Raw genomic sequence first — 57671 nt, 5'->3', positions numbered from 1 at the left:
GGCGGGTTGTCGTTCGGCGCCCGGCCGTCGACGGCGCCCATCACGAAGAACGGGGCGCCCAGCACCGACGGGTCGCGTTCGTAGCCGAACAGCTCGGGTACGGGCAGGTTCTCGTCGACGCCGGTCAGCGCGACCATGACCTGGTACTGCTCCTCGAACCGGGGTTCGAGGAACACCTGGTAGACGGTCGGGGCGATCCGCAGCACCATCCGCCGGACCACCCGCTGATCGCCGTCGCCCCAGGTGGCGTCGAACAGGTGGGTCTCGTTGGAGAAGCCCAGCCCTTCCGGGCTGGTCAGCGGCCCGACCGTCACGCCGTCCTCGGCGCCGGCCAGCCGGAGGGCCAGCCATTCCGCGAGATGGGCGCGGACTAACTCGGGGTCGCGTTCCGCGGCCTGCACACCGATCCCCTTCCTGCCGTGAGACCGTGATCCAGGTCACGGGAAAACTGAAACCCGTTCTAACCCCGTCCCGTGGTCGTGTCAATCACCCGGCACGCCGGCGTTGGTCCCGACACCGGCGCGCGCCGGCCTCGCACGCGCGACCGGCCACCGGCCTCGACCCGGAACACCGTCCTCGCCCGCGGCGCGCTTCAGGACGCCCGCGCCTCACCCCTCACCTCAACCGGCAGACGACAGCGCTCCTCGGCAGCGCGGGCTTGGGCCGGTGGCAGCTTCGCCGGCGGGGATGCCGAGGGCGGCGGCTGCCCACATCTGGCGCATTCGAGCTTCTGCCGGTTGGTCGACAGGTGGACCCAGGCGCGCATGGCGCCAGTGACAGACAGCAACATGCGCCGCAAGATCCCTGGCGGGTCGGACGCGCACTGCTCCCACTCGGCCTCAGGATCTGACCGCGCTGGAGATCAATATCCATGGCGATGATCTCCGGCCTGGGCAGCGGTAATAGTCGAAAAAAGGAATTGGGTCACAGACGAAGATATACTTGAGCGCCCGACCGACGGTGGCTTCTATTACACCTTCGACCAGGACATCCAGAACGCCATCGGCACATCGGCCCTGACCGACCCTGTCTAGCAGGGGATCGACCGAACCTGAAGGACGGCGGAGTGGTGGTGAACCTAGGCCGGAAGTTCGACGTCACCACCACTCCGCTGCTCCCTTTCACCAACTGGCAGTTCACCCCCGCCGAGAGTTCGGAACTGCTGAGAACAGCGGCCTCGAAAAGGGGCTGGGGTGACTCCCGGTCGATCACCGGCGAGTTCGACGACGACGCTCCGCCCCGCCCCTGGACGGCCTGGATCCCGGAACAACCCCCGCCGCACGCCGACCCAGAGACGGTGACTGTGGCTCACGCCATCTCCGCCGGATTCGAGCCAGGACGGACGTTCGGCGTCTATCCGGTATCCGAACTGAACAGGACCGCGGCACGGCCGGGCGCAACACTCCGCAAGGATGCGCGCCTACCCGGTGGGAGGCTGATCGGACCGACGACCGACCCCGCCTGGCTCACCCGACTCCTCGCCCCCAACCCCCACGCCGTCGCCCCGTGGGAGCACCCGGTCGACCGGGTCGAGGTGAGCCACGACGGTGCCCAACTACTGCTCTCCATCCGCGGCGGCCGGGGAGAGGTCCCGGCCAGCGTGCAGGTCCAGGAACTGACCGACCGTCTGGACGTGCTGATGTCGGTCGGCATCGATCCGGCCCACGCCCCGCCACCACTACCCGGCGAATTCGTCCCGTCGCCCCCGGGCAGGCGGGCCAGGGTCATCCAGGGGTCCCCCGAAAGACTCTGGCGTCTTCGCGTGACCCTGGCCCATCCCCTCGACGGCCGACCCGTCTACGATCTCGCAAACCCGGACGAAACGGCGCGGGACACGGCCAGACTGGCCGCCAGACGGGCCTGGAATAACCGGCAGCATAGGTAACTCTGCGTTTGCAACTGGTGGCAGGTTTCTCGCCGACCTTCCACGCAGGAAGCAACGATGGAGAGGCGGAGGTGATAACTGGCCAGGATCTCCTCCGAAGAACTGAACAACCGCGCGGCCGAAGGGGTCGGCGTCCGCCCGTGGATGCCGACTCCAGCAGTCCCGCAAGCCCAACCCCCGACAAGCACGGGGTCCGGGGAGAAACGGAGCAGGGAACGGCGGGACGGCGATGACCCGGCCGATCCGCTGGGATCTCATCGGCAGAACTACGACATGCCGGTCAAGTACGCCACCGCGATCCGGGTCGGCACGAGGCGATCCTGCGCCGCTTCACTCGCAACGCCTCCCACCCCGTCTACCAGGCGATGCTCGAACTCGGCACCGTCGTCTTTTCGCTGGAAGCTACAGGCGGGCCTATCCGGGCGGCGGGCTACCGCCCGGGAGACAGGGACACCGCCAGCAGCGCGGTGTCGTCGTTGCCACCCGCCGGGGCCAGCGCCGACACCGCCCGTTCGCACAGCTGCTCCGCCCCGCCCACACCCGCGGCCGCCGCGCGCAGCGCCGTCATCCCCTCCTCGACGGGCCGCTCACGGTCCTCGACCAGCCCGTCGGTGTAGAGCAGCAGGATGCTGCCCGGCGGGAACGCCACCGTCGTCTCCGGGTACGACGCCCAGCCGTCGGACAGGCCGACGCCCAGCGGCGGCCCCGCCTCCACGTCGACGAACCGCGCCTCCCCCGCCGGGGACACCACCAGCGGCGGCAGGTGGCCGGCGGAGGAGACCCGCAGCGTCCCGGCCACCGGGTCGAGCACCGCCATCGCCGCGGTCGTGATCTGCTCCTGCTCCAGCCGGCTGACCGCCGCGTCGAGCTGGCCGAGCACCATCCCCGCCGGCAGCCGGGCCGCGGCGTTCGCCCGCGCGCTCGCCCGCAGCTGCCCCATCGTCGCCGCCGCCTGGATGCCGCGGCCCATCACGTCCCCGATCACCAGCGCCAGAGTGCCGTCGTCCAGCGGCAGCACGTCATACCAGTCGCCCCCGACGAGCGCCCCCGCGCCGGCGGGCAGGTACCGCCAGGCGAACGTCACCCCGCGCACGGCCGGCATCCGCTGGGGCAGCAGGCTGCGCTGCAGCGTCAGCGCGGTCTGGCGTTCCCGCTGGTAGGTGCGGGCGTGGGCCAGCGCGACGGCCGCCCGGTCGGCGACGTCGCTGACCAGGCTCCGCTCGTCGGCGCTGAACCCGTTCGTGCCCGCCGCGCGGCGAAGCCCCAGCACCCCCGCCGTCTCGCCGTGCACCCGCAGCGGCACCGCCAGCACCGCCCCGGCGCCGCCGGAACCCGCGTCGGCGGCGGCCACCGGCCGGCCGCCGCGCGCGGCCAGGCCCATCGTCGCCTCCCGCGCCGGGTCGAGCCCGCCCGCCTCGCCGCCGGCCTGCGCCGCCAGCCGCGCGCCGCCGCCCGGCTCCAGCAGGTACACCGCGGCCTGCTCCGTCAGCGCCGGCGCGAGCAGCCCGACCAGCTCCCGCAGCGTCGCGCCCTCGTCGAGGCGGGCGGTCAGCCGCCCCGTCGCCTCCTCCAGGAACGTCACCCGCGCCCTGGCGAGGCGCTCGGCGGCCATCAGCCGCGCCCGTTCCAGCGCCAGCGCCGTCTGCGCGGCCAGCGTCTCGGCGAACTCCCGGTCCTCCAGGCCGAACAGCCGCGGATAGTCGAACGAGAACCGCAGCGCGCCGAGCACCTGGCCGCCCACGGCCAGCGGCAGCGCGCACAGCGACACCGCCCTCGGCTCCAGCAGCCGCAGCCCGGGGAAGCGGCCGTGCCGTTCCTGCACCGACTCCAGCCACACCGCCCGCCCCTCGCGGATCGCCTCCGCCGCCGGCAGGTCGGCGTCGCGGCGCTCGGCGCGCAGCTGCGCGACCAGCTCGTCCGGGTAGCCGACCGCGCCCGGCACGGCGAGCAGGTCACCGTCGCGGGGCACCAGCAGGCTGCCGCCGCTCGCGCCGAGCGCCGTCACACCCTCGGTCAGCACGACCTGGGCGACCTGCTCGGGTCTCGTCGCGGCGGCCAGCGCCGCGGTCACCGCCTGCAGCCGGGCGCCGCGTTCCGCCGCGCGCCGCGCCTCGGCGACCTCCTCCAGGGTCCCGAGCAGGTGCTCCTCGAAGGTCGGCGTCACCGGCGCCGGCTCGCCGCGGCTCGCGGCGCGCAGCTGCGCGACCAGCGACGAGATGTACCAGTGGCGAAACGCCCAGTGCCGCGGCGGGGACTCCAGCGTCAGCAGCCGGGCGGCCCGGGCATACTGGTCCGCGGCGTCGAGCGCGTCCAGGTACTCCTCGGCGGCGTCCGCCATCGACAGCGGCAGCGCGAGCCGCAGGCTGGTCCGCGCCGCGCCGGCGGAGGCCGCGGCCAGCGCCTGGCGGCGGATCTCCTGGCGGGCCTCGGCGAACCGGGTGGTGACCACGGAGATCAACCGGGCCAGCGGAGCCGCGACCGTGCCGCTTTCCCCGCTGGCCGCCCCGCCGGCGGCCAGCGTGAACTCGCGGACCAGGTTGTCGACGTGGCTCTTCGCGTCCAGCAGCAGATCCGTCGGCACGTCCGGCAGGGTGACCGGGTAACGCGCCGGCCCACCCGCCGCGGCCGCCCGCAAAGGCAACGCCCGCACGGCGGCGGGCCCGTCCGCCGGCTCGTCGGCCACCCGTCCGGCGGCGGGCGGCGCGCCGCGCACGGCCGGGGCGACGTCCGCGAGGTCGAGCTCCGCCCAGACGACCTTCCCGCCGGCGCCGTCGGAGCTGATGCCCCAGCGGGCCGCGAGCGCGTCCACGACCAGCAGCCCGCGCCCGGTCAGCGCCTCCGAGCTCGCCCGCGGCCGCACCGGCTCCACCGGGCTCGCGTCCGCCACCTCCACCCGCAGCCGCCCGCGATCGGCCACCAGCCGCAGCGTGACGGGTGGAGCGGCGTGCAGCAGCGCGTTGGTGAGCAGCTCGACCGCGACCACTGCGGCATCCGCGCGTGGCTCGCGGCGCGACGTCACCCCGGCCACGGTGGCCGTCACCAGCCGCCGCGCCCTGGGCACGGCGCGCACATCCGCGTCCGGCAGGCACAGGTCCACCAGGACCTCGCCGCTCGTGGCCCGCGGGTCCGGCCCCACCCGGTCACCGGCGTCGCCGGACAGGGCCTGCCGAGGATCAGGCTGAGCCCCTGCGGTCCTGTCGGTCACGCGCGTTCCCATGCTTTCCGGGCCTTCGGGGTTCTTGGGCCAGCCTGTGGGAGGCTACCCGACAGTGACCAGGCGCAACCGTTCCAGACCCCGCCGGAACCCGTGCCACACCCCGCCCGACCGGCTGACACCGCGGCGTTGCCCCGCCCGGGCACTGGCCCGGCCGGAGGCTCCTCGCCGGCCACGGTGACCTCGGTGACCTCGGCGGCGACGGCGACCCCAGTGGGCATGGCGACGTCAGCGGCCACGGCGGCGGGCATCACGGGCCAGCTGGGCCTGACGGGCGGCGAAACGGGCCCGCCGGGCCCGCTGGCGGGCGTCGCGGCAGGCCCGGCACTGGGTGTCCTGCGCCGGGGCCGCGCCGCAGGTCACGCACACGACCGCGCCACCGGACCGGCCGGCGGCGGCCAGCGCCTCCGCGCGGAACTCGTCCACCGCGCGCCGGCAGTAGCACGTGGGAACGGGTCCGCCCAGGCCGGCGACCGGCCCGGAGCCCCCCTCGTCGGCGACCGCCGCCGCCCCGCCCTCGCCCGGGGCGGCGCAACAGGTCACCCACACGGCGGTCGGCCCGCCGCCGAAGTGCGTCGACCACGGATGCCCGCACAGCCCGCACAGCGCGGGCGGCGTCACCGGCGCGTCGGAGTCGGCCACCTCACCAGTCGACCACGCCGACCCGGCCGCGCGCACCGACCCGCCCCGCCTTCCCGGCCCGCGCCGCGCCGGCGCGGCGCCCGGTCAGGACTTGCGGAGCTGGAACGAGCCGCACCCGGCCCCGTCGACCCGGCCCGACAGCCGCTGGTCCGGGGTCTCCTCATAGGTCCCGGACAGGCCGACCATCTGGTAGCCCGCGGGCTGCTCGAGCCAGCGCTCACCGGACAGCCGCAGCCGGGTCGCCTCGAACACCCCGGTCATCAGGTAGGACCCGCCCGGCACGCCCGGGTTGTCGGGAGCCGGCGAGAACGTGAACACGGCGACCACCAGGCCGGGCGCCGCCGGCAGCGGGACGAGGTCCAGCCGCAGGGCCGTGACCCCCTGCGCGCAGGTGTAGGTGCCCGTCCACCGGCCGGCGAGCAGGTCCGTGCGTCCCGGATGGCCGGGCAGGTTGGGCCGCGCCCCGGCGACGCCGCTCACCGTGACGACCGGAGTCGGTGACGGCGTGGGCGACGGCGCGGAGCCGTCGTCGTCGAGCGCCGTGGTGATCCCCGCGCCCGCGAGCCCCGACAGCGCCAGCGCGCCCGCCGCCACGGGCACGAGCCAGCGCCGCCGCCCCCGCGCCCGCCCGTGCGGCGGCGGGCCGGCGGCCGGGAACGGACCATGACCGTCACCCGGGTAGGCGCCGGGCGGCGGAACCCCAAACGGCGACCAGGACGAGGACGCCGGCCCGCCGCCCGACGGCCAGCCGGTGGGCCCCGCGGCTGGCCACGCCCCGACCGCGCCGTTCCCGGCCCCGGCGACGGCGGGCGGCGTCGCCGGTGGTGTCGCCAGCGGCGCCGGCGGCGCCGGTGGGGCGACGGCGGCCGGCACGGGCGCGAGCGGACGCCAGACCTGGCCGAGGACGCGGGCCGTCACCGCGCCCTGGTCGGACGCGTCACCGACCAGCGCGGCCAGCAGCGCCGCCGCCGGCGGCCGGGCCGCGGGATCACGCGACAGCGCCACCCGCAGCACCTCGGCCAGCCGCGGCGGCACCCCGGACAGGTCCGGCGTGACATGCATCGACCGGATCAGCAGCACCTCGGCGCTGCCCGTCCCGAACGGCGCCCGGCCCGTCGCGGCGAACAGCACGGTCAGCCCCCACGCCCACACGTCGGCCGCGGGACCGACCCGGCCACCGACCTCGGCCTGCTCGGGAGCCAGATAGCCGGGGCTGCCGACGATCGCGCCCGCGCGGGTGACCTCCGCGCCCGCCGCCCCGCCCGCGGCGCCGACCGCCGGCCGGGCCATCCCGAAGTCGATCACCCGCGGCCCGGCCGGGGCGATCAGCACGTTCGCCGGTTTCAGGTCCCGGTGCACGACACCGGCGCGGTGGATCGCGACCAGCGCCTCCGCGAGCCCGACCGCGAGCGCCTCCACGGTCGGCCCCGGCAGGCTGCCACCCGCCGCGACGACCTCGGCGAGGCTCGGCCCGGCGACGTACTCGGTCGCCAGCCACGGCCGGGGCGCGTCCGGGTCGGCGGCGAGCACCCGGGCGGTGCAGGTCCCGGCGACGGCCCGCGCGGCGGCGACCTCCCGGCGAAACCGGGCCCGGTAGTCCGGCAGCGCCGCCACCCTGGCGTGGATCAGCTTCACGGCGACGAGCCGCCCGCCCGCCGCCGCCTCCACCCCGCCGCCGCCCGCCCCGGGGCGCCGTAACGCCTGCGCGAGGTCGACCGTGGCGGTGTCGTCCGCGACGCCGAGAAACACCACACCCATCCCGCCGGCGCCGAGCCGGGCGGTCAGCTGGTAGCCGCCCACCCGGGTCGGGTCTCCGGCCCGCAACGGTGCCAGCGGCATCCAGCGCGCTCCCCTCGTCCGGTGACGCGGCCGACCACGGACGTCCCCGCGCCGCCCGGCGGCCCCGTACACCACCGGCGCGCGGCCCGGGACAGGGCGCCAAGCCGCGAAGATGACGCCAGTATGTCTGGTTCCGGTCGCGGGTAGGAAACCTCAGAAGTCACGCAGACCCACCGCGCCTGGCCCCGGACACCCCGCCGCCGGCTGGCACGATGAGGCCACGGGATGTGCTCCAGGCCCAGCCCGGGTACCGGCCGGGCCGGCATCCGGACACGGCGGGTCTGGTCGTCCGACACGGAAGGCGGCGAGGTGCCCGGCGCAGCACTGACCATCAACGAGCTGTCCAAACGATACGGAGACATCGTCGCGCTGCGCGACATGACCTTCGACGTCCGCGCCGGCGAGCTGTTCGGCTTCGTCGGCAGCAACGGCGCCGGCAAGACCACCACCATGCGCATCGTGCTCGGTGTCCTGGCCGCCGACGCCGGCGAGGTCCGCTACGACGGGGTCCCGCTCACCTTCGACGTCCGCCGCCGGATCGGCTACATGCCCGAGGAACGCGGCCTCTACCCGAAGATGCGAGTCGGCGAGCAGCTGGAGTACCTCGCCCAGCTCCACGGCCTGAGTGCCGCCGCCGCCCGGACCGCGACCCGCCAGTGGGCGGCCCGGCTCGGCATCGAGACCCGGCTCGGCGACGAGGTGCAGGCCCTCAGCCTCGGCAACCAGCAGCGCGCCCAGCTCGCCGCCGCCCTCGTGCACGACCCGGCCGTGCTCGTCCTCGACGAGCCGTTCTCCGGCCTCGACCCCCTCGCCGTCGACGTGATGAGCGACGTGCTGCGCGAACGAGCCGCCGCCGGCGTGCCCGTCGTCTTCTCCAGCCACCAGCTCGACCTCGTCGAACGGCTGTGCGACCGGGTCGGGATCGTCTCCGCCGGCTCCATGGTCGCCATCGGCCCCGTCGACGAGCTGCGCGCCGGCGGCGCCTCCACGCTCGTCGTCGACGCCCCCGACGCGCCGGCCGGCTGGGCCGACACCCTGCCCAGCGTGCTCAGCACCGGCCGCGACGTCCGCGGCCGCACCGAGCTGCGCCTGGCCGCCGGCGCCGACGACCAGCAGGTCCTGCGCGCGGCGCTCGCGACCGGCCCCGTCCGCGAGTTCGCCCACCGCCGCCCCTCCCTGGCCCAGCTGTTCCGCGAGGTCGTGACCCACGAGCCGCCCACCCCCGCCGACCCGCCACCCCCGGCGACCCGGCGCGGCCGGGCCCGGTGGAAGAAGGAGGGACGCCCATGAGCGGCGCGACCGGGCTCGACACCGACCCGCCCACGACCACCCCCACCGGGCCGCCCGCCCCGGCGACCGGCCAGGACGCGCCGCCACCGCCGACGACCCGCCGCGTGCTGTGGCTCGTGCTGAGCCGGGAGGTCTCCACCCGGCTCCGCTCCAAAGCCTTCAAGATCATGACGCCGCTGTTCGTCGTCGCGCTCGTCCTCGGGATCGGCGCCGCGTCCCTGTTCGCCGGCGGCACCTCGACCAGCACCGTCGGCTTCCTGCCCGCCGACGCCACCGCGGCCGCCGCGCTCGACGCCGCCGCCGACGGCGCGGGCGTCGACCTGCGGACCGTCACCGTCCCCGACCCCGCCGACGCCCGCGCCCAGGTCCAGGACGGCGACCTCGACGCCGCCGTCGTCGCCACCGGCGCCGACGGCCTCCAGGTCGTCGTCCGCGAGGAGCTCGACGACGTCACCGGCGCCCTGCTCACCGCCGTCGCCCGCGGGCAGGCACTCGACGCGCAGATCACCGCGCTCGGCGGCGACCCCGCCCAGGTCCAGGCCGCCATGGGCGCCGCCGGGGTACACGTCGAGGCCCTCGACCCCGCCGACCCGCGCCACGGGGCGCGCATCGCCCTCGGCGTCATCACCGGCATCCTGCTCTACATCTCGCTGCTCATCTTCGGCCCGACGGTCGCCCAGGGCGTCGTCGAGGAGAAGTCGAGCCGGGTCGTCGAACTGCTCCTCGCGACCGTCAAACCGTGGCAGCTGATGGCGGGCAAGGTCCTCGGCATCGGACTGGTCGGCCTGTCCCAGCTCGTCCTCTACGCCGCCGTCGCCGTGCCGATGGCCCTGGGCACCGGAGTGCTCGACCTGCCCACCTCGGTCGCGCTCGGCTCGGTGACCTGGTCGCTGCTCTGGTTCCTGCTCGGCTTCGCGCTCTACGCCCTGCTGTTCGCGGCCACCGGCGCGCTCGTGTCCCGGCAGGAGGACGTCGCCGGCGTCACCACCCCGATCATCATGATGATCATCATTCCGTACGTGGTCGGGGTCTCCGTGCTGCCGTCGGACCCGGACAGCGGTCTGCTCGACGTCCTGTCGGTCGTCCCGCTGTCCGCACCCCTGATCATGCCCATGCTGATCGCCGCCGGCACCGCGCCCGGCTGGCAGATCGCGCTGGCCGTCGCGCTCGCCGCCGCCACGATCGCCGCCCTCGTCCGCCTCACCGGCCGGATCTACGCCGGCGCGGTCAAACGCACCGGCAGCCGCATCCGCCTCACCGACGCCCTGCGCAACCGCTGACCCACCCCCACACGGCCGTCGGGCCGGTGGCGCCCCGAGGTCGGGGTGCCACCGGCCCGACGCGTCAGCTCCAGGCCTGGCCGCGGCTCAGGAACACACCAGCTCCTTGTCACCCATCTGGCGGAGCTGGGCGCAGTAGCTCTCCCGGGACACCATCCAACGGCCGTCCACCAGAACCGCCGAACCCGAGCCGCCGACCGAGCGGCGGATGTTCGGCGACGACGACGCGTACATGCTCTTGATCGCCGGCACCGTGTCATCGATGAAACTGATCGTGTAGCTGAGCTGGACCGACGTCGGGCTCAGCCGCCGCATCGACGAGAAACTGATCTCCAGCGTCTCGACCAGCTGGGGATACCGGTCCCGCGCCCGGTGGGCGAGCTCGATCAGCTCCGCGCCGTCCTGCACCGCGGCGAGCCACGCCTCGTCGGTCTCCTCGCCCGCCCCGTACACGACCGAGAACGCGGCCTTGACCTGTTCCACCGTCGCCGGGTCCACCCCGCCCGGGTCGCGGTCCAACCTCAGCCCCTCGGCGATCCCACGGATCTCCGCCCAGTCGATCGGGGTGACGTCCCGCGTCGAGACGCCCAGCAGCGGGCCGTCCGCGCCCTCCCGCCAGTACAGGCCACCCTCGTAGCGTCCCTCGACGGTGCCGCTCGTCTGGAACGCCTGCTGGCCGCGCACGGTCGTCTCCGTCGCGCCGGTGCCCAGGACGCTCTTCAGGTCACCGTTTCCCCCGAAGGCGGCCAGGTCCGGCATCCAGTTGACGCCCACCTCGATCGTCGACGCCTCCTTGCCGTCCGGGCGCATGAACGTGCTGGAGTAGCTCGACTCGTTGTAGCCGAGCAGCATGGACACCTGGCTCATCGGGCCTGGGAAACCCTGCCCACCGTTGCCGTCCCGGACGTGCACCGTCCCGGCCGGCAGCCAGGTGACCGTGATCCCGCCATACGTCCACGGCACGGCGTCCACCAGCGGCGCCGGCGTCTTCGCCGGGACGATCGACCCCTTGTGCCCCGTGCCGCCGAGCAGCCCGGCGGGGATCGCCACCCCCGCGACGACCGCCGCCACCAGCGCCGCCACCCCGGCCGCCCGCAGCCGCGCGGTACGCCGCCAGGCCCGCGCCCGCACGGACTCGGTGAACCACGGGTCGACGGTCAGCTCCGGCAGCTCGGCCCGCGCGGCCCGCAGCCGCGTCTCCAGATCATGATCGATGACGCTCACCGCGCGTTTCCCTTCTCCTGCCGCGCCTCACGCGCCGCGACGACATCCGGCGACGCGCCAGCCGGCGCCCGCTGCCCGCCGTGGCGCCCCCCGGCCACCGGCCGCAGCCGCGCCGCCCGCGCCCCCGGCACCGGCACCGCGACATCCGGAACAGCCCTGACCAGCACGATCTCCGCGTCGGCCTCGGCATCGGACTCGTTCGTCAGCACATCCGGCACCCCCGCCGGCACCCGCGGCGCCGCCCGCACCGTCGACGGCCCGTCGAGCAGATGGCTGTTCTCCCGCAGCCGGGCAAGCCCCCGGGAGGCCTGGCTGCGTACCGAGCCGACCGAGCAGCCCAGCGCCGCGGCCACGTCCGACTCGGACAGGTCGTCGAGATAGCGCAGCACGATCACGGCCCGCTGCCGCGGCGGCAACGTCCGCAGCGCCCGCACCAGACCATCCCGCAGCGACAACGCCTCCGCGTGATCGGCGACCGGCACCTCCGGAGAACCAGGCCGGCCCTCGGTGACCAGCGGCACCTCTGCGACCCGCGCCCGCAGCCGTCGCCAGCGGCTGGTCGCGCCGTTGACCAGCGCCCGGCGTACGTACGCCTCGGGGTGGCCTTCGCTGACCTTCGGCCAGTGGCGGTAGGTCCGCTCGAACGCCCCCTGCAGCAGGTCCTCACCCGCGGCCCGATCACCGCCGACGAGCAGCACGGCGCTCAACAGCAGCCGGTCCGCCGATCTGCCGACGAACTCCTCGAATGCCCGTTCCTCATCGTCACGCACCCCTCGCCTCCCGGCTTCCGGACGTCTGCGCCTACACCCCCATCAACGCATCCAGTCCCGGCAACGATGAGCCCACACCCGACCACACCGGGCCACACCGGGCCACACCCACCATCGCCAACAGCCAAGGAGCCAGACCACCGGCGAAGCCGGCAAGAACCGGCGGGTCAGAGCAGGTTGCGCGGCCCGGGACCAAACCGGGCGGCCTGGTCACCGGGATTGACCAGAGCACAGCGGTCGAACGACAGGCAGCCGCAGCCAATGCAGTCGGTGAACCGGTCGCGCAGCCGTTCCAGCGCCCGGATCCGCTCGTTGAGCACCCGCGCCCAGTCCTCCGACGCCCGCTCCCAGAACTCCCGGCCAGGAGTACTGTCCGCGGGCAACCCGGCGAGCACGTCACCGATCACCGACAACGGGATCCCGACACTCTGCGACGCCCGGATGAACGCGATCCGACGCAGCGTGCCCCGGCTGTACCGACGCTGGTTGCCAGCCGTGCGCCGAGACCGGATGAGCCCCTGGCTCTCGTAGAACCGCAGCGCCGACGGCGCCACCCCACTACGCGCCGCCAGCTCCCCGATCGTCAGCTCAGGCACGGGCCTGGCCCGCGGCGACCGGCCGCCACCGGGCGCCTCGCCACCCCGACCCGCCTCCTGGACGGCCGCCAGGCCTGCCTCGCCAGACTCCGGGGCCGGCCCGGCCGGCGGAGCCACCCGAGGGCCCGGCGGCCTCGGACCGGGGACGGCGGAAGCCACCGGATGGCAGATCGGGTCACAGATCGGGTCACGGGCGGCCGGTGCCGCCGCCGGACCGGCGTCGTTCGGCGTCACGAGCGCCACCGTACCCGCGGCCACGGCACTGGACCTCAACCTTTGTTGAAGTACCAGGCTGGCGGCAGCCGGCGCCACACCCCTCCCGCCACCGCCGGCCGGCCGGCACATCCCCCGGCCCGCGGGGAACAGGAGACCGGATGCGCATGTGGGACGACCAGCTGCGACTCGCCCTGATCGTCGCGAGCGTGCGGGAGGGCCGGTTCGCCACGACCGTCGCCGACTGGTTCGCCGGCGAGGCCACCACCCACCCGGACTTCGACGTCGACGTCATCGACGTCCGCGAGGCGATGCGGACGATGGTCAAGGACGACCCCGCGGTGCACTCCGGCGCCGTCGAGCTCTCACCACGCCTCGGTGTCGCCAGCCGACTCGACACCGCCGACGCCTTCGTCGTCATCACCCCCGAGTACAACCACAGCTACCCGGCGGCACTGAAGATCCTCATCGACGCCCACCACGTCGAATGGGCCGCCAAACCCGTCGCGTTCGTCGCCTACGGCGGCCTGTCCGGCGGGCTGCGCGCCGTCGAGCACCTCCGAGCCGTGTTCGCCGAACTACACGCCACCACCCTGCGCGACACCGTCAGCTTCCACGGCGCCCGTGCCCGCTTCGGCCCCGACGGCCAGCCCCACGACCCCACCGGACCCACCGAAGCCGCCAAACTCCTGCTCGACCGGCTCGCCTGGTGGGCCCACGCGCTGCGCGCCGCCCGCGCCACCCACCCCTACGCCGCCTGAACCCGCCCCACTCTCGCTCCACCGGCGCCCGAGGATCCACGAAGATCACCACTGGCCGACAGGAGCGTCTTCAGTCCTTTGGAGCTTGTGAACTTGGGTGACGACATAGTGATCATCAAGATCAAAAACAGGGTGTCGGGGCGTCAACAACGTTGACTATCTTGTTGCTCTGTCCACGCAAGGACGCCCGGTCGAGCGGATCCGCTCGACCGGGCGTCGACGATGCCCCGGAGACGACGACCTTGACGCCGTCCGGAATGCGGTCCTACTGGCAGACCGTGTTCGGCTTGGGCGGGACCAGGTCAATCAGATAACGGTTGGTCGCCTCGTTGATGCAGGTGGAGTTCCCATACGCACCGTGCGTGAAGGACCGCCAGGTCAGCATGACAGCGCGGTCACCCAGCTGGGACGCCAGCGACCGGGCCTCCACGTAGGGCGTCGCCGTGTCGCCGGTGGTGCCGATCACCAGGATCGGCGGCGCCCCCGGCGCCTGGAACGGCCCGGTGTAGCGGGAGGCCGGGGACGTGGGCCAGAACGCGCAGGGCAGCCCAACCAGCGCGAGCATCGGGCCGAACCGCGGAGCCTCGAGGGCCATGGTGGCGGCGAAGCCGCGGTAGAAGGCCAGGTCGGTCGGATAGCTCTGGTCGGCGCAGTTGATGGCGGCGTTGGCCTCGGCAAGGTTGTCGTAGACCCCGTCCTCCTGGTCGGAGCTTCCCTGAACGACGTCGAGCAGGACCGAGCCGTCGTCGTAGTCGTCGGCGCGCTGCAACCCGAGCTCAAGCTTCGGCCAGTTGCTCTCGTTGTAGAGCAGCTTCTCCACGGCGAAGCGCACCACCGACGCGTCGACCTCCGTAACGGTGTTGGCATCCTCGTTGCGTACGTAAAGCGGCTTCTCGGCGAGCCGGGCCAGCAGCCGGTCGTAGGCGCCCGCGGGGTCACCATGGCCGAACGTGCACTCCGGGTCGCGCTTGCAGTTGCCCAGGAAGGTGTCGAACGCCTTCTCGAACGCCGTCGCCTGCAGCCAGATCTCGACGAACGGATTGTCTATCGACAGCCTCGGGTCGACCACCGCGTCCAGCACCAGCGCGCGCAGCCGGGTCGGGAAGAGCGCGGCGTAGGTGACGCCCAGCTCGGTGCCGTACGAGGCGCCGTAGGCGGTGAGCCTGGACTCGCCCAGCGCGGCGCGCAGCAGGTCGAGGTCACGGGCCGCCGCCTCGGTCGACAGATAGGGCAGCAACGGCCCACTCAGCCGACCGCAGCCCTCGGCGAACCGGCGTTGCTCCTCGACGGTCTCGTCGAACCCGGCCAGGACCTCGTCGCCGTACGACGACTTCGCCCCCACCGGCGCGACGGCCAGCCAGCGTGACCCACTCGCCGCCGACCGATCCCACGGCAGCCCGCCGATCAAGGCCTTCTCGGCGGCCTCCGTGTCGGCGTAGCAGCGGACGGGGGCGCTTCGACCGACGCCCCGCTGGTCGAACCCGACGACGTCGAAGCGGTCACGCACCGGCTTCTCGACCAGCTCGGCGGAGTCACGGACGCTGTCGAAGCCGGAGACCCCCGGCCCGCCCTCCAGATAGACCAGAGACCCGATCCGACGCGCCGGGTCGGCCGCAGGGCGCCGGATCACCGCCAACTCGATCGTCCCCGCCGCCGGACGCGCATGATCCAACGGCACCGGCAACGTCGCGCACTCCAACCCCTCACCACACGCCGTCCACGCCGACAACCGACCCACCGTCGCCGGCCCACCCGCCTCCACCGGACCCGCGAGACCGGCGACCGACAGCGACGACACCGCGAGCGCGCTCGACAGCCGCAGCTGCCACGACCATTTCACCTTCACCGGTCTTCGTTTCACCAACAAGGACGAGTTCACGGACGTCAATCCCCCCGTCGGTCAGGGCGGGCCCGCAACGGCGCCCGCGACTGATTGATTTTCTGGTCACGCTCCGTGACAGCCGCAGACGGCGAACTCCCCCATCACGCCCGCCAGAAACGCCCCGCGACACCGGGTAACCCGCAACGGGTGGCTGAGAACGGCGGTGGACTGGCGACCGAGCCGACCGTCTCGGCGGACGGGCTCGACCGGCGGGAAGATCGCGACTGGCCCGTAGGAGCAGCCTTCAGTCCTTTGATGCTCGCGAGTTCTGGCATCGACCCAACGACTTCACGATCAAAAACAGCGTTCCGGGGTGTCAGCAGTGTTGACTATCTTGATGGTCTGTCCACGCGAAGACGGCCGGGCGAGAGGATCCGCTCGCCCGGCCGCCGACGACCACCGGAAGACGACGTCAGCGCCTTCCGGGACCGGCCCTACTGGCAGACCGTGTTCGGTTTGGGCGTCACCAGATCAATCAGATAGCGGTCGGTGATCTCGTCGACGCAGGTGGAGCCCCTGTACGCGACGTGCGTGTAGGACTGCCAGGTCAGCAGGACGCCGCGGTCACCCAGCTGGGCCGCCAGCGTCCGCGCCTCCGGGTAGGGCGTCGCAGGGTCGCCGGTAGTGCCGATCACGAGAATCGTCGGGGCCCCCTGCGCCTGGAACGGTCCGGTATAGCGGGAAGCAGGCCGCGTGGGCCAGAACGCGCAGGCCAGGCCGACCAGAGCTTGCGTCACGCCGATCCGCGGGGTCTGGCGGGCGAGATCGACGAGGAAACGCCGATAGACGGCGAGGTCGGTCGGGTAGCTCTGGTCCGCGCAGTTGATAGCCTCAATGGCCTCGTTGGAGTTGCTGTAGGGCTCACTCTCCCGCTGAGCGGAAGCCTCCCCGCGAGACTTGTCGAGCAGGATCGAGCCGTCGTCGTAGTCGTCGGCGCGCTGCAGCCCGAGCCCAAGGTCCGGCCAACCCCACTCGCCGTACAACAGCTGCACGACGGCGGTGCGCGCCACCGACGCGTCGACCGGGGTGGTGGTGCCGTCCTTGTCACGCACGTCAAGCGGCTTCTCGGCGAGCCGGGCCATCAGCCGGTCGTAGGCACCCGCCGGGTCACCATGGCCGAAGCCACACTTGGGGTCGTGGGCACACCAGGCGAAGAAGGCGTTGAGCGCCGCCTCGAACGCGAACGCCTTCAACCTGAGGTGCTCCAGCGGGTTGTTGATCCGCAGCGTCGGGTCGGCCGGCGCGTCCAGCACCAGGGCGCGCAGCCGGGTCGGGAAGAGCGCGGCGTAGGTGGCGCCCAGCTGGGTGCCGTACGAGGCGCCGTAGGCGGTGAGCTTGGGCTCGCCCAGCGCGGCGCGCAGCAGGTCGACGTCGCGGGCCGCCGCCTCGGTCGACAGGTAGGGCAGCAACGGCCCACTCAGGCGACCGCAGTTCGCGGCGAACTCGCGGTACACCTCGGCGGTCTCGTCGAACCCGGCCATGACGTCGTTTCCAGACGACCGCTTCGCCCCCACCGGCACGACGGCCAGCGAGTGCTCCCCACCCACTGCCGACCGATCCTTCGGCAGTCCGGCGATCGAGTCCTCTCCAGAGGCATTCTCCTCGTCGGTGAAGCAGCGGACGGGGGCGCTTCGGCTGACGCCCCGCTGGTCGAACCCGACAATGTCGAACCGATCACGCACCGACTCGTTGAACAGCTTCGGGACCCGCTCGACGAAGTCGACTCCGGAGTCCCCCGGCCCGCCCGCCAGATAGACCAGAGACCCGATCCGACGCGCCGGGTCGGCCGCAGGGCGCCGGATCACCGCCAACTCGATAGTCCCGGTTGCCGGGTGCGCGTGATCCAACGGGACCGGGAGCGTCGCGCACTCCAACCCGTCACCACACGCCGTCCACGCCGACAACCGGCCCGCTGTCGCCGGCCCGCCTGCCTCCGCCGGACCCGCGAGACCCGCCACCGACAGCGACGACACCGCCAGCGCGCTCGACAGCCGCACCCCCCACGACCACTTCACCGGTCTTCGCTTCACCAACAAGGAAGAGCTCACGGACGTCAATCCCCCCGTCGGTCGGCGCGGACCCAGTACGGCACCCGCGGCTGATTGGCTATCTGGTCACGCTCCGTGACAGCCGCAGACCGCGAACTCCCCCGCCACGCCCCGCGGAAACGCCCCGTGACACCGGGCAACCCGCAACGGGTGGCCGGCCGCGAGGACAACGACAGCAGGAGGCAGCCCGAGTGCGGCCGGGTGGCGGGCCAGTGGGGTGGGCGATAACCGGTCGCCCCCGGAGAAGTGCCCCGGCAGGATGACGCCGTGGACCGTGACGAGGATCTGGAGGCGCTGCGGGCGGCCGCGGCGATGGCGCTCGAGTACGCGGCCACGGTCGACGACCGGCCTGCCACACCCGACACGGCGGCCTTCGCCGGGCTTGGCGCGTTCGACGAGCCTCTCCCCCAGGCCGGCGTGCCCGCGTCCGAGACGCTTCGCCTGCTGCACGCCGCCGGCAGTCCCGCGACGATGGCCTCGGCCGGCGCCCGTTACTTCGGCTTCGTCATCGGCGCCACGCTGCCGGCGGCGCTCGGCGCGGCGTGGCTGACCAGCGCCTGGGACCAGAACGCGGCGCTGCCGGTGATGTCACCCGTCGCGGCGAAGCTGCACGACGTCACCCGCGGCTGGCTGCTCGAGCTGCTCGGCCTGCCGGCGGGCAGCGCCGTCGCCTACGTCACCGGCGCAACCGTCGCGAACGCCTCCTGCCTGGCCGCCGCCCGCGACACGCTGCTCGCCCGGCTCGGCTGGGACGCCCAGGCCGACGGGCTGTTCGGCGCCCCGGCCTTCGACGTGGTCATCGGCGAGGGAGCGCACTCGACGCTGCTGAAGTCGCTCGGCCTGGTGGGCCTCGGGCGCTCCCGGGTGCACGTCGTCCCCGCCGACGACCAGGGACGGATGCGCGCCGACGCGCTCCCCGACCTGGCCGGGCCGGTGCTGGTCTGCGCCCAGGCCGGCGAGGTGAACACCGGCGCGTTCGACCCGTTCGACGAGATCGCCGACTGGCTGGCCGCCCGGCCCCACGCCGCGCCCGGCTGGCTGCACGTCGACGGCGCGTTCGGCCTGTGGGCGCTCGCCGACCCGGGCCGGCGCCACCTGGTCGCGGGCCTGGACCGCGCGGACTCGTGGGCTACCGACGGCCACAAGTGGCTCAACGTCACCCACGACTGCGGGCTCGCCGTCGTCCGCGACCCCGCCCACCTGCGGCGCACGTTCACCGCCGCCGCCGGTTACGTGCCGGCCGGGGACACGTTCGACCCCATGCACCACACGCCCCAGTCGTCGCAGCGCGCCCGCCAGGTCGAGGTGTGGGCGGCGTTGCGCACCCTTGGGCGCGCCGGCGTGGCCGGCCTGGTGACCAGGGCCTGCGACGCGGCGGCCGAGATCGCCCGCCGGCTCGCCGTGGGCGGGCTGACCGTGCTCAACGAGGTCGTCCTCAACCAGGTCCTCGTCCGCCTCGACGGCGAGCCTGGCGACACCGCCGGGGGCGCGGCCGAGGGGGATGCGCTGACGGCGGCGCTGATAGCCGAGATCCAGGCCGACGGGCGGATCTGGTGTGGCCCGACCCGGTGGCGCGGCCGGACCGCGATGCGCGTCAGCGTCTCGTCCTGGAAGACCGGCCCCGAGGATGCCGCGTTCGCCGCCGACGTCATCCTCACCTGCGCCGCCCGCGTCCGCGCCACCCTGGTGCCGCTGCCGTGACCCGCCGCCGAGGGGCCGGCCGGGCCAGGCCTTCCCGTGATCTTGACCGGGATGCTCGACCGCCGATCCGCGTACGGATCCGGTGATCTCCCGAGGTGACCGGGCCGGATCGGGTCGATGATCGCTGGTTGTGTACGCGGATCGGCGATCCAGGCCGCGCGGAACATGATCCGTGGGAAGCGTCCTAACGCGGGCCCGCCGGTCCGCGGCCCCAGGCGATGACCGTCGCGAAGGCCAGGTCGAAGAACGCCGGGTCCGCGAGCTGGGCGAGCGCCTCGTCGAGCGTGTCCTCGGACGCGAGGTCCAGCTCGCGGATGCGCGGCCGCAGGCGGGTCAGGGTCAACGTCCAGCATCGCGCGGAGGCGTTGGCGCCGCCGGTGGCCGGCAGGTGGACCGCCGTTCCGACGTCGACGAGGCGCCGGTCACGCAGCGGGCCCGGGAAGCCGCGCGCCCAGCCGGAGTCCGTGCCGATCGTCCTCGCGAGCGCCTCGCCGATGCCGCGCATCGCCGCGCGGAACGGCGGGTGCGGCGAGGAGTCGACCGGGAACTCGGCGATCGACTCGAGGACGAGCACGCCGCCCGGCTTCAGCCAGGCCACGAGGCGGTCGAGGACCTCCTCGCGCTCGGGGAGATGCTCCAGGACGAACCGGGCATGGACGAGGTCGAACGGCCCGCCGTCCGGCGCGGGGTCGCGCGTGACGTCATGCCGCAGGACGGTCAGGTTCGCGCGCGAAGCGGCGAGGTCGGCCAGGTGGCTGGTGTCGATGTCGGTCGCGACGACGTGGCCGGCCGCGGCGACCCGGTCGGCCAGCCAGGCCGCGATCGACCCGGCGCCGGCGCCCACCTCCAGGCACCGCCAGCCGGCGGCGACGCCGAGTTCGTCGAGCACGCGGGTCGTGGTCGGGTCGCAGACCTCGGCCATCGCGGCGAGCCGGAGGCGTTCGGCCTCGTCCGGGCCGCCGAGAACATCGTCGGCGTACCGCGGTCGCCGTTGGCCACCCATGGTTCTGTCCACACCTCACTGCGACTGTGGCGACAACGCTTCGGAAGATCCTGTCCGACCTGTGTACACCACCAGCGCGGCAATCCCGAAGGCGCGGTGAGCCAACGTCCCGTGCCCTTTTCGTCGTTGGCTGCCTCGATGATCGCGTCTTCGAGGAGGAGCCGGGCGGGGAGCGGTCAAGCCTACGGAGCCGGAAGCAGACAAGATCAACAAGCCGCGAGACCGCCCGTCAACACCGTTGATTATCTTGTCGACCCGACCGGCCGAGAGGATGTGGCGTCACGCCGACACGACATTCATGATCGACAGCCGCCCGCCAACGGTGTGGACAACGGTGGTCGACCCGATCCGGACGGACTCAGTACTGCCAGGAGGAGGAGGCGGCGTGAGCCTCACCCAGGCGGATCTGGTCGTCCATGTACTGGGTGTCGAAGAGCAGGAAACGGACTCAGTACTGCCAGGAGGAGGCGGCGGCGTGAGCCTCACCCAGGCGGATCTGGTCGTCCATGTACTGGGTGTCGAAGAGCAGGAAGCTGAGCAGTTCCCGGTCGTCGCCGCCGACCCGCAGGCAGGCCAGAACCGTCTGCAGCAGGCCCAGCACGTGGTAGTCGGGAGCGCGCAGGTAGTGAGGCGACGGGATCGCCCGCCGCCCTCGGTAGCGGTCGCGGAACACGGCCGCCGCCAGACCGGCGAGTTCGCCGCTTCCCGGCGAGACGAGAAGAAAGTTGACCCGCCTGTAGGGCGCTCCGCTCGGCGAGGCCGCCCTGACGCCGGCCGCCTTGACGAAGCGGTTGACGCGCCGCAGGTTCCTGATGTCCTCGATCATCGCGTCGCCGAGCACCGCGTTCAGCGACTGGGCGCCCGCGCCCAGGACGCCCGGCACGCGGTCGACGGGCGCCGAGGGCGGCGGCGGATAGTCCGTCGCGTGGCTGGAGATGATTATCAGTTCGGTCGCCCCGAGGTCGAGGGCGGGCTTTATGGGCGCGTTCAGCCGGATACCGCCGTCGAGGTAGAAACCCGCCGCGCCACGGGTGTCGATTTTCTCCGGCGGGAAGATGACCGGAATCGCCGAGGAAGCGACGACGTGCTCGTACTCGAGCGACGTCCGCACATAGTCCAGTGCGCCGCCGGGAGGGACCTGGGGCGCGGGGGCGTTGCTGTGCAGGAACACCCGGCTGCGCCCGCCCGTCCCGTCCTGCTGGCAGAGTGTCGCGACGACCGCGACGGCCTCGGGGTATCCGTCGACGACGTTGCTGGCGACCTGGTCGGGGCGGTAGAGATCCCGCGCCGTCGTGTGCAGCGGCGCGGTGTCCACCAGGCTGGTGATCGTGCGCGAGCGGATCGCCCCGGCCACCCTCCTGGCCATGGTGCAGGGGGAGACCACGGGCGCGAAGACCCTTGAGGAGTCGATGGTCCTCCAGGCGTCGGTCAGGTCGGCGGCGATCTCGCCGGGAGGTTTGTGAGCGCTCTGGGCGAGCAACGCGGCGTTGACGGCCCCCGAGCTCGTGCCGACGACCACCAGCCGCCGATACGTCTTGATCTTCGGTGCGAGGCGCGCGAGCGCGCCCGCCGCGTACGCCCCGCGCGCCGCGGCCCCGGCGATGACGATGCCGAGCACCTTTTCGTCCGCCTGGTCGGGGCTGGTCGCCTTTGGCATCTTCTCGCTTCTCCGTGGCCTGCTCGCTGACGGTCACGACATGCTTCGCGGAATTAGAACACGGCGCGGAGGAAAGCGGCGTCACTCGGGCCGGCGACAGGCTTTCCGCCGGAGCGTTTGCGTGCCCGCCGCCGGCTTCCAGACGTTTCGGTCCGGCGACGGTTCGGGCGTCGGAGTCCGTAACGATGCTGGGCGTCCCGCTCCGTCGCGCAGACTCCTCCGCTGGCGACGGCCGTCAGGTGGGCTCCGGCATCCGTTCCGCTCACAGATCGGTCTCCTTCCGCCAATACGCACCTCGAAGTACATAACGCACGTCAAGGTGCAGTCTCCCCACGCCCTCGGCCAACCGCCAAGCTGACTCGTCGACAACAAGGCGGCATACCGGTGGGTTGGTCCCGCCTCATGGCAGGAGAGGCCACGTGACGAAGATCTTTTCGAGGAAGCCGAACCGCCCCATCGCATGCGCGCGGCCGAGGAACGCCGCGCCGGCGGCGCCGGTTCATCCCCCGGGAGACCCCCTGTGAAGTTCCTTCTCCTGCCGTCGCTGCCCGACGAGCACGCGTCGGTGCGGCGGCAGTTCGCGCACCTCGTCGACGAGGCCGTCCTCGCCGAGCAGCTCGGGTTCGACGCCTTCGGGATCGGCGAGCGGCACGACGGGCGGGTGGCCGCCTCGTCGCCGGCCGTGATCCTCGCCAACATCGCCGCCCACACCAGCACGATCCAGCTGGTCACGACCGTCTCCACACTCGGCCTGCACGACCCGCTGCGCGCCTTCGAGGACTACTCGACGCTGGACCACCTCGCCGGCGGGCGTCTCGACCTCGTCATCGGAAAGGGCGGGTACGCGGAGACCCTTCGCGTCTTCGGCGTGACCGACGACGACAAGTGGGATCGCCTCCGGGAAAGCTACGAGGTCTTTCGCGCGCTGTGGAACGAGACCGAGGTGAGCTGGGAGGGGCGCTTCCGGCCGCCGCTGGTCAACGTGACCGCGCTGCCCCGCCCGGCGCGGCCGAACCTGCGGATCTGGCACGGCGCCAACACGAACCTGGAAAGCGCCGACTTCGCCGCCCGGCACGGCGACCCGGTGTTCACCTCGATCGGGACCGCCGCCGTCGGCCGGTACCTCGAGACCGTGCAGTACTACCGGGAACGGTTCGCCTCCTACGGCCACGACCCCGAGCACGCCCTGGTCGGCGTCGGCACCGGCGGCTTCTTCGCCGCGGCGACGAGCCAGGAGGCGGTCCGGAAGTTCACGCCCGCCTTCGAGCGGCGCCTCGCCTACAACCGCCGCTATGAGCACGGCGCCCTCGACCGCCTCGGGGCCGCCACGCTCGAGGACTACCTCACCAAGACCTCGGCGCTGGTCGGCAGCCCCCAGCAGGTGATCGACACCCTGCTGGCCCAGCACGAGAAGTTCCAGCACGACCTCGTGCACATCCACGTCGACACGCAGGCGATCAGCCCGGAGGACTACCGGGCGACTCTGGAGATCTTCGCCACCGAGATCGTCCCGGTCATCCGCAAGGAGATCCCGAACAAGCCGATCGACGACTGGCATGCTCCGCCGCCTGTTGCGCGGGTGCCTGTCCCGGTCGCCGCGGACCGCGCCTGACCGCCGAGCGGCAGCGTGCCGCGGCGTCCTGACGCTCGGAGAGGTGAGCCGCGCGAACTCACCGATCGACCCGACGGGTCCGGATCGAACACGCATCGAACACGTGTCGAGCTTCGGCCCTCCGGCGACGGCGGAGTCAACGCGGCTCACCTCACCACCTGTCAGACCTCGATATCCGTCAGCCCTCGATCGGCGTGCTGGCCAGCACCCGGTACTCGGTCGGCTGGCCCTTGCCGTCCAGCGTCGTGACCAGGCCGCCGCGCACGCACACCGCCGGCGACGACGGGTTGGCCTTGCCACCGCACCGGAACTTCAGGCCGCCGGCGCCCGGCAGCTCCGACTCCGGCATCGCCTTGATGGCCGCCGTCATCGCGGCCGGGGTGATCTCGCCGGAGATCCCCTTGGTGGCGGCCTGCAGCGCGGTCACCGTCGTGAACATCGTCAACGACCCCTGGCGCTGGACCTCGAACTCGCCGTTGCCGTAGGTTTCCGCGACCGCGGCGAGCAGTTCGGTCGACGGGTTGTCGGTGCCGATGGGCGCGCTCGCCGACATGGTGATCCCCTCGAGGGTGTCACCGGGCACCGACTTGCGGGTCGCGTCGGTGATGCACTGGGCCACGGCCGCGAGCGGGCCGGAGAACCCGGCCGTGCGCAGGCCGTTGAAGGCCGCGATGCAGAACGCGTCGCTGCCAAGCACCTGGACGAGCCCCGGGCCCCCGGCCACCAGCGTCTGCATCTGCGGCGTCATGTCGGCCGTGCCCGGCGGGACGGCGACCACGTCCAGTTCCATCCCCTCCGCCTCGAACATCCGCGGCGCGATGGACTGGTAGATGCCCATCACGGTCGGCACGTCGATCGCGACGACCGTCACCTTGTTCTCGCCGTTCTCCTTGGCGAGCTGCATGGGCAGCTTGATCAGCGGGAAGATCGAGTCGGACAGGATGAAGGTCGACTCGGCGTCGGCGAGCAGCGCCGGGGTCGGCGCGGTCCCGAACAGCGTCGGGACGTGCGCGTCGTGCAGCGGGTGCCAGATGCTCTCCACCACCGACGACGAGCCGACGACGACCGCGACGACGTCCTCCTCGATCATCCGGTTGGCACAGTCGGCGCCCTTGCCCGGATCGGCCAGGGTCTCGCACGAGACCAGCTCGATCGGCCGCCCGCCGATGCCGGAACGCCGCTCGTTGAGGAACTTCGCGGCCGCGGCGGCGACGTCCTTCTCGTAGGCCAGGTCCGAGACCGGCCCCTTGCCGTCCGAGATCAGCCCGATCCTGACCGGCGCGCCCTGCGCCGCCGCGACCGGGCCCAGCACGTCGGCGGCGGACGCGGCCGCGCTGGGCGTGCCGGCCGGCGTGTCCTGCTCGTCGTCGCCCCCACAGCCCGCGAGCAGCACGCTGACGGCCGTGAACGCCGATAACGCGGCCAGCGCCGACCCGTGCCGGCGCGACGGCCGCCGCCAGCCCGGCCGTGCCTCCCGCCCGTCGCCGGAGATACCTGTCTGCCCCATGCGCCCTCCCGTGATCAGCTGACCGGCCGCCCGTTCGACGGCTCATCGCCCCCACACGAGCGGGACAACGGGCGGTGAGACTGTGACGGCCGCCACGCACCCTAGGGCACAAAATATTTAGACACAATCCCAAGCCGGAACCCTCTGACGTGGGGTGAGTGCCGCCCACCGCGCCGTGACCAGCCCGGCCCGCCCGGCCCCCCGGAGGCGCGGGCCGTGACCACGGACCGCTGGAACGGCGGTCGGCCATCCGGTCACCCGGCTGGACGCGGGCAACGCCCGGCCCCGCCCGCCGGCCATGTCCGCCGGCCGTCGGCTCCACCCGCCGGCGCGGGCCCGTCGGCGCGGACCCCTGGCTCGGGTCACGCCACCCACCGTGGCGTGCGCCGCGGCAGGTCTGTTCAGCGCCGCGCCGGCCATGCGCCATCACGCCCGCCACGCCCGCCATACCCGCCATATCCGTCGCGCCCGTCGCGCTCCGCCATGTGTGGCCGCCACCGCGGCTCGTCGCGGACGACTGGCGGGACGCGCCGCGGTCGCGCAGGCTGGGCGGCGAACGGAGGTGGCCGCCCAAACCGACCCGTGCCGCACAGCACCTTCCTTCGGTCCTTCTCACCAGCGCAGGCTTCTCACCAGCGGGCAGACGGGTGTTTTCCGTCGGCCCACCCGATTTCCACCACGGCTTTCTCGCGATGGTCCGGACGAGAGTCTCCGGCCTTACAGGAATTGGTGGTGAATCATGAGGAAGTCACTGTCGAACATGGGCGCGCTGCTCGTTCTCGCCCTCGGCCTGACGGCCGGCACGGTTCCGGCGCGCGCCGGCGGACCACCCGCCACGCCCGTCCAGCCGGTGCTCACGGGCATCCATACCGCCCACGCGGCCAGCGCCCGCGCGGATCTCGTGCGGTTCCGGTTCCGACCGCTCGCCCCCACGGACGTCGCGGCCCGCTACGTGCCACGATCGGCGCTGGTCCAGGACGGCTCCGGCCTGCCCGTCGCCGTGCGCGGCCAGTCGTTCGTCCAGGTGGTCTTCCAGGGCACCGCGGCCCACGACGAGAACGGCAGGCCGACGGCCCCCCGGAACCTGTTCCCCGTCCCCGGAACCACCAATGTCGTCCAGATTCGTAGTGGCGGCGACTTCGAAGGCGTGGTCACCTACTTCATCGGACTGCGCGCACCTGCGCCCCCGACCGGCGTGCATCCGACCGTCCAGTGCTCGGGCACGGAGGTGACCGTGGCGATTCCGACGCGGTAACGACCCTGGCCGCCGGCATCGAGAACCGATGCCGGCGGCCATCACCCTTTCGCCGCCCGGCGGCCAGGACGCCGTCCCCGCGCACCAACCCGGATCCGACTTCCAGGCCACGCCACGTAACGGGTTCTGGCGCGGATCCCACGGAACCACGGAACCCACGAAACCAGGCCCGGCGCGCGACCATCTGATCGTCGTTTGCTCGCCGATGTGGTCGTAACGACGCGGCGTTGCCCGCGACTTTCCCAGGCATCGGACGATCACGGCACAGCCGCGCCGGGCCGGGCCAGGCCGCGCCGGGCCAGACCTTCACAAGATCCGAACCAGATCCACGCAACGTACCCGACAAATTCACGGATACGTCGGTTCCATCGCGCAGAATCATCGGATGCCGACGCACAGGCGCGACATGAGGGCGTCACGGCGCGCCACCGCGGAACGGGCCCGGTGACCGACGGTTCCAGCGGCCACGGCGATACGCCGGCGCGGCTGGACACCTCCCCCGGTGCAGGCGACTCCCCGGGTGACCGCGACACGGACGCAGGCGAGCACGGCCAAGAGCACGCACGGCGAAGCCGCGACCGGTTTCCTCGTGGCCGAGCCGGTCGCGGCGCGCGCCGGATCCGCCTGCGCGGCCGGATCGTCGAAATCGTCGTCGGGATATGGATAGTGGCGGCCGGTGCCTGGGTTCTTTACGGAGCCCTCGGATGGCAGGACGCGTCGCTCGACGTCGGGCGCGCCGCCCAGGAAGCGGCCAGCGCCGCCGCGCTCACGACCACCCGGAGCCAGGCGACGGCCGAGGCCGAGGCCACCGCCCGCCGGCTCCTCGCCGACAGCGGCTGCGACGCCGGCTCCCCGCGGGTCACCGTCGGCCTTCACCCGCCGGGCAGCGACGTCGCGACCGCGCACGGCTACTCCCCCGACGAGCTTGGCGAGCTCGGCCTGGTGACCGTCACCGTCAGCTGCGAGCGCGACGGCACCCTGGTCATCGGCGAGGCCAGCGCTCCCAGCCGTTGACGACCTCCCGGAACCGGCGCCGACCCCGCGCCCGGCCCCAGGCGCGCGGGTCGGCGGGTCAGCGGGCCGACGGCCGGCCGCGTCAGTGGGAGTCGTGCCGGGCCAACTGCTCGGCGCGCAGCTCGGCGTGCATCTCCCAGGGGGCCCGCGGCAGCGGCCGGTCCGTCTCCAGCAACGACTTGAGGTTCGCCAGCACCGCCGGCCAGCCCGCGGAGATCGCCTCGAGGGCCTTGTCGTCGGCGAGGTTCTCGTGGGTGACGGTGAGCCGGACGATCTCGTGGTACGGCTCGATCAGGAAGGTCACCCTGGACGGCCCGTTCGGCGGCTCGGCGCCGGGCTCGTCGAAGGTGATCACCAACAGCCGTGGTGGCTCGGAGGTCAGCACGGTGCCGACGACGTCGGCGATGCCGGAGCCGTCGACGCGGCGGTGCTCCCAGGCCGAGCCCTCGCGCCAGTCGGAGATGTTGCTGTGCCCCCAGTAGGCGGCGGTCAGGTCCGCGTCGGTCAGCGCGTGCCAGGCCCGCTCGGGCGTGCTGTGGATGTAGGTGACGTACACGTAGCTCGGTTGGCCGGTCATCTCATGCCCCTCCGCCTGTCGTTTGAGAGCGCCCAACGCCGCCAGCCGAGGCCGGTCGAACCTGCCGATCCAGCGCTCCTGGATCTCGTGGATGGGAACCGGGTTCAGGTAGTGCAGCTTTTCGCGCCCACGCCGGACCGCGCTGACCAGGTTGGCGGCCTCGAGGACGGCCAGGTGCTGGCTGCCCGACTGGCGCGCCATCGCGAGGCCCGCGCACAGCTCGCCGAGCGTCTGCCCGTCGCGCTCGCGCAGCCGGTCGAGCAGCTGCCGGCGAGTCGAGTCGGCCAGCGCCTTGAAGACCCGGTCCGCCCCTGCCCTGTCCGTCCCACCGGCTTCGGTCACGCTCAAATTATGCAGGCATTTACCTGCATGTTCAAGGACGCCGTTCGGCGGGAGCGCTCGTCCCTGTTCACGGCGCCCCTCTCGACCACCGGGCCGCCGGGCCGCGCCGCATCTCGCCGGGACCTGCCCTGTCCGGGCAGGCCCAGCGGCCGGCGGCGGCCGACGGCGGGCTTGGCCGAGCTGGGCGTCGGGCCGGCCCTGTCCAGGGCAGGCGCGCGCCGGCGGGTCAGCCGACGGCCGCGATGACCGTCGTCGAGGCCGTTTCGGGCAGCATCTCCCGGGCTGGCGGCGAGGACGGCAACGGCCGACGCGGCTCGCGGTCACCGGCGGAGCCGCCGCCGGACTGGCCCATCCAGAGCCGGACCGTCGAACCGAACGGAACCTTCGCCCCCGCCTCCGGCGCCTGACCGGTGACGACCACACCCGGTTCCGGCTCGATCAGCTCCATCGGGGCGTCGTACTCCGTGGCCGGGCCGATCGCGGCGGCGAACAGGCCCCACTCCCCCAGCAGCCGCCGCGCCTCCTCCCAGGACCGGCCGACCAGGTTCGGCACGACGACCGTCTTCCCCCGGCCGCGGCGCGACCGCTTGCCAGACCCGCGCCCGCCCGCGCCCCCGCCGGAGTCGTCACCCCCCACGTCGCCGTCCCGCAGCGCGTCCTCGGCCTGGGCTCGCGCCCGCCGCAACGCCTCGTCGACCTCCAGGAGGACGGGGCGTGGCCGCGACCTCGAACCGGGGCCGGCATCCGGGGTCTCGGCGGCGTCGGCCGGGGGCGTCGGAAGGTTCTCGTCCAGGTCACGCCAGCGCTCCCAGGCCGACTGGCGGGTCACCCCGAGACGGGTCGCGATCTCGGCCCACGACCTGCCGCGCCCGCGGGCGGCGCGCACCGCCTCCAACTCGATCCGGTCGAGCTCCCGGCGCGCGGTGCCGACGTCCGACAGCGCCTCGAGCGCGGCCTCGCCGAACTCCGGCTTGTGCTCCCGCGCGAGCCAGCTCTCGAGCCGTTCCCACGCCCGTCGTCCGTCGTGCCCCGGCCCGTCCTTACCCCTGCTCATGCTCGTCAGGATAGCCTGACAACCGGCGGAGCGGTAGCGAATCGGTCACGCTACCCAAATCGTCGACGCCGCAGGCCTTTCACCAGGCCTGACGGGCGTCGCGACGCTGGTCCATATATCACCGATGATGATCCAAAGTCGACTGGCGGCCCTTGATCCTCTGGTGGCCTGGGGTTGCGACAGGCACCCTGCGGGACCGTGTAGCATCTGAACCGCACCGGGGCGGCAGCCCCGGAGTCACCGGTCCGGGTGGCGGAATGGCAGACGCGCTAGCTTGAGGTGCTAGTGCCCTTTAACGGGCGTGGGGGTTCAAGTCCCCCCTCGGACACGGAGGGTTACGGTCCCTCACTCGCAGTAGTTAGAGAACTGTCGGGCGCATCGTGGCCCACTGTGGCCAGTGTCAGCCTGGTGGTCAGTGAGCACGAGTCCAGCTGGGCTGTGATCCTGTTCGTCACGCGGCTGTAGCTGAGACGTAGCCCTATCTTTCGGTAGATCCCAGCCTTGCTGGCCATGTCCTGACAATCGATGGCCGCCGCGGGCTGCTCGGCCTGTGGCCCGGGAGCCTGGCGCTCCAACGCCTCGATCGCCTCGCGTCTTCGCGCTTCGACCTCGTTGACCCAGCGGGCGACCAGGGATGCCTGCGCGCCGGCCTCGATCACGGCCCGGTAGTAAGCCAGCTTCTGGTCGCATTCGGCGATGATCGAACGAAGCCGCGCGTCTTCCGGACCGGCAGACCGCGCCAGGCCGATCTTTACCTGTCCGACGGAGTCGAGCACGGTCGCAAGCCAGGCATCGACCTGGGTGACGATCGCGCCCTCACAGACACGGACATTCACCGGATGATCGACCGCCTCCGCCGGCGCGTACTCGTTGAAATACCCACACCAGTAGTAGACGTGACCATGGCTTCGCCGGGCCTGCATGCGCAGCCCGCACTCCTCGTGGCGAAGGATGCCCTGGAGCAGGTGGGCCGGTTGCCCCTTCACTCGCTGCCCGGTCTGCTTCCTCGTCGGGGGCGAGAGGAGCCGCTCCTGGGCAGCCACGAACGTCTCTCGGCTGACGATCGGCGGGTGCGCGGGTTGGTCGGACCATACCCAGGTGTCGGGGTTGTTCCAGCGCATGCGAGTCTTGTGGCCCAACTCGACATCATTGGCGTCGAGTGGCACCTGTGCCTTGTGCTGCTTGTTCCAGACCTGGTAGCCCGTGTAACGCGGGTTGACCAGGATTGCGCGGATGGCGCTCTTGCCCCAGGCAGTGCCGGCGCGGTGCCGGTTACGCGCCGGATCGGCGCCGGACGGCGGGACGACCCCGTCGCTGTTCAGCGTCTTGGCGACAAGGTAAAGCCCCACGCCATCGAGGAAGAGCGTGAAGATCCGCTGAACGACCGGGGCGGTGTCAGGGTCCAGCGCCAGCACGTGCTGGCGTCGGCCGTCGGCCGCCTTCGCCGGGTGCGGGTGCGGACCCGCGTCGGCAAGCCGGTAGCCGTAGGGCGGACGGCCACCCAGGTAGCGGCCCTCGATCTTCGTCTGTGCCGCCATCGCGGCCCGAACCCGAATCGTGTTGTGGAGGCTTTCACCAATGCCACTTCCACTAGTTGGATCTTGATGGTGGTGGGTGTGTCGGTTCCAGCGGTTCTGTCTGGTTGGCGGCATGATCAGGGGGTGTGGCGGACGCTGGGGCGGTGGCGGGTAGCCCGCTGACGGACTGGATCTCGCTGGGGGTTCTGACGTCGTTCGTCCCGCGTGACGCGGTCGACGAGGCGATCGAGGCGACGGGGAAGAACGCCCGGCGCAGCGACACGACGATCCCACCGCAGGTCGCGGCCTACTTCGTGATGGCGCTCGCGCTGTTCGCGGACGACGACTACGAGGCGGTCGCCCGCCGGCTCGCCGCCACGCTCGACGATCTCGACGTCGTCGGGCCGCGGTGGGAACCGACCTCGGGCGGGCTGACGAAAGCCCGCCAGCGGCTCGGCTCGGCGCCGCTGGCCGAACTGTTCTGTCAGGTCGCCGGGCCGGTCGCCGACCTGGACACGGTTGGGGCGTTCCTCGGCCGGTGGCGGCTGATGAGCATCGACGGGCTGGAGTGGGATGTCCCGGCCTCAAGGGAGAACATCGCCGCGTTCGGCCTGCCGGCCGGCCGTGACGGCGCGCCGGGGGCGCTGCCGAAGGTCCGCGCGGTGACCGTGTCCGAGTGCGCCTCGCACGCCGCGGTCCTGGCCGCGCTCGGTCCGGCCAGCGGGGCGAGACCCGCCAGCGAACAGGCGCTGGCCCGGACTCTCTACCACCGCCTGACGTCCGACTGGTTGCTGCTCGCGGACCGGAACTTCTACTCCTGGACGGACTGGTGCACGGCCACGGACACCGGCGCCGCGTTGCTGTGGCGAGTCAAGGCCGGCCTGCGGCTGCCCCCGCTGCGCGCGTTGCCCGACGGTTCGTACCTGACCGTGCTGGTCAACCCGAAGGCCACCGGGAAGGCACGCGACGCGCTGGTGGCCGCTGCCCGCGCCGGCGAGCCGCTCGACCCGGCGACTGCCCGCTACGCCCGCCTCATCGAATACGACGTGCCCGACCGCGAGGGCGACGGGAAACACGAGGTCATCGCCCTGCTCACCACCATCCTCGACCCCCGCGAGGCGACCGCGACCGCACTGGCCGGGGCGTACCAGCAACGCTGGGAACACGAGACCGGCAACAGGCAGCTCAAGACCTACCTGCGCGGCCCAGGAAAAGTCCTGCGTTCCCAGCATCCTGACACCGTCTACCAGGAGATCTGGGGCTACCTGCTCACCCACCACGCCATCAGCGCCCTGACCTGCCACGCCGCGACCGCCGCCGGGATCGACCCCGACCGGATCAGGTTCCTACGCACCGTCAGGATCATCCGGGACCGGATCGCCACCGACCCGGCCTTTTCCCCCTGACCAACGCGCACACACCCTCGACGAGATCGCCGCCGACATCACCCGGCCGACCCGGCTCAACACCCGCCGCGAACGCACCTACCCCCACGCCGTCCGCCGCGCCCGCCACAACCAGTACCCGGTCAAGAAACCCGGCCAGCACGGCACCCGCCACCACTCACCGCCCACGATACGACTCGCCAACCCGACAAAACCCCAGACCGCAGCTTGATCAAATTAGCGGAAGTGGCATTGAGGCTTTCACCCTGCGCCAGATTTCCGAGGGCTGACATGATCTGGCGGTGGGCTTCGGAACTCGGATCGACCGGACCGCCCAGCTCGGGGATCCACAAACCCACACCATGCCGACTGAAGAGCGCGAACACCAGGCCGAACTGATACCCGTAGAACGCCCGGTGCGCCTCGCCGATGACGACCGCGTCGAAGCCGCGACCGGGGTCCATAAGATCCACCAGCAGCTCGTTCGCCCGCGGCCTGCCCCTCCAGGGCAACGACCGACCCTGCCCGACGTCGAAATACTCGGCGACGATGACACCGTACGGCTCGATGAGCTCCCGAGCACGCGCCAGCTGCCAGTTGCGCGAGGAGGAAACATCCTCGTTCTCCTCAGCCGACACGCGGCCATAAAAGGCGAAAGAGATCACGGAAATATCATCCATAAAAGCAGGTCGCGAAAGGTAAAAGTGGCCGCCGTTGCGGCATAGGAGGGATACCGGACGTCAGATTTCTGGTACTGCTTCCGGGGAGAACCGCCCGCGCGCCCAGCCGGTCCCCGATGCGGCGGGACGCCGAGCCTGCGGGTTGCCAACCTCGCCGGCCCTCTTCCGGCGACTTCGAAGACCTACCTGGACCCGCGCCAGAACCTCGCGGCCGACCTTCCAAGCTTCCAGGACATAGTACGCAACCGCCCGCCCGGACGGGCTAGGGAGCGCGGATAGAAAAGTTTTTCGCCGGCTCTAGGCCAAGCTTTCCAGAAAAAAGACAGAAATAGCTGGTTGCCTCATTCAACGACGCGGCCTCGCCCGTTCTCGGCCATTGGTAGTGGCAAAGCCTCGAAGGCAGGCCACACTCCCAGAAGCACGGGCATCATGGACCCGGCGGGCCACCCGACTCTCGCCAAACGGCACGGCCCCTGCCCTGGACTCGCCACCTGGCGGTGTGGTGCCGGCGACGCGAGGAGGCCAGTGAGCCCCAGCCGGTACCGAGGCCTGATGCGCAGAAAGACGTCGACGCGGCCACGGCCTCGGCCGTGGCCTCTGGCGCGCCGACGGCATGCCACCCGGTGTTGACCTGTGCTGTCAGCTGCGCCTCCGTTCAGACCCTGGTCTGGCCACGGTTGCCACGCCTCCGAGGCTACGGATGGTGACCGCTAGCCGCGCTAGGACTGCCGCCGTGCGCGGCCTGGATCGTTCCGATGAAGCGACTGAGAATCGTCCAGGGAATGCGCCAGCTACCGTAAGCTGTGAAGGTCCTGCCTTGGAGGGCGCCCTGCGCCGGTGCCGGCCGATGCTGCCCGGGCACCACCCGGGCAGCACGCAGGCAACCCTCTTCGCTGCTTCGCGTTCAGCGATGGTGGCCCTGAGCCTCGAGATCTGCATTGCGACCACACTGTGCGGCCGCGGTACCGATCGGGGCCACTCCATCTTGAGCCGTCGTCAATACCTGTGGATCTGGCGTGCTCGTCGTTTGCCGATCAGTTACTTCGGAGCAGTCGTGCGGCGGTCTGGGCGGGAGTCTCGTTACGGGTGTAGATCGTCCGTGTCGCGACCAGCTCGGTGCCGCGGTCGTCGAGCCAGTGGGCGAGGAAGTCGTGCCCGTCGACGATCCAGGATCGGCCTTTGCTCGCTGCGCAGCGTCGCCGTAGCACGGTCAGTGAGCCCTCGCGTTCAGGGGAGGGAAGGAGACGGACCACGTCTCGGCAACGGCTCAGTGCGGCGCGGACCGTGACCAGGTGCCGGTGATCGGTGTAGCTAGTGTGGCCCGCGCCCAGTGCGATGACGGCGTCGGGATGATCCGCGGCGGCACGGGCCACGGCATGTGCTCGGGCCGGTTCCCATTCCACTTCGGCCGCGAGGCGTCCGACCGCGGCGATGCGCTCGCGGAGTTTGGCGATGCTCCATCCCACCTCCGCGTAGTACCCGTCCGCGGTGGCGTCCAGATCGACGAACGGTTTGTGCGTCCTCGCCGCGAGCTCTCGGCCGAGGGTGGTTTTCCCAGCGCCGGCCGGACCGACCAGAACCATCCAGGGTGCCTCAGTGGCCGCCGATCGGCTCACGCGGCGATCACCTCATCGCGTTCGACGAGGCGACCCCGTTCGAAGCGCGCTCCGGCGCGGACGAGGGCGACGAGGTGGGGCGCGTTCACGGCCCGCCACCGCTGCCGGGCGGACTCCACCAGCTTGAAGACCATGGCCAGGGCGGCGGTGCGGGAGCCGGCCCCGCGGGTGACCTTGGTCCGCGGCCTCACGGTGGAGAAGGTGGACTCTAGGGGGTTCGTGGCGCGCAGGTGGATCCAGTGCTCGGCGGGAAAGTCGTAGAACGCCAGCAGCTGGCCCTGGTCGGCGGTGACCTTCTTGACGGCTTCGGGGAACTTCACGCCGTGGAGCTGGGCGAAAATCTTGATCGCCGCCTCGGAGCGGTCGCGGTCCTCGGCGTCGTAGATGTCCTGGATCGCTTTCTTCGCTCCGGGCTGCGCGGACTTCAGCAGGGAGCCGAGAACGTTGGCCGTTTTGTGAACCCAGCACCTCTGCTCGCGGATGGTGGGGAACACCTTGACCAGAGCCTGTGGGGTGCAACTTCACGGTTAGGGCCGCTGAGCTGGGCAGACCCCACGTCGGGGATCATGGTCGGTCATGGTGTCGACTGTCGTATTCCTCATGGTACGCAAACTGCTCACAGTCACTGGCCTCGGAGATCGGCCCGACGAGAAGGACGTCGAGATCGCCGTCCTACGCCACCAGTTGACCGTCCTGCGCCGGCAGATTGCTCGGCCGCGGTACAGCCCGGCCGATCGGATGCTGCTGGCCACGCTGGCGCAGCTACTCCCCCGCCCGCGCTGGTCGGCGTTCCTCGTCACTCCTGCCACCCTGCCGCGCTGGCACCGAGAACTCGTGCGTCGCCCACTGGACACATCCGGCGCAGGGCCGGGGCCGCCGCCTGGACAGCGTTACTGGCGGCGTATGTTGTCGTCGGACGGCGGCCGGCCGAGCTGCTGGTGCAGGCGGTCCAGACCTACCCAGGCGGCCTCGGGCCAGTTCGGTGGTCAGCCGGTGACCAGGCAGAAAGGGTGACCGGCCGGGTCCAGGAGCACCCGCCACCGGTCGCCGCCGGGCTGGTGATCCGGCCTGACCGCGCCGAGTCCCAGCGCCAGCTTCTCCGCCGCGTCAAGGTCCTCGACCCCGAGATCCAGGTGGAACTGCTGCGGCACAACCTGGCCGGGCCATCGCGGCGCCTGGTATCCGTCGACCCGCTGGAAACCCAGGTCACAGCCAGAACCGCCGGTCAGGGCGACGAACCCGTCGGCGTTGTACCCCAGCTCCATGCCTGTCATCTCTTGGTAGAACCGGGCCAGCGCCCGCGGATCGGCACAGTCCAGGGTCACGCCTCGCAGCGTGGCGATCGGCATCGTCCACTCCTCCTCATCCATGTCCGCGGGCCGCGCGGCGACCCGCGCGTCGCCACCCAACCGCACTGTGGTGGCTCGGCTCCACTCATTTTCGGACCGGACAGCGCTCGTCCCGGGCAGCGGCCGTGCGCGCCGTCGCGCCACCCTCGCGCAAGAACCCGTAGATCGAGTTCGCCAGCGACGCGTCACCGCAAACCGGGTCACCGGACGTCACGGTGACGGTGAGACCGCCGTCGCAGGAATGAATCATCCGACACCGAAGTGGCCAACAAGGCAGGAGCCGGCCAGTTGCCGAGTGGCCAACAAAGCCATCTCGGCAGTTCAGACTGGCCAGGTAGATCCGATCCCTACACCCGCTGAGCGGGTCGATGGCATTGCGGAAGCGCGGACCGGGGCGCTGGACCCTCAGTAGGCGGTGTTCGCGAGCCAGGTCGTCCAATGCTCCCGCTCGCCGGCGATCACCAGCCGGCCGTCATCGCCGGGGATTCGGCGCATCACCGCGAGCAGCAGGTCCGCGGCATTACCACTCAGCGCGACGTCGCCAAAGCCGTGGCCATGCTCCCAGTCGATTCGGGACGGGCCGCCGCGGATCGTCCACTCCCCGTCGGCGCCGAGACCCTCGTCGGTGGCGTGCAGGTGCATCGTCGACCCGTCTCGCGGCATCGCGACGCCGGGCAGCGCGACCAGCAGGTCGAGCCACTCGGAGATTCCGTCGGCGGCGAGTGCCGGCTCGATCGGATGGTCGACACCCAGCGCGATCGCGGCGTCGACCCAGTGGACGACCGCCTCGTGCAGCCGTCGGACCCACCAGCGCGCCGGCTGCAGCCCGGCGGCCGTCGTCCACACCCGCGCCTCCGGATCGTCGGCCACGGCCTCCAGGAGCAGCCGCGGGCCCTGCCGAAACCAGGCGAGCGCGCCGTCGCGGTCCGCCGGTGGCCTGCCACCCTCGGCCTCGCGAGGGTCGAGGGCCTCCTGGGCCCGGGTCCGGACGATCGTGGTCGCCCACCGCGGCGCGCGTCCGACGTGGCGCATGATCTGGGTGAGGGTCCAGCCCGGGCAGGTCGGGACTGGCGTGGACCAGTCAGCCTCGCCAAGCAGGTCAGCGAGAAGACGATTCTGCTCCAACAGAAGAGCACCATGGTCCACATTCGAACCGTAGCCGTCGGGGCGCTCTCGCGCAGCGGGTCACGATCAGTTAATGCGCGACGGCCGTGCCCCTGTCCGCCGCCGAACGCCGCGGCGGCGCGCCCATTGGGCGACGAGGCCGGTCACACGCATCCACGCGCAGGCGTCGTTGCCATAGCCGCGGGGTTTCACACGGTCGCTGGGTGCTCCAGCGCCCCGCGCCCACACACCGCGGCCGTGGCCAACTACAGCGCGACCCCGACCAGCGGCCCACAGCACCAGCGGCGGAACTGTCGGACCGGCACAGTGGGAACAACCACGGGATACTTCCTCGGCGCGCCCATCTCGTCCGCTTCGTCCTGGTTTGACCGCCTCCATCAAACCCGGTGCGGGACAGACCTCCGGACGCGTCCTCCGGGATGCTGGAACGGTGGTGCAGCCACTGATCAGCCGTGTTCCCGCTATAGGTTCGGCTTGCGGAAGATCCGATGCATGCGACCGAAAACCCCGCTGTAGCCCAGACTGACTGACGTCTCTGCCTCGCCGTTGGCGCGGGGTGGAATGTCCGGACTCGCCCGGGCGGGTCAGTGCCTGGCGTAGCGCCTAAGCGAGCCCGGCTTCGTACGCGGCGATCACGAGATGGATCCGGTCGCGAGCGCCCACCTTCGCCAGGATGCGGGCCACGTGGGTCTTGGCGGTCAGCGGGCTGACGACCAGCTCGTCCGCGATCTCCTGGTTGCTTCGGCCCGCAGCGACCAGCCGAAGCACCTCGCGTTCGCGCGCCGTCAGGCGGGCCAGCCGCTCGGACGCAGGCGCGTCCGGGCGACTCAGCGCACGGGTGATGACCGCCCTGGTCGCGCCGGGCGACAGCAGCGCCTCCCCCGCCGCGATGGTGCGGATAGCGGCCAGCAACGCGTCCGGACGGGTGTCCTTGGGCAGGAATCCGCACGCCCCCGCGCGAAGGCCGCGCAGTACGTTGGTGTCTGTCTCGAACGTGGTCAGGATCAGCACCTTGCTGCCGCTCGATCCATCGTCAGCGAAGATCTGCCGAGTCGCCTCGATGCCGTCGGTGTTCGGCATCCTGATATCCATCAGGACGACGTCGGGGCGCAGGTCCTGGGTCAGCGTCACCGCCTCGACGCCGGTGCCGGCCTCCCCGACGACCTCCATGTCGTCAGCGGAGTTGACCAGCAGCGCGAACGCGCCGCGCACCAAAGCCTGGTCGTCGGCAAGCAGGACCCGGATCACGACGGCACCCGCCGGATCTCCGGCAGCGGCAGGCTGACCCACACCTCGAATCCTCCGGACTCGCCCGGGCCGGCGGACAGTTCGCCGCCGACGGCCTGCGCTCGCCCTGTCATGCCGGCGATCCCGAAGCCGGCCGGTGTCACGGTTGAGTCCGGTCGCGCAGGCCCGGGATCGACGACCGCGATCCGCAGCCGGTGGCCGTCCTGGTCGAGGCGGACGGTCGCGTGCTTGGCCGTCGAGTGTCGAATGATATTGGTGAGCGACTCCTGGATGATCCGATAGGCCACGACGGATACCGTCGACGGTAGCTCGTCCGGGAGCCCGCCTACCTCCACGTCGACCCGGACATCAGCAGCCTCTGCCATCTCCACCAGGCGCTGCAGCTCGCCGAGGTGGGGCGCTGGTTCGGTTGGCTCGGCCTCGCCACCATGCAGCACGTCCAGAACGGCACGCAGCTCATGGAGTGTCGCCCGGCTCGTGTCCGACAGGTCGTGCAGCGTGCTGGACAGCTCCTGCAGCGACGCATCCCCGCGGCCCGGCAGCTGGTCGATCAGGTGCGCGGCGACGGACGCCTGGACGTTCGCGACCGCGAGGCCGTGCGCCAGGACGTCGTGTAGCTCGGCAGCGATCAGGACCCGCTCCTCGGCGACTCGCCGTTCGACCTCGTCGGCACGCTCCTGCTCGAGCCGCGCGGTGACGGCGGCCTTCCAGTCCTGATGGAAGCGGACCGCCAACCCGGCAAAGAAGGCCATGAACAGCCAGCCGGCTCCGAGGAGAGCATCGCCAGGTGCCCCCGACGCCTCGTCGGCGCCGACCGGCACGATCACTGCGGTCGCCGCCACCAGGGCAGCGACGGCCCGCCGCGGTGCCTCGCTGTAGCGCGCCGCCGTGAACGCCGCTACAAGTGAGGCCGGCATCGTGGCCTCATGGGGATAGTCGAGGAGGTGGTACGGCGTAGAGACGGCGAGGACCGCGAGGAGGGCGAGGATCGGCCAGCGCCGGCGGGCCAGCAACGGCACCGACATCGCGCCCAGGAGCGCGATCGCCCACAGATCCACGCTTCGCTCGTGGTCCATATCGACCGAATCAAGCGTCACCGCGACGACGATGCCGAGCACGAACGACCCCGCCGCCAGCAGCCAATCGGCTACTGGCGGACGGAGCGCCGTCATCGTCTACACACGGTCATCGACGCTGTCCTCACTCGCGCGCCAGAGCTTGCTGGGCCACCAGATCCGCGAACCCAGCGACATCGTCAGTGCGGGAACCACGATGGACCGCACCAGCAAGGTGTCGATGAGCACGCCGACGGCCACCAGTATCCCAATCTCGACGAGCATGACGAGCGGCAGCGAGGCGAGCACCGCGAACGTCGCCGCCAGCACGACGCCGGCCGAGGTGATGACGCCACCGGTCGTTGCGAGGCCACGCTTCGTACCCTCGACAGTGCCGTGCCGGACGGCTTCTTCACGCACCCGGGTCATCAAGAAGATGTTGTAGTCGACACCGAGGGCGACCAGGAAAAGGAACCCGATCAGGGGCACCGATGACTCCAACCCGGCGAACCCGAGCACATGGTCAAACAACAGGTTGCACAGTCCGAGGGCTCCGAAGTACGACACCACGACGGTGGCGACCAGCACTAGCGGAGCCACGATGGCCCGTAGCAGCAGCCCGAGGATGGCGAGCACCACCAGCAGGATCAGCGGCATCACCAGATTGCGGTCGCTCTTGTTGGTCTCGGCCTCGTCGAGCTTTTCAGCACTCGGACCGCCGACCAGCGCGGCCTCACCGGCGACCTCGCGTACGTTCTCCCGAAGGTGCTTGATCGTTGCGGTCTCACCCGTGCTTTCTGGCGAGTCGACCGGGATCACCGAGATCTCCACCCAGTCGTCGCTGGCCCGGCCGATCTCGGCGCTGACAACCCCCGGCGTACTTTCGACGGCGGCCAGGACCTCACGGCTGTGGTCCGGTCGACTCATCACGGTCAGCGGCTGACCGCCCTGGTCGGGATAGCGCGCTTCGATCAGCTTCGCCCCGGTCACCGACTCCGGTGTCGAACGGGCGAACTGGTCCAGCTGCGGAAGGGCGCTGTTGACACCAACGGTGCCCAGCGCGAGACCGCCCAGGATCACCAGCGGCACCACCCAGCCAACGACGCGGCGGCGCGCGACCAGCTCGCCAAGCCGAGCCCACCGCGATCCGGATGCGTGTGCCTCAACCCCGAGTCGCGGCACGAACGGCCAGAAGACGCGGCGCCCGAGCACCACCAGCAGGGCTGGGAAGAGTGTCAGCATGACCAGCAACGCGGCCCCGATGCCCGCCGCACCGACCGGACCGAGGCTGCTGATGCTGTTGAGATCCGCGGCCAAGAGGCACAACAGGCCGGCGACCACCGTCGCCGCCGAAGCGAGGATGGCCGGCCCGGCCCCACGCAGTGCCGCCAGCATCGCGTCGATCGGCCGCTCGTGGTGGTGCAGTTCCTCGCGGTAGCGAGACACGAGAAGCAAGGCGTAGTCGGTGCCCGCGCCGAAGACCAGGACGATCAGCAGCGCTGAGCTCATGCTCGTGATCGTGAAATCAAAGACTTGTGTAAGTGCGTAGACGACACCCATCGACGCGACCGCCGCGGCCCCGACCGAGACGAGCGGGACCAGCCACAGCAGTGGACTGCGGTACGTCAGGATCAGGAGGACCGCCACCACTGCGGCAGTAGCGAGCATCAACGTCGCGTCGACGGCATCGAAGACCTCGTCCATGTCGGCCCCGATCGCGGTCGGACCGGTGACATAGGCGTTCAGACCGTCCGGCCGGTCGGCAAGCAGGTCCCGCGCCTCCGCGGTGGCGCCAGCCTCCTCATCGATCGCCTCGTGGTCGAGCGGCAGCGCATACATCAGGGCCGTGCCGTCCTTGGAGTCGACGATCTGGGGCGGCGCATCGGTGTCGTTGCCGAATCGCTCCGCCAGCTCGGCGTGGCCGCGAGCCACAGCCTCCCGATCGCCCGGTTGGAGGCCGTCGGGCCGTTCGTACAAGACCACGAGCAGGCCGTTCTCACCGCCGGGCAGCCCGGCCTCGGCCTGGAGCACCTTGGTCGACTGGGCGCTGGCCGGCAGGTAGTCGGCCTGGCCGTCGCGGGTCACCGAGTCGAGTTTGCCGGCGAGTGAGAAGCTGCCCACCACCAACCCGATCCACACCGCCAGCATGAGCCACGGCAGCATGGTCTTGGTCCGTGATTTCTTCGGTCTGGTATCGGCACCGGAGTGGTCAGGCGCCCGTAGTTCAGAAGTCATGGCGATCACGCTGTCAAGCCGGCGGGGTTGACGCGTCTGGCCACGGCAGACACTTCGCCGTACTCCGCGCGGAGTACGGCGGGCGGCTTGGGGCAGGCGGTTAGGCCGGGTGGCTACGGCGGACACAGAAGCCGAGGCCGGCGCAGGTGCCTCCCAGAATCGCCCCTGGACCCGCCGCCCTCCAGGAAGGACGCCGGGCTGCTGCCTGTCGCCGCGCGGCAGATCGAGATCACCCTGGATGGCCACGAGGTATTCGCCCAGATGCCGTCCGTTCGCTGATCGGAGCGTCTAGGTTGCGGAACCGCTGATGGGCGGTGACGCACGCGATCGCAACGGCGCGGGTGCGTCCTAACGCAGCGAGAGTGACTGTCAAGGCGAGCGGCGCGAGCCCGACGCTGTGACTCGGCCCGGCGCTCCGCGAGCGGTGGCCGTTAGGGGATCCCCTTGCGGTGACGCGTCCTGGGCCGCGCCCCCGGTAGCTCGCTGCAGCCAGGAACGACAGACTCTCAATAACGTGCCCGAGCTCGCGCAGCATCCGGTGGGCGTCGTTGAGGGACCAGCATCCTGATCTGTGGGAGCGCGCCTGCGAGCTCGATGAGCACATCCGCGACGGCGGTGCCTTCAACGCACGCGGTGGGGCATCGTTCGCCGGCCAGATGTTCCTGCACTCCGACCGTATCCCCTTAGCTTGTTGTTTAACTTGTCTGTCTCTCAGGCTGTGTCGGGGTTGAGCCGTCCCTGATCTTGCCGACGGGCTGGGTGGCGGCGGGTCGTCGGTTCGTGCTGCCAGTGGGGCGGCCGGGTCCGGGGCGGCTGGGTTTCGGCGCACTGGCCGGCTGGGCGGTCTTCGGGCGGAGGTTACGGAACCCGCGGCGGACACGGGCCGGGGTCAGTCGGGCGGGCCGGGTGGCGGGTCGTTCCCACGGACGACGCAGGTCGATGACCAGGGGCCGGGCGAGGCGGAGCTGGGTGTAGGCGGCCAGGATCAGCCAGGTCCAGCGGTCCGCGGCGGCCGGGTTGCGTAGCCGGGGCGTCGTCCAGCCGAGGGTCTGTTTGAGCATGCGAAAGGTGTGCTCAAGATCGAATCTGCGCAGGAATGCCTGCCAGAAACGGTCGATCTGGGCCGCGGTGGCGCTGGTGGTTGAGCACCACAGCCACAGTGGCTTCGGGTTGCGTTCGCCGGGCAGCCGTTCGACGACGAGGCGGACGAGGGTGCCTTCGAGGATCGGGAGCTCGCCGGTGTGGCCGGCCCAGGCGGCGCGGCGAGTCAGTCGAGGGTGTGGCCGGTCCCAGGCGGTGGCGACCGCCTGCCCGTAGCGGGCCGTATCCGTGCTGGTCGTGACCGCGGGCTCGGGCCAGCTGGCGGGGTCTGCGAGACGGAACTCGGGGCCGTGGCGGGGCGGGCGGCCGTCCGCCCTCGGCGGGCGGGGTGGCACGGGCAGGCGGAAGACCCGGTCGGAGCGCAGCCGCCCGCACAGCTGGACGGGCAGGTCGGCAGCAGGATGACCGGCCTGGATGTTCAGACCGCGGGGGTTGCGCGGAGACCCTCCTGGCCGGCGACCCGCCACGACCAGGCGATGGTGATCAACGTGGCCGTGACGGGCAGGGCGGTGCTGGTAATCCCGCGGACCGCGACGAAGACCTCGGTCGTCTGGGATGTCAGCAACCAGTACGTGAAGGCGGAGTTCCCGAGGTTGACCGCCGCCCACAGGAGCGTGAGCCCGAGAAACAGCCTGCGCACGCCGGGCCGTCCCGTCACGCCGTGAGGCAGCGGGCAGAAATCACGAGCCAGTCGATGCACGAGTGGCCGCGGGGAAAGCGCGGACAGCAGGAACATCAATCCGACGACTCCAGCGACGATGACGGGCTGAAGAAAGTAGATGAAGGCGCTGCCGTTCATGATTGCCACGGCGGTGCGCACGGTCAGCCCGATCGAGGACAGTACCAGCAGCGCCGGGATCCGCCGCCTCATCGCCACACGGCGGCTCACCGCGGCGTATTCCCACACCAACGCCGCCAACGCGGCGAGCGTGAAGCTGGAAAAGTGCAGAACGACAAGAAAGAGGACCGCCGGTATGACCGTCGCCTCGACAAGATGGGGCAGCCCGTGCCTGACAATCATCATGGGCCTGGGAAGTCGCGCGTCGGGTTCGGCGGACTCCACCGCGGTAGCTGCCGGACCGTCTGGCGTCGATTCTGCCACCGTCAGAAAAATCATCGTCTCCAACGGTTGGGAGCTCCGGCCGACGGCCTGCCGCTGACCCAACCATACGCTGGCACCGGCGCCAGGTCGCCACCGGGTAGCGCGACCGCCCGCGATACATCATCGCCAGCCAGGTATCCGAATGTTAACCAAGAGCCGGCGACAGCTCGCATCCCGCTGGGCGTCTGACGATCTCGGCCGACCGACACGGGGCGGCCGGAGACCGGCGAGGTCAGGGCGCCTTCGGGCTCTCGGCCGCAGCCTTCAGGCGGGCGAGGCCCTTCTCGAAGTCCGGGCCGATCATCTTTTCCATGGACATGACGAAGCCCAGCAGCCTCAGCATCAACGGCCTCGGCCCCGTCATCGACCAGGTGACCAGGGAGCCGTCTCCCGCCGGCTCGATGCTGAACACCACGTCGTTGCGGGACTTCCACGGCTTCTCGAAGACGAGCTCGACCCGCAGCGTCCGGGGACTGTCGGCGTCGATGATCTTCATGCGGCCTTGCCCGGCCTTGCGGTTGCCGGACCAGGCGTAGGACGCGCCGGCGCCCGACTCGGGCCCCGAGTAGGCACGCGTCAGATTCGGGTCCAGATCTTCCCAGGGCGACCAGGCCCGCCACTGACGAAAGTCGGTGATATGGCCATAAATCCGTTCAGGTGGCGCGTCGACGGTCGTCGAACGCTGCACGGTAAAGGTGCTGTCTCCCATGCCACCGCATCCTGCCACCCGCGCGAAAGCAGGCCCGCGACGGGTATTCGGCAACCGCGAGCGCGACGCATACCGGCTCGCAAGTCCCGCGTCCGGTCGATGCCCAACCCGCCAAGATCGGCCCTGAACACGTGCTCCGCGGGGCTCACAGGCCGAAGGCCCCGCCTTCGATGAGAGAGCCGACCAGTTCTCCTCGCCAGGAAGCGGTTCGAAGATGTCGCGGCATAGTGCGGGCCGCATCGAGACGGCTCCCGGCGCAGCCACACCAGCAGCAGCGGCTTGTGGGGCACCCGGATCGCGCCGACCTGGGCTCGGCGCGGCCGGCCCAACCGGTCACGTAGCTCGACGCTGTCCATCGCGGTGATTCAACCAGCGTCCCCAACCGCCAGCACCCGAACGCCGCGACCCGACAGTCCGTCCCCATTCTAGTTGGGGCGCTGTCCGGAAAAAACGGGGCGGGTCAGCGGCCTCAGGCGCCGGGCCCGTCCGCGCCGGCTGGGCCCGCGATGCCGAGCTGGAGCAGGCCAGCCAGGTCCCACTCGTCCCAATGCTCGACGAGCAGCCCGCCGGCGAGCCGGTGGATGGTGATGCCGGTGACGGTCGCCGTCCGCCCGGTCGGGCTGTGCCCCATGAAACCGACGGTGTCGGTGCCGACCGCCGTCCAATGGGTCACAACCTTGTCGCCGGCGGCGGCAAGTAGGCGCCGCGGGTGACCGCCCACCGCTCGTGCGGTGAGACGTCGTGGACGGCCAGGGTCTCCGGGCGGGTGTGCGCGGTCGAGCGGGCCACTCCCATCGATGAGTTTCGCGGGGGTCCAGCGTCTAAGTGATCGTGAGTGTTCCGCAAGATGCGGTGGGCAGCAGGAGGATCAGACCATGAACTCGATGGCACGCCGGATGTTCGAGCTGGTCGAGCCGATCGGTGTCATCCCCTACGCGGCCGACGAACCCAATGAGGCGATGTTCGCCCTGGGGTTCACCAACTACTGGGATACCTACTTCGCCGGACGGGCGGCGCCTCTGGGTCTCGTCCCGGCGGAAGTGGTGGACGCGCTCTTCTACAACTTCGCTCCCGGCGAGGTCGCCCGCCACATCCCGAAGGTGTGGGACACGACCACGCCCGAAGCGGCGATCGCCGCTCGTCAGGTGGGTTGTGTGAAGGCGTTGCGGCGGGCTCTCGGCGATCACGTCGACTCGCCCGCCTTCGCACGGGCCGCCGAACTGTTGCTGCGGGCTGCGACCAGCGCACCGTTCGAAGGCCGGCCCATGTACGCCGCGCTGCGCGCGATCCCGATCCCCGATGACGTGGTGGCTCGTCTCTTCCATGCGGCTTCCATGCTGCGCGAGCACCGTGGCGACGGGCACATCGCCGCCCTGATGATCGAAGGTGTCAGCGGTCTGGAGGCCCACGTCCTCTACGCCCTCGGCGTGGGCATGCCCGCGGAGAAGTTCGGACGGATCCACCACCTCCCCCCAGCGCAGCTCGCCGCCGTGATCGACGGGATGCGCGCCCGTAACCTGATCGGAGACGATGGTTGGCTGAGCGAAACGGGCCGCGCCGTCAGGCAGCGAGTCGAGGCGCTCACCGACGACCTCGCCGCGAAGCCGTACGAGAGCCTCGGGCCCGACGAGCTCGACGAGCTCGTGACCACCCTCGAACCGCTCGCCACACTGCTACTCACCGACCAGGACTGATAGCGAAACGTAGCCACCAGGACACGCATGGGACACAGCGGCGGGAAGCCGGCCGGGAGGTGGCTAGTGACTAGGCAACCTGAAGATCGCGGAGGTAGGCCCTGAACGCTCGCACGTTCTCGCGACCCGAGTCGGTGGGCAGCACGGCGGTGGCCACGTCACGGCTGACCTGGATGATGGGGCTGTGGTACCGGGCGCGTGGCAGGGCGGTCATCGCGGTGTACGCCTGGTCGGGAGTGCACTGTGGGCGGTGATGAAGGTGGTGAGTTCGCGGACGAGGTCTGGTCCGGAGGGTGTGTAGATGGCTTCCTGGTAGCCGGCTGCCGCGAGGCGGGTGAGACTGCGGGCGATGCGGGCGGGTTCGCCGATCATCGTCTTGGTGTCGATGTGGTCGAGCAGCCCCCGGTCGCGGTCCGGCAGGTGGGTGACGTGTCCCTCGAAAATGTTGAGATGGCGTTCGTCGGCAGGAGCGGTTGCTTCCAGTGCCTTGCGCCAGGTCTGGCCTCCTGGCATGGCGTCGACGGCTTCGGCGCCGCCGCGGGCGTAGGCGTTGTGCCAGTCGACGACGCGCCATGGCCCGACGGCTTCCCTGACTCGGTCCGATCCGGGGTTTTCTCTGGGGTCGAGGACTGTGCCGGACAGGATGGTCGCGGTCGGGAGGGTGGGGTGGGGTGGGCCGATGACACCGTCTGCGAGGTCGGTGGCTATGGCTGTGCCGCGAGGGCCGAAGACGCTTAGCCACAGCGGGACGTCGAGTGGGCGTGGGGCGGCGAGCCCGTCGGCGTGCAGCATCCGGACGGGTTTTCCGTCGACGGTGGTGGTCTCGCCGGCGAGCAGGCTGCGCAGTGCGGTCACGTAGGTGGTCAGCGCGTCGAGGGTCATCGGGCGTTGGCCGACGGTGAGGCGGGCGGTGAATCCGGTGCCGAAGCAGGCCAGGAAGCGGCCGTTGGAGATCCGGTCGATGGTGGCGATGGCGCTTGCCATGGCCATGACCGAGCGCTGCTGGGGTATCAGGACGGCGGTACCCAGCCCGATCCTGGTTGTTCGCGTCGCCGCGAGTGCCAGGTGGACGAACGGGTCCTCCCACAGCGCGGCGGAGTCGTAGATCCAGATCCGGGTATAGCCGAGTCGTTCGGCCAGGACGGCGAGATCCGCGAAGTCCGGTCCCGGTGGTAGGCCACAGGACAACGCGACAGCCGGTTGTTCAAGGCCCATGGTGTGTTTTCCTCTCACGCGGCAGCGGACGGCGCCCGAGCGTCATGGGTCCGCTGGCGGCCCCCAGGTGCCTTTCCGTCCTCGCCAGCGGCCCGGGAAACGTAGGCGACAAAGGCTTCGGGGCGGCCGGTTGGTCACTGTCGCAGTGCGGCGAAGGCTTCGTCCAGCAGGTCGTCGAGGTTGAGGGTGTTGTCGGATCTCGCCCAGTGCGCAATGGCGATGTTCAGGCAGTCCAGGGCAGCGGCGGCTCGTACGGTGTGCGTGATCTCCGGCCGTGGGGACGCGCCGCGTTCGGCGAGTGCCTGGGCCAGCGCGGGTCGCCAGCTGTGCTGCTTCTCCCATTGGCGGGTGTGCAGCGCGGGGGTGGCCAGGACGAGCCGGGTCGTGGCGAGGGCGGCCTCGGAATCCTGGCGGTAGATGTCGACGACGATGTCGAGCGCGTAGCGCAGCGCCGTCCAGTCGTCCTCGCCGGAGGGACGGGCGCGCAACGCACCGGCGACCTGTTCGCCGTGCGCGTCGAAGGCACCGAGGACGGCGTCTTCCTTGGTGCCGAAGTAGCGCAGGACGGTGCTACGGGACACCCCGGCCGCCGCGGCGATGTCGTTGATCGTGACCTTGTCGAAGCCGTCGCGGCGGAACAGCTCCAGCGCCACCTCGGCCAGCATCGCTCGGACCGCGCCGCGGGCGACGTCCCGCGCGCTCGTCCGTGTCGCCGTGTTCACTGCCAGATCGTACCCGCCGCTTAAGACCAGCTTGCACCAGCGCGACCCGGTCGCTAACGTGACACCGAGTTTCAAGTCGCCTGTCGAAAGCGTAGGGACCCACCGTGTCGGAAGAACTCCTCGTTTCTGCGGACGGGCACATCGTCGAGCCGTCCGATCTCTTCCTGACCCGGCTCCCGAAGCACCTGCGGGACCGTGCCGTCTGGGAGGAGGATCTGAAGATCGCCCCGCTGGGCGAGGACGGGCGAACGAACTTCCGGAAGCTGCACACGCCCGGGTTCGAGGGCTGGACGAACTCCGCCTACCCGCATTTCGACGGCTCGCCCAACACCGGCCGGCCCGAACGGATCCTTGAGGACATGGACAGCGAGGGTGTCCGGGCGCAGGTGATGCACCCGAACCTGTCGTTCTTCGGCCTTTACTCGGATGACCACGAGCTGTCGATGGCGCACGCCCGCGTGTACAACGACTACGTCGCCGAGACGTTCCGCCCGCACCGGGCGCGGATCGCGCCGACCGCCCCCATCCCGATGACCGATGTCGACGACGCGGTGGCTGAAATCGAGCGGGCCGCCGCGCTCGGCCTGCGGGCGATCCTCCTACCGGCCGTGTCGCCGATTCCGTACCACTCGCGGGAGCTCGACCGGGTGTGGGCGACGGCCCAGGCGAACGGCATGGTCGTGGTGTTCCATGTCGCGACCGGCGGGGTGAAAGTGAGCCGTGCCGCGTCACCGACGCTGCGGGGCCTCATGCTCACCGTCCAGGCACAGAGCCAGCCGCTGACCGACAACCTCGTCGTCGACCGGATCGTGTTCGCCACGACCCAGCAGTCCCTGGCCCCCCAGCAGATCATCGCCTCCCTGGTGGGCGGCGGCGTCACCGAGCGGTTCGGGGACCTGCACTTCGTGCTGGTCGAGTTCAACGCGAACTGGCTGGTGTCGTTCATGGCCGCGATGGACAAGGCGTGGACGCTGGGAGTCGGTCAGGACCGCGACTTCTGGGTCGGCCTCTGGGACGACAACCGTCCGGAGGACGACCAGCCCGGTATGGCGCAGGTGTTCAAGCTCAACGAGCGGTGGCCATACCCGCTGCGGCCCAGCGAGTACGTCCAGCGTCAGATCCACGTGTCGTTCCAGGAGGACCCGATCGCGCTGGCGTGCCGGCACATCACCGGCCTGTCGACGCTCGTGTGGGGCGTCGACTACCCGCACCCGGAGGGCACCTTCCGACGCACCCGTGAAGCGATCGAGCAGCAGTTCCGCGGCGTCAGCCCAGAAGACCGGGCGGCGATCCTCGGCGGGACCACGGCCAAGCTGTTCGGACTCGAAGCCCCGGTCGCCGTATGAGCTCCTCCGACGACGGTGTCGGGGACGACCGGCGGGCGCTGCGGCGGCTGCTCGACAAGGACGCGATCGTCGATCTCGTCCACCGGTACTCCTACTGCGTGGACCACAAGCTGAACGACGAGCTGGCGGCGTTGTTCACCGACGACTGTGTCATCGACTACGGGCCCGGCTCCGCGCCCGTCATCCACGGCCGCCGTGCCTACCGGGAACTGCTCGACAGCGCCATCCGCGACGGCGTCGACTACGGGTTCGCCGCGACCAGCCACCACAACGCCAACGTCCTGATCGTGTTCGACAGCGACGACCGCGCAACCGTCCGGACGTCGATGTACGCCTGGCACCGCACCCAGGCGGGGAAGACTCCGCAGGTCTGGGGCTACTACCACGACGTCGCCGTACGGACGGCCGACGGCTGGCGGCTGCATGAACGGAAGCTGCACCTGCTCGGCACCGACGGCTGGCACGACGGCTACCACCGCGCCGAGCACACCTGCCCGGCTATCGCCGCCCCGGGCGGCCAACCGTCGGGCAGCCGCCAGTAGGCACTTCCCTCGCAGTACGGGTTCTCGACGCGGACCGCGGACAACCGGGTTGATCGGCGCACCGACCGGGGCGCTCCTCTGGCCGATCCTGGAAGAAGAGAGACTCTTCATGGCACGCATCGAGCCGCTCCCACCCAAGGAGTGGCCCAAGGAAATGCGGCAGATCCTGGCCGCCCTCGAACCCCCAGGCACGCCAAGAAAACTGTCCACCGAGGGCCGCTCGAAGGCGCTGAACACGCTCGGGACCTTCGCCCACCACACCACGTTGTCGCGGGCGTTCTACACGTTCAACGGCCACCTCATGTCGACCACCACCCTGACCGGCCGGCAGCGAGAACTGATCGTGCTCCGCGTCGCGGCGCTGCGCAAGACGGGCTATGAATGGCTCCAGCACACCTTCATCGCGCGCGACGAGGGCCTGTCCGACGAGGAGATCCAACGGATCGCCCTCGGCCCCGACGCCCCACTGTGGGACCCGCTCGACGCGGCCCTGCTGCGCGCCTGCGACGAACTGATCAGCACCGGGAAGATCAGCGACGCCACCTGGTCCGTGCTCGCCGACAAGCTCGACGTCCAACAGCTCCTCGACGTGATCTTCACCGTCGGTGCCTACGAGACGCTCGCCTACATGTTCGCCTCGTGCGCCATCGACATCGACGACGACCTGCGCGACGCGATCACCCGTCGCCAGCTGGCGACGAGCTAGCCGCGCGGCGCGGCGCCTCCACCCGACCCGACTCAGACCCGATCCGACGGGAGCCACCGATGTCCGTCACCGTCAGCCCGATCAGCGCCGAGGTCGGCGTCCAGATCACGGGCCTCGCCGGCCACCAGTTGGCGGACCCGACCCTCGCCGCCGATACTCGCAAATACCTCGACGAGCACGGCGTCGTCATCTACCGCGAGGCCCACATTCGCGACGCGGACCTCGTCGCGCTCAGCCGGCTGCTCGGTGAGGTCGTCGTCGCCCCGATGGGCGGTCAGCAGGACTTCCCTGAGGTCTCCGCGATCTCCCTCGACCCGGCGCAAAGCACCCTCGCGGCCTACCGGACCGGCACCTTCTACTGGCACATCGACGGCGCCAACGACCTGGTGCCGCAGAAGGCGACCCTGCTGACCGCGCTGGAGGTCGCCACCGAGGGCGGCGACACCGAGTTCGCCAGCCTCTACGCCGCTTACGACTCGCTGTCCGCCGAGGACAAGGCCCAGTACGCAGAACTACGCGTGGTCCACAGCTTCGCCGCCACCCAGCGACTCATCAACCCCGACGCCTCTGACAAGATCCGCGCCAGCTGGGGAAAGGTCCCCTCCCGCGAGCACCCACTGGTGTGGACCCGGCGCAACGGCCGCAAGTCACTGCTCGTCGGCACGACGGCTGACCACATCGTCGGCTGGCCGGAAGACGAAAGCCGCGCGCTGCTCGACCGGCTGCTCGACTGGGCCACCCAGCCCCGGTTCTCCCTGCGCCACCAGTGGTCGCGCGGCGACCTGGTCCTCTGGGACAACACCGGCATCCTGCACCGAGCCCAGCCCTACACCGCCGCCTCCCGCCGGCTCATGCACCGCACCACCCTCGTCGGCGAGGAAGCAGTCGCCTGAACACCCGATTCGCGCGACACCGGGTCCGGCAACCTGCTTCGTCCACCCCGAGCTGCGCGGCACCGCCATTGCACAGGCTCCCGTTCTCGAACCACTGACGCGAGGGGACCAACCCGCAGATGAGTGCGGCCGCAAGCGACAGCCTGGCCTGGAAGCTCGGCAGGCTGGATGCTGCCGTCTCAGGCCATAGTTGACAGTCGGCCTGGAAACGTTGGGTGCCAGGTGGCGGAGAACGTCCGTCGACCGTTCGCTACCTGGTAGTCGGGAACCGGCCCGGATTCGCGCGCGCCACCGGATGGGCAAGATCCACAGATGACCGCTGGTGGTGAGCTTTTCAGACCCACCACGCCGGCCGATTGATTCCTTCCGGCAGTCGCGTCCGAGGGTCCCCCTTCGCCACGTCGACCTGTTGCTGCCTGAGGCCCCGCACGCGGCCCAGATCCGCCCCGTCCAGCGTGGCGCCGGTCAGGATCGCGTCGGTCAGCGTGACGTCGGTCAGGTTCGCCCCGTTCAACATGGCGTTGGTCAGGTTCGCCCACTTCAGCGACGCGCCGGTCAGGTCCGCCTCGTCCAGCCTGACGCGCGTCAGGTTCGTCCCCTCCAGGGAAGCGCCGCGCAGGTTCACCCCGTACAACATGGACTCACTCAGGTTCGTCCAGTCCAGCACGGCACCAGCCAGGTTCGCCCATTCCAGGGAGGCGCCGGTGAGGTTCGCCCGGCGGAGGAAGAGGTTCGGCAGGTCGACGCTGCCGAGGTCGGCACGGGGGATGACCGTCGGGTCGGGCAGACCTCCGAGCAGGTTCAACGCGGCACGAGGGACCAGGCTGCGCGCGGGCAGGCGTCCCAGGACGGTCAGCGCGGCCTTGACGTCGGTCCCATACCGTCGGCGCGCGGCGACGCCGGCCGGGTCTGGCGCTGGCTGGCTGGCATTTTCGCGGACGAAAGCGGACAGGACCTCGACGACGGTGCGCTGGTCCGCTGGAGAGTCGATCGCGACGCGTTCCAGGGCGTAGATGCCGGCGAGGCGGACACCGAGGTTGTCCGGATCGTTGAGCAGCTTCGCCGCCTCGACGTAGAACTCCCGGACGTGGGTGTTCGCGTTCGCCCGCCTGGTCTCATCCAACGCGATCAAACCGCCGGCGACCGCCGTCAGCGCGGCGGCCGCGGTCAACAGCCCGCCCTGCAGTGAAGCCTGAGCAGCCTGGTCGGTGTACATCCGGTCCGGCAGATGCCAGATCGCCACCACCGCCGCGACCGCGCCCAGCATCGCCAGACCGGCAACCGCCAGCAACCAGCGCCGGCCCGAACGCCGGACAGCTCCCCAGCGGTCCACCATGAGAAGGGTTGTACCGCTATCACCGTCGCCTAGCGGACCACCCCGCAAAGTCGAAAAGTCCCGCCGCGGCATTGACGCACTCGGCCCGCGTCGCGGGGGTCCTGGTCAGGTGGGCGTGGCCTGGCGAAGCTCGGCGATGTAGCGGCGGGCGGTGCCTTCGTGGAGGTCTACAGCGGAGGCGAGGTCGCGCGCGAGAGCGTAGTCGGTCGCCCAGGCGCTGATCCCGAAGCCGTCGCTGCTGATGCTCGACGAGCCGTCGGCCGGGCTCGCCCCCGTGATCGTGGCGGAGGTCCTGGCGACGGTGAGCCGGCTCAGGGCGTCGGGTCTGGCGATCGTCCTGGTCGAGCAGCTCGCCGACCAGGCGCTGTCCGTCGCCGACGACGTCGTCGTCCTGGAGCACGGCCGGGTGGCGGCGAACACGGTCGCGGCGGACGGGGACGTCGGCGCGCTGCGGGAGATCTACTTCGGCCGCGACCGCGGCGCACAGCCGACTCCCGCGCGGGGCTGACCCGACCCGGGCCAGTCCTGGAAGTAACGCGCCGGATAACGGCGCCCCGAGACTCTGCTCACATGACGACGACGGTTGACCCCGGATGCGGAGATAGGCGATGAACAGCATGGACCCGGATCTCGTCGAGCACTTCGTGCGGCACTTCGACCACCACGACGCGCGGCTCGGCGCGGACCCGTTCGCCGTGTCCACGGCGATGCGCGAGCGCTGCCCCGTCGCGCACAGCGACGTCCACGGCGGCTTCTGGATCGTCTCCGGTTACGAGGACGTCCGCACGATCATGCAGAATCCGGCGGTCTTCACCAGCGCGAAGGGCGCCCGGATCCCGTCGGGCGGCGGCCACCGCCCGCTGCCGCCGCTCGAGGTCGACCCACCGGACCACGCCAAGTACCGCGGCCTGATCTCCCGGGCGTTCTCGCCGCGGAACATCGCCGCGCTCGAACCGAAGATCCGCGAACTGTGCGACATGCTGATCGGGAAGTTCCAGGACAAGGGCCACTGCGACCTGAAGGCCGACCTCGCGGCGCCGCTGCCCACCACCATCTTCACCGAGATGATGGGCCTGCCGGCCGAGGACTTCGAGAAGTTCCACGCCTGGGCGACGCTGATCAACCACCAGGCGCACGAGGGCGAGGGCGCCGTCTCGGCGGGCGAGGCCACCCGGCAGACCCTGGAGTACCTCCAGACGCTCCTCGGCGAGCGCCGGGCGAAGCCCCAGGACGACCTCGCCACGGCCCTGCTGGACGCGATGATCGACGACGAGCCGATCAGCGCGGATGGGATGGTCGGCAGGCACACCGTCAGGCGAAGCCGTCGAGCGGTCCCTGCTGGCCAGGGGCGACCTGGTCGGTCGTCAGGGCCCAGACCATGATTGCCCGGTCCGCGCCCGCGGAGACGAGCAGGACACGCCCGTCGGGCAACGGTGCGGCCGCCAGCGCCCCCACCGACGCGGCGTGGCCGGCCAGCGCGCTGACCAGTTGCCCGGTGGCCGGATCCCACAGGCGCACGGTTCCGTCGTAGTCCCCGGCGGCGGCGAGCAGCGTCCGGCCGCCGGGCATGGGCAGCACGGCCAACGCCCGCACCGGGTCCGCGCCGCCGGCGATCGTCAGCGATCCGGCCGATGTGCGCCGGGCCGCGTCCCAGAGGCGCACCACCCCGTCGACCTCGCCGGAGGCGAGCAGGGTACGGCCGTCGGCCAGCGGCACGGCCGCCAGAGCATTGACCCATGCGGTGGGGGTGGTCAGCGGTCTGCCCGCCGGTCGGCGGATGACCGGGTCCCACAGCCGTATGGTCCGGTCATGTCCGCCGGAGGCGAGCAGGGTCCGCCCATCGGCCAGTGGCACTGCCGCCAGCGCGTTCACCGATCCGGAGTGACCGGTCAGCGGCTTGCCCAGCGGTCGGCAAGTCGCTGGATCCCACAGCCGCACGGTCCGGTCATATCCGCCGGAGGCGAGCTAGGTACGCCCATCGGCCAGCGGCAGCGCGGCCAACGCGTCGACCGATCCGTCGTGGCCCTCCATGGCTGGACCGATCGCCTGGCCGCTGACCGGATCCCACAGGCGCACGGTCGGGTCCCACTCATATCCGCCGGAGGCGAGCAGGGTCCGCCCATCGGCCAGCGGTACCGCCGCGCACGACAGGACCTCGTCGCCGTGACCGTTCATCGGCGCGCGGTCCGGTCGGCCGCTGAGCGGATCCCAGAGCCGTACCGTCGTGTCCTTTCCCCCTGAGGCGATCAGGGTGCGCCCGTCCGCCAGGGGCACCGCCGCCAGGCACTCGACCGGTCCGGAGTGGCCGACCAGCGGCGTGCCGTCCGGCGGGGCGCTGGCCGGGTCCCACAGCCGCACCGCGCGCTCGTCGTCGTAGGCAAGCAGGGTGCGCCCGTCGGGCAGCGAGAGGGCGGCCAGCGTCTTACCCGGGAAATCAGTCAACGACACGCCGACCGGCCGCGCGCTGGCCGGGTCCCACAGGCGCAACGTCCGGCCGGCGGTGTAGGCGAGTAGGGTCCGCCCGTCCGCCAGCGGCACCACCCCCAGCGCGGCCGTCGCGTAGGCGTCACCGACGGCCAACGTGTCGACCAGCTGCCCGCTGGCCGGATCCCACAGACGCACCGTGCCGCCGGCACCGGAAACGAGCACGGTACGTCCCTCGGGCAGCGGCAGCGCGGCCAACCTGTCGACCCAGCCTCGGGACCCGTCGGCCAGGGGCGTGCCGACCGGCTGCCCGCTGGCCGGATCCCACAGCCGCACGGTCCCGTCGTAGTCCCCGGACGAGGCGAGCAGGGTGCGCCCGTCGGCCAGGGGAACCGGCGCCAGTGCCCACACCGCGCGCGTGTACCCGCCCAGGGTGCGGTGAATGGCGCCGGCCCACATGGCGGCCTGGACGACCCAGGGGCGGCCGGCCTGGCGGGCGGCGGCCTCGGCGAGGACGGTGGCGCGGGTCCTGGACGCCCAGACGTGCAGCCACCAGACGAGCGGGTCGCCGGGGTGCAACGGCCCTTCGTCGACGGCCTGTTCGTAGGCGTTGAGCGCGGCGATCCCGTCGGCCGTCGTCAGGTCGCGTCGATGGCGCAGGAGGATCGCCGGGTCGCAGGCCACCAGGAATCCGGGGTCGTTGACCAGGTCGTCGAGCAGCCCGGCGAGGGCGGCGTGCTCGGGCAGGTTCGTCCGGGCGTAGCCCGTCGCCGCGGGCGCTCCCCGCGTGTCGCCAGGACCGCCGGGGATGAGCGCCGTGGCGATGCGGCGGTGGGCGGCGCGCGTCGCGGTGGCCAGCTCGAAGGCGAGGTGGCGCAGGTCCTCGTCGTCGGCGTCGCGCGGCGACGCTCCGGCGCAGAAGTCGCGCAGGCTTTGATGGCGCGGCAGGTAGCGGTCGGGGTCGCCGTCGGGCCTGACGACCAGGAACGGCCGGAACGGCCCGCGGAGCAGGTTCCGGGTGACCCTTTAGGGGATGTCGGCCCAGGTGGCGAGCGTGGCGGCCGGTTGGGGCTCGCGGATGGCGGCGAGCGTCGTCAGGAGCGGCAGGCCGTGCGTCCGCCAGCCGTCGTCGCCGAGCTCGCCGCGCCAGCGGGTGACGTTGTCGGCGTAGTAACCGGCGAGCCCTTCGGGGAGCTGGTCGACGTCGGTGGGACGGCGGCGCCCGCGGCGGATCTCGTCGAGCACGGTCAGGGCATAGATCCAGACCCCGTCGGCGCGGTCCAGCAACGTCTGGCAGAAGGCGTCGACCGACAGGCGCGCCGCGCGCAGCGCGTCGCCGATCGCCGGGTCGGTGGTCGCGACCGCGACCAGATAGTCGAGGAGGTCACGGCGGTTGGCCGAGTTTTCGACGTCGATCCGCTCGACCACCCGCGCCCCGGACGGGATCGCGATGGTCCGCGGCCGGGTGGTGGCGATGACGACGGCGCCGGGCGGCAGGCTCGGCGGCAGGCCAAGCGGAAGCTCGCCGGCGGCCGGGGGCGGCGCCTCGTCCAGGCCGTCGACGAGGAGCACCACCGGGACGTCGGGCTCGGTCTGGTCCCGGCGTTCGGCGGCGTCGCACAGCCGACCGTACAGCCAGGCCGTGGCGTCGGCCCGGTCCGGCAGGACGCCGCCCGGTGCGGCGTCCTCGAGCCGCCAGCGGGCGACCAGCTGCGCTGCCAGGTTGAGACGGGCGGTCGCGGGCGCGCGGCCTTCGGCGAGGCGGGTGAAGTGCGCCGGCCAGGCCCTGGTGAAGGCCAGGTAGGTCGCCAGCGCGGACTTACCCATCCCGGCTTCGGCCTCGACCAGCAGGTAGCCGCCCCGGCGCCGCGCCACGCACCAGGCGAGGAACGCGTCGATCCGGCCGATCAGCTCGGCGCGTCCCCGGAACCGGGCCACCGGGTTGTCCGGCTCGGCCGGATCGGTGAGCTGCAGGTCGCCGGGAAGGGGGTCGAGCGGGATCGTGGCCTGCCGTAGCAGCCGGAACGGGCCCGCGAACCGCTGCTGGAGCACCCGGCCGTAGTTGACCCCGACGGCCTGCCCACCCGGGGCGGACACCTCCCCGACGGTCACCCGGTCCGGCTCGGTGGCCACCGGGCTAGCTGTTCTCGTGCCGGGTCTGGGGCAGCCAGGACTGGACCACCTGGCCGAGGTTCACACCGACGGCCTGCCCGCCTGGCGCGGACACGTCACCCACGCGGACCCCACCCGCGACGCCCGCCGCTGGGCCCGGGCGCAGCGGTGGGGGGGGCGCTACTTATCAATT

At 71.5% G+C, this 57671-nt stretch carries 48 protein-coding genes, 1 tRNA gene and 4 pseudogenes (1 of these 53 running past the window's edge); 18 read left to right on the top strand and 35 right to left on the bottom strand.

All coding sequences use genetic code 11. The features are described 5' to 3' along the window. A protein-coding gene (locus I6A81_RS11865; protein ID WP_203005097.1) for a phosphotransferase family protein crosses the window boundary here: on the bottom strand, window positions 1-401 show its 5' portion. The gene continues 766 nt to the left of window position 1, outside the view; the window shows 401 of its 1167 coding nt (coding positions 1-401); it begins with the start codon at window positions 399-401; its stop codon lies beyond the left edge, outside the window. 665 nt (window positions 402-1066) lie between these two features. On the opposite strand from I6A81_RS11865, the gene I6A81_RS11860 reads away from it, so the two are divergent. Both I6A81_RS11860 and I6A81_RS46495 read left to right on the top strand, forming a co-directional pair. Then, window positions 1067-1885 carry a hypothetical protein gene (locus I6A81_RS11860; protein ID WP_203005096.1) on the top strand — a complete coding sequence of 273 codons (819 nt, stop codon included), beginning with the start codon at window positions 1067-1069 and terminating at the stop codon, window positions 1883-1885. Window positions 1886-2111: 226 nt separating this feature from the next. Continuing rightward, a pseudogene (locus I6A81_RS46495) lies at window positions 2112-2265 on the top strand (Tn3 family transposase); the annotation flags it as partial. Between the two features lie 50 nt (window positions 2266-2315). Here the strand turns inward: I6A81_RS46495 and I6A81_RS11855 are convergent. From I6A81_RS11855 to I6A81_RS11845, 3 genes are all read right to left on the bottom strand, one after another. Then, entirely contained in the window at window positions 2316-5090 is a 2775-nt protein-coding gene (locus I6A81_RS11855) for a SpoIIE family protein phosphatase (protein WP_307874613.1), read from the bottom strand. Window positions 5091-5327: 237 nt separating this feature from the next. After that, window positions 5328-5741: a hypothetical protein gene (locus I6A81_RS11850; RefSeq protein ID WP_203010179.1), complete on the bottom strand. Its 414-nt coding sequence runs from the start codon at window positions 5739-5741 to the stop codon at window positions 5328-5330. A gap of 84 nt (window positions 5742-5825) precedes the next feature. Then, entirely contained in the window at window positions 5826-7580 is a 1755-nt protein-coding gene (locus I6A81_RS11845; protein ID WP_203010178.1) for a serine/threonine-protein kinase, read from the bottom strand. 309 nt (window positions 7581-7889) lie between these two features. On the opposite strand from I6A81_RS11845, the gene I6A81_RS11840 reads away from it, so the two are divergent. Both I6A81_RS11840 and I6A81_RS11835 read left to right on the top strand, forming a co-directional pair. Continuing rightward, the gene (locus I6A81_RS11840; RefSeq protein WP_307874612.1) at window positions 7890-8870 is read left to right on the top strand and encodes an ABC transporter ATP-binding protein; all 981 of its coding nucleotides are present in this window, start codon (window positions 7890-7892) and stop codon (window positions 8868-8870) included. After that, window positions 8867-10150 carry an ABC transporter permease gene (locus I6A81_RS11835; protein ID WP_202998611.1) on the top strand — a complete coding sequence of 428 codons (1284 nt, stop codon included), beginning with the start codon at window positions 8867-8869 and terminating at the stop codon, window positions 10148-10150. Before I6A81_RS11840 ends, I6A81_RS11835 begins: the two co-directional genes overlap by 4 nt. Before the next feature lie 87 nt (window positions 10151-10237). Here the strand turns inward: I6A81_RS11835 and I6A81_RS11830 are convergent, their stop codons facing one another. The 3 genes from I6A81_RS11830 to soxR form a co-directional block, all read right to left on the bottom strand. After that, complete coding sequence (locus I6A81_RS11830) at window positions 10238-11374, bottom strand: hypothetical protein (RefSeq protein WP_202998612.1); 1137 nt, start codon at window positions 11372-11374, stop codon at window positions 10238-10240. After that, window positions 11371-12144, bottom strand: a complete 774-nt coding sequence (locus I6A81_RS43225) for a SigE family RNA polymerase sigma factor (RefSeq protein ID WP_307874611.1) — start codon at window positions 12142-12144, stop codon at window positions 11371-11373. Before I6A81_RS43225 ends, I6A81_RS11830 begins: the two co-directional genes overlap by 4 nt. A gap of 167 nt (window positions 12145-12311) precedes the next feature. Beyond that, on the bottom strand, window positions 12312-12740 hold the full coding sequence (soxR, locus tag I6A81_RS43220) for a redox-sensitive transcriptional activator SoxR (RefSeq protein WP_307874610.1): 429 nt from the start codon (window positions 12738-12740) through the stop codon (window positions 12312-12314). Window positions 12741-13120: 380 nt separating this feature from the next. On the opposite strand from soxR, the gene I6A81_RS11815 reads away from it, so the two are divergent. Next, window positions 13121-13714 carry an NADPH-dependent FMN reductase gene (locus tag I6A81_RS11815; RefSeq protein ID WP_202998797.1) on the top strand — a complete coding sequence of 198 codons (594 nt, stop codon included), beginning with the start codon at window positions 13121-13123 and terminating at the stop codon, window positions 13712-13714. 265 nt (window positions 13715-13979) lie between these two features. On the opposite strand, the gene I6A81_RS11810 is transcribed toward I6A81_RS11815, so the two are convergent. Further along, the gene (locus I6A81_RS11810; protein WP_307874608.1) at window positions 13980-15560 is read right to left on the bottom strand and encodes an alpha/beta hydrolase; all 1581 of its coding nucleotides are present in this window, start codon (window positions 15558-15560) and stop codon (window positions 13980-13982) included. Window positions 15561-16030: 470 nt separating this feature from the next. Continuing rightward, a complete protein-coding gene (locus I6A81_RS11805; RefSeq protein ID WP_307874607.1) occupies window positions 16031-17401 on the bottom strand; it encodes an alpha/beta hydrolase in 1371 nt (456 codons plus the stop codon). Window positions 17402-17911: 510 nt separating this feature from the next. On the opposite strand from I6A81_RS11805, the gene I6A81_RS11800 reads away from it, so the two are divergent. Beyond that, window positions 17912-19345, top strand: coding sequence for a pyridoxal phosphate-dependent decarboxylase family protein (locus I6A81_RS11800; RefSeq protein ID WP_202998615.1), 1434 nt, complete (start codon window positions 17912-17914; stop codon window positions 19343-19345). A 184-nt stretch (window positions 19346-19529) separates the two neighbouring features. Here I6A81_RS11800 and I6A81_RS11795 read toward each other — a convergent pair whose 3' ends face one another. Both I6A81_RS11795 and I6A81_RS11790 read right to left on the bottom strand, forming a co-directional pair. Then, on the bottom strand, window positions 19530-20348 hold the full coding sequence (locus tag I6A81_RS11795) for a class I SAM-dependent methyltransferase (RefSeq protein WP_202998616.1): 819 nt from the start codon (window positions 20346-20348) through the stop codon (window positions 19530-19532). Window positions 20349-20796: 448 nt separating this feature from the next. Beyond that, window positions 20797-22005 (bottom strand): patatin-like phospholipase family protein, encoded by a 1209-nt coding sequence (locus tag I6A81_RS11790; protein ID WP_202998617.1) that lies wholly within the window; start codon window positions 22003-22005, stop codon window positions 20797-20799. Between the two features lie 520 nt (window positions 22006-22525). Here I6A81_RS11790 and I6A81_RS11785 point away from each other — a divergent pair. After that, on the top strand, window positions 22526-23617 hold the full coding sequence (locus tag I6A81_RS11785) for an LLM class flavin-dependent oxidoreductase (RefSeq protein ID WP_202998619.1): 1092 nt from the start codon (window positions 22526-22528) through the stop codon (window positions 23615-23617). Window positions 23618-23795: 178 nt separating this feature from the next. On the opposite strand, the gene I6A81_RS11780 is transcribed toward I6A81_RS11785, so the two are convergent. Next, window positions 23796-25124, bottom strand: a complete 1329-nt coding sequence (locus I6A81_RS11780; RefSeq protein ID WP_202998621.1) for an ABC transporter substrate-binding protein — start codon at window positions 25122-25124, stop codon at window positions 23796-23798. Window positions 25125-25863: 739 nt separating this feature from the next. On the opposite strand from I6A81_RS11780, the gene I6A81_RS11775 reads away from it, so the two are divergent. Continuing rightward, window positions 25864-26379 (top strand): AMIN-like domain-containing (lipo)protein, encoded by a 516-nt coding sequence (locus I6A81_RS11775; protein ID WP_202998623.1) that lies wholly within the window; start codon window positions 25864-25866, stop codon window positions 26377-26379. 666 nt (window positions 26380-27045) lie between these two features. Then, window positions 27046-27393, top strand: a complete 348-nt coding sequence (locus I6A81_RS43215) for a hypothetical protein (RefSeq protein ID WP_238441486.1) — start codon at window positions 27046-27048, stop codon at window positions 27391-27393. An 82-nt stretch (window positions 27394-27475) separates the two neighbouring features. Here the strand turns inward: I6A81_RS43215 and I6A81_RS11765 are convergent, their stop codons facing one another. Both I6A81_RS11765 and I6A81_RS11760 read right to left on the bottom strand, forming a co-directional pair. Next, window positions 27476-28312 (bottom strand): ArsR/SmtB family transcription factor, encoded by an 837-nt coding sequence (locus tag I6A81_RS11765; RefSeq protein ID WP_202998626.1) that lies wholly within the window; start codon window positions 28310-28312, stop codon window positions 27476-27478. A gap of 226 nt (window positions 28313-28538) precedes the next feature. Beyond that, complete coding sequence (locus tag I6A81_RS11760; RefSeq protein ID WP_202998628.1) at window positions 28539-29366, bottom strand: PASTA domain-containing protein; 828 nt, start codon at window positions 29364-29366, stop codon at window positions 28539-28541. 243 nt (window positions 29367-29609) lie between these two features. Here I6A81_RS11760 and I6A81_RS11755 point away from each other — a divergent pair. Then, window positions 29610-29694: transfer RNA gene (locus I6A81_RS11755), tRNA-Leu, on the top strand. Window positions 29695-29701: 7 nt separating this feature from the next. Here the strand turns inward: I6A81_RS11755 and I6A81_RS11750 are convergent. Next, the gene (locus I6A81_RS11750) at window positions 29702-30904 is read right to left on the bottom strand and encodes a recombinase family protein (RefSeq protein WP_202998630.1); all 1203 of its coding nucleotides are present in this window, start codon (window positions 30902-30904) and stop codon (window positions 29702-29704) included. A gap of 143 nt (window positions 30905-31047) precedes the next feature. On the opposite strand from I6A81_RS11750, the gene I6A81_RS11745 reads away from it, so the two are divergent. Then, complete coding sequence (locus I6A81_RS11745) at window positions 31048-32289, top strand: IS4 family transposase (protein ID WP_202998632.1); 1242 nt, start codon at window positions 31048-31050, stop codon at window positions 32287-32289. A gap of 122 nt (window positions 32290-32411) precedes the next feature. On the opposite strand, the gene I6A81_RS11740 is transcribed toward I6A81_RS11745, so the two are convergent. The 12 genes and pseudogenes from I6A81_RS11740 to I6A81_RS11685 form a co-directional block, all read right to left on the bottom strand. Continuing rightward, entirely contained in the window at window positions 32412-32933 is a 522-nt protein-coding gene (locus I6A81_RS11740) for a serine integrase family protein (protein WP_202998634.1), read from the bottom strand. A 1049-nt stretch (window positions 32934-33982) separates the two neighbouring features. After that, a complete protein-coding gene (locus tag I6A81_RS11735; RefSeq protein WP_307874606.1) occupies window positions 33983-34564 on the bottom strand; it encodes a shikimate kinase in 582 nt (193 codons plus the stop codon). Further along, a pseudogene (locus tag I6A81_RS11730) lies at window positions 34561-35073 on the bottom strand (transposase); the annotation flags it as partial. The gene I6A81_RS11735 and the pseudogene I6A81_RS11730, both read right to left, overlap by 4 nt. A 477-nt stretch (window positions 35074-35550) precedes the next feature. Then, complete coding sequence (locus tag I6A81_RS11725) at window positions 35551-35913, bottom strand: VOC family protein (protein WP_202998799.1); 363 nt, start codon at window positions 35911-35913, stop codon at window positions 35551-35553. A 405-nt stretch (window positions 35914-36318) separates the two neighbouring features. Then, on the bottom strand, window positions 36319-37059 hold the full coding sequence (locus tag I6A81_RS11720) for a maleylpyruvate isomerase family mycothiol-dependent enzyme (protein ID WP_202998639.1): 741 nt from the start codon (window positions 37057-37059) through the stop codon (window positions 36319-36321). A gap of 582 nt (window positions 37060-37641) precedes the next feature. Then, window positions 37642-38286 carry a response regulator gene (locus I6A81_RS11715; protein ID WP_202998640.1) on the bottom strand — a complete coding sequence of 215 codons (645 nt, stop codon included), beginning with the start codon at window positions 38284-38286 and terminating at the stop codon, window positions 37642-37644. Continuing rightward, window positions 38283-39458: a sensor histidine kinase gene (locus tag I6A81_RS11710; RefSeq protein WP_202998641.1), complete on the bottom strand. Its 1176-nt coding sequence runs from the start codon at window positions 39456-39458 to the stop codon at window positions 38283-38285. Before I6A81_RS11710 ends, I6A81_RS11715 begins: the two co-directional genes overlap by 4 nt. Window positions 39459-39461: 3 nt before the next feature. Beyond that, complete coding sequence (locus I6A81_RS11705) at window positions 39462-41576, bottom strand: MMPL family transporter (protein WP_238428004.1); 2115 nt, start codon at window positions 41574-41576, stop codon at window positions 39462-39464. 695 nt (window positions 41577-42271) lie between these two features. Next, window positions 42272-43072 (bottom strand): annotated as a pseudogene (locus I6A81_RS11700) (transposase); the annotation flags it as partial. A 23-nt stretch (window positions 43073-43095) separates the two neighbouring features. Further along, window positions 43096-43794 (bottom strand): VC0807 family protein, encoded by a 699-nt coding sequence (locus tag I6A81_RS11695; protein ID WP_202998800.1) that lies wholly within the window; start codon window positions 43792-43794, stop codon window positions 43096-43098. A 217-nt stretch (window positions 43795-44011) separates the two neighbouring features. Then, the gene (locus I6A81_RS11690) at window positions 44012-44488 is read right to left on the bottom strand and encodes an SRPBCC family protein (RefSeq protein WP_202998643.1); all 477 of its coding nucleotides are present in this window, start codon (window positions 44486-44488) and stop codon (window positions 44012-44014) included. Window positions 44489-44957: 469 nt separating this feature from the next. Continuing rightward, window positions 44958-45209 carry an ester cyclase gene (locus I6A81_RS11685; RefSeq protein WP_307874604.1) on the bottom strand — a complete coding sequence of 84 codons (252 nt, stop codon included), beginning with the start codon at window positions 45207-45209 and terminating at the stop codon, window positions 44958-44960. Window positions 45210-45363: 154 nt separating this feature from the next. On the opposite strand from I6A81_RS11685, the gene I6A81_RS11680 reads away from it, so the two are divergent. Continuing rightward, window positions 45364-46182: an SCO6745 family protein gene (locus I6A81_RS11680; protein ID WP_202998646.1), complete on the top strand. Its 819-nt coding sequence runs from the start codon at window positions 45364-45366 to the stop codon at window positions 46180-46182. Between the two features lie 70 nt (window positions 46183-46252). On the opposite strand, the gene I6A81_RS11675 is transcribed toward I6A81_RS11680, so the two are convergent. The 3 genes from I6A81_RS11675 to I6A81_RS11665 all read right to left on the bottom strand — a co-directional run bounded on the left by I6A81_RS11675 (window position 46253) and on the right by I6A81_RS11665 (window position 48062). Beyond that, entirely contained in the window at window positions 46253-46396 is a 144-nt protein-coding gene (locus I6A81_RS11675; RefSeq protein WP_202998648.1) for a hypothetical protein, read from the bottom strand. After that, window positions 46393-47397, bottom strand: a complete 1005-nt coding sequence (locus tag I6A81_RS11670) for an LLM class flavin-dependent oxidoreductase (protein WP_202998650.1) — start codon at window positions 47395-47397, stop codon at window positions 46393-46395. Before I6A81_RS11670 ends, I6A81_RS11675 begins: the two co-directional genes overlap by 4 nt. 134 nt (window positions 47398-47531) lie before the next feature. Then, window positions 47532-48062, bottom strand: coding sequence for a TetR family transcriptional regulator (locus tag I6A81_RS11665; RefSeq protein ID WP_202998801.1), 531 nt, complete (start codon window positions 48060-48062; stop codon window positions 47532-47534). 161 nt (window positions 48063-48223) lie between these two features. On the opposite strand from I6A81_RS11665, the gene I6A81_RS11660 reads away from it, so the two are divergent. The 4 genes from I6A81_RS11660 (at window position 48224) to I6A81_RS11645 (ending at window position 51606) form a co-directional block, all read left to right on the top strand. Next, window positions 48224-49465, top strand: a complete 1242-nt coding sequence (locus I6A81_RS11660) for an amidohydrolase family protein (protein ID WP_202998652.1) — start codon at window positions 48224-48226, stop codon at window positions 49463-49465. After that, window positions 49462-50007: a nuclear transport factor 2 family protein gene (locus I6A81_RS11655; RefSeq protein ID WP_202998654.1), complete on the top strand. Its 546-nt coding sequence runs from the start codon at window positions 49462-49464 to the stop codon at window positions 50005-50007. The genes I6A81_RS11660 and I6A81_RS11655 overlap by 4 nt, the downstream gene beginning before the upstream one ends. Window positions 50008-50116: 109 nt before the next feature. After that, entirely contained in the window at window positions 50117-50713 is a 597-nt protein-coding gene (locus I6A81_RS11650; protein ID WP_202998655.1) for a carboxymuconolactone decarboxylase family protein, read from the top strand. A 59-nt stretch (window positions 50714-50772) separates the two neighbouring features. Then, entirely contained in the window at window positions 50773-51606 is an 834-nt protein-coding gene (locus I6A81_RS11645; RefSeq protein WP_202998656.1) for a TauD/TfdA dioxygenase family protein, read from the top strand. A gap of 334 nt (window positions 51607-51940) precedes the next feature. Here I6A81_RS11645 and I6A81_RS11640 read toward each other — a convergent pair whose 3' ends face one another. Continuing rightward, window positions 51941-52942 (bottom strand): pentapeptide repeat-containing protein, encoded by a 1002-nt coding sequence (locus tag I6A81_RS11640; protein ID WP_202998657.1) that lies wholly within the window; start codon window positions 52940-52942, stop codon window positions 51941-51943. 241 nt (window positions 52943-53183) lie between these two features. Between I6A81_RS11640 and I6A81_RS11635 the strand changes: the two genes are divergently transcribed. Together I6A81_RS11635 and I6A81_RS11630 are read left to right on the top strand one after the other, a co-directional pair. Continuing rightward, window positions 53184-53450 (top strand): ATP-binding cassette domain-containing protein, encoded by a 267-nt coding sequence (locus I6A81_RS11635; protein ID WP_202998658.1) that lies wholly within the window; start codon window positions 53184-53186, stop codon window positions 53448-53450. Between the two features lie 100 nt (window positions 53451-53550). Continuing rightward, window positions 53551-54324, top strand: a complete 774-nt coding sequence (locus I6A81_RS11630; RefSeq protein WP_202998659.1) for a cytochrome P450 family protein — start codon at window positions 53551-53553, stop codon at window positions 54322-54324. Here I6A81_RS11630 and I6A81_RS46130 read toward each other — a convergent pair. From I6A81_RS46130 to I6A81_RS11615, 4 genes and pseudogenes are all read right to left on the bottom strand, one after another. Next, a complete protein-coding gene (locus I6A81_RS46130; RefSeq protein ID WP_407661289.1) occupies window positions 54254-54460 on the bottom strand; it encodes a hypothetical protein in 207 nt (68 codons plus the stop codon). The genes I6A81_RS11630 and I6A81_RS46130 overlap by 71 nt on opposite strands. Then, window positions 54458-54907 (bottom strand): annotated as a pseudogene (locus I6A81_RS46125) (toll/interleukin-1 receptor domain-containing protein); the annotation flags it as partial. The pseudogene I6A81_RS46125 and the gene I6A81_RS46130, both read right to left, overlap by 3 nt. Beyond that, a complete protein-coding gene (locus tag I6A81_RS11620; protein WP_202998661.1) occupies window positions 54908-56050 on the bottom strand; it encodes a WD40 repeat domain-containing protein in 1143 nt (380 codons plus the stop codon). It lies immediately after the preceding pseudogene. Between the two features lie 342 nt (window positions 56051-56392). Beyond that, window positions 56393-57499 carry an ATP-binding protein gene (locus I6A81_RS11615; protein WP_202998663.1) on the bottom strand — a complete coding sequence of 369 codons (1107 nt, stop codon included), beginning with the start codon at window positions 57497-57499 and terminating at the stop codon, window positions 56393-56395. Window positions 57500-57671 lie beyond the last annotated feature (172 nt).

The organism is Frankia nepalensis, from assembly GCF_016786325.1.
In the GTDB taxonomy this organism is placed as follows: Bacteria; Actinomycetota; Actinomycetes; order Frankiales; family Frankiaceae; genus Pseudofrankia; species Pseudofrankia nepalensis.
The sequence above is the reverse complement of the archived record's forward strand: the minus strand, read 5'-3'. Positions and strand labels throughout refer to the sequence as shown.

What these genes read in the sequence shown, in the direction of transcription:
- I6A81_RS11710 (WP_202998641.1), bottom strand. Translation starts at nt 39,458, where the DNA reads ATGACGGCGCTCCGTCCGCCAGTAGCCGATTGGCTGCTGGCGGCGGGG.
- I6A81_RS11790 (WP_202998617.1), bottom strand. Translation starts at nt 22,005, where the DNA reads ATGCCAAAGGCGACCAGCCCCGACCAGGCGGACGAAAAGGTGCTCGGC.
- I6A81_RS11795 (WP_202998616.1), bottom strand. Translation starts at nt 20,348, where the DNA reads ATGGGTGGCCAACGGCGACCGCGGTACGCCGACGATGTTCTCGGCGGC.
- I6A81_RS11655 (WP_202998654.1), top strand. Translation starts at nt 49,462, where the DNA reads ATGAGCTCCTCCGACGACGGTGTCGGGGACGACCGGCGGGCGCTGCGG.
- I6A81_RS11845 (WP_203010178.1), bottom strand. Translation starts at nt 7,580, where the DNA reads ATGCCGCTGGCACCGTTGCGGGCCGGAGACCCGACCCGGGTGGGCGGC.
- I6A81_RS11640 (WP_202998657.1), bottom strand. Translation starts at nt 52,942, where the DNA reads ATGGTGGACCGCTGGGGAGCTGTCCGGCGTTCGGGCCGGCGCTGGTTG.
- I6A81_RS11760 (WP_202998628.1), bottom strand. Translation starts at nt 29,366, where the DNA reads ATGAGCAGGGGTAAGGACGGGCCGGGGCACGACGGACGACGGGCGTGG.
- I6A81_RS11665 (WP_202998801.1), bottom strand. Translation starts at nt 48,062, where the DNA reads ATGCTGGCCGAGGTGGCGCTGGAGCTGTTCCGCCGCGACGGCTTCGAC.
- I6A81_RS11680 (WP_202998646.1), top strand. Translation starts at nt 45,364, where the DNA reads ATGAACTCGATGGCACGCCGGATGTTCGAGCTGGTCGAGCCGATCGGT.
- I6A81_RS11750 (WP_202998630.1), bottom strand. Translation starts at nt 30,904, where the DNA reads ATGGCGGCACAGACGAAGATCGAGGGCCGCTACCTGGGTGGCCGTCCG.
- I6A81_RS11705 (WP_238428004.1), bottom strand. Translation starts at nt 41,576, where the DNA reads ATGACTTCTGAACTACGGGCGCCTGACCACTCCGGTGCCGATACCAGA.
- I6A81_RS11635 (WP_202998658.1), top strand. Translation starts at nt 53,184, where the DNA reads ATGCTCGACGAGCCGTCGGCCGGGCTCGCCCCCGTGATCGTGGCGGAG.
- I6A81_RS11645 (WP_202998656.1), top strand. Translation starts at nt 50,773, where the DNA reads ATGTCCGTCACCGTCAGCCCGATCAGCGCCGAGGTCGGCGTCCAGATC.
- I6A81_RS11650 (WP_202998655.1), top strand. Translation starts at nt 50,117, where the DNA reads ATGGCACGCATCGAGCCGCTCCCACCCAAGGAGTGGCCCAAGGAAATG.
- I6A81_RS11835 (WP_202998611.1), top strand. Translation starts at nt 8,867, where the DNA reads ATGAGCGGCGCGACCGGGCTCGACACCGACCCGCCCACGACCACCCCC.
- I6A81_RS11780 (WP_202998621.1), bottom strand. Translation starts at nt 25,124, where the DNA reads ATGGGGCAGACAGGTATCTCCGGCGACGGGCGGGAGGCACGGCCGGGC.
- I6A81_RS11775 (WP_202998623.1), top strand. Translation starts at nt 25,864, where the DNA reads ATGAGGAAGTCACTGTCGAACATGGGCGCGCTGCTCGTTCTCGCCCTC.
- I6A81_RS11725 (WP_202998799.1), bottom strand. Translation starts at nt 35,913, where the DNA reads ATGCCGATCGCCACGCTGCGAGGCGTGACCCTGGACTGTGCCGATCCG.
- I6A81_RS11695 (WP_202998800.1), bottom strand. Translation starts at nt 43,794, where the DNA reads ATGATTTTTCTGACGGTGGCAGAATCGACGCCAGACGGTCCGGCAGCT.
- I6A81_RS11815 (WP_202998797.1), top strand. Translation starts at nt 13,121, where the DNA reads ATGTGGGACGACCAGCTGCGACTCGCCCTGATCGTCGCGAGCGTGCGG.
- I6A81_RS11630 (WP_202998659.1), top strand. Translation starts at nt 53,551, where the DNA reads ATGAACAGCATGGACCCGGATCTCGTCGAGCACTTCGTGCGGCACTTC.
- I6A81_RS11670 (WP_202998650.1), bottom strand. Translation starts at nt 47,397, where the DNA reads ATGGGCCTTGAACAACCGGCTGTCGCGTTGTCCTGTGGCCTACCACCG.
- I6A81_RS11690 (WP_202998643.1), bottom strand. Translation starts at nt 44,488, where the DNA reads ATGGGAGACAGCACCTTTACCGTGCAGCGTTCGACGACCGTCGACGCG.
- I6A81_RS11675 (WP_202998648.1), bottom strand. Translation starts at nt 46,396, where the DNA reads ATGACCGCCCTGCCACGCGCCCGGTACCACAGCCCCATCATCCAGGTC.